This is a genomic window from Bacillus sp. OTU530 (assembly GCF_038440375.1).
In genome coordinates this window covers 1-57671 of sequence record NZ_JASATP010000031.1, presented here as the reverse complement: position 1 = coordinate 57671, position 57671 = coordinate 1, and the positions used below count along the sequence as shown (strand labels likewise).

The window sequence follows — 57671 nt, the reverse complement described above, 5'->3', positions numbered from 1 at the left end:
ATTTGTTTATCAATATTGCTATTTGCCTGATCCAAAACCTTCGGAATATACTCTCCTACTCGTTCCTCGATTGATTTCATATATTGATGATAAGAAATGTACAGCAATATCGTCATGGGTACTAACGTTAATAAAATATAGGTAATGATTAATCTCGTTCTCAACCGATAGTTTTTTAATCTCCACCATTGATTTATTATTATCTTAGAAGTCATATTGATCTATATTTTCCTTTGTAAACATGATTGTCTCCCCCATAATCACTACATTATCTTTTACCCGTATATTTCCTACATCAGGGATGTCCTGCTGATCAACGGGGAATTGCCCATCTAGTAAATTTTTAGCTAATGTAACCGTTAGGTAGCCCAGCTTTTGGGGACTCCAAAGTATAATGTTTTGTGCAACCCCATCATTAATATAATTCCTCATTAAATTGGGCAATGCTAATCCTGAAAGGTCCACATCACTTTTCCTCGCTTCTGTAATAGCCTGTGCCACGGCAGGAAGTGCCTCCGGACTAACACCAACAATTGCCGATAAATCCGGGTAATTTTCCAGAAGATATTTGGCATCTTGATAAGCATTTTCATAGCTGTCATTACTAGGCATAATCCTCACCAATTTCATGTCGGGATAGTATTCTGTCTGCTGTATCTTCATCCACTTAATCCATTCGTTTGTATTTGCTGTGGATAAATTGTTTGTAATAATTGCAAATTCCCCTTTTTCGTTCAAACGCGCCGCAAGATCATCCATTAAATGAATTCCCAAGGTTTGCGGATCCACCGTATTAACAAATAAATCCCTTCCTGTCGGATCCGTATCTGAATCCCATGTAATGACCTTGATGCCTTGTTCACGAGCTTCATTTAATACGGGCAGCAGCTTAAACGGATCGTTCGCCGCAACCGCAATCGCGTCCACTTTTTTTGTAATCAAATTTTTGATGACTTTTATTTGCTCATTATAATCAGCAACTGGCGAACCTCTAAATATGAGATTAACGCCCAATTTTTCAGCAGCTTCTTTGGCTCCTTCTTCGGCGGCATCATAGTAAGAATCACCTGTTAACCTCGGAACAAGTGCGATTGTGTAAGGTTTAGTTTGAACATCGTGTCTTATTTGTTTAATCCGAGATTCTTTATGTTCATTGACATATACAATTTCATGCAAGGAATTATCCTTATCGCAACCGCTTACAATTAGTATTAAAACGAATAGATAAATAACTAATCTCACAGATTCCCCTCCTTTAATGCCGCCTTTATATAAATCCAACTAAAGATTTCACCTTGTTTACACACCTGCGTTCCTATCTATACTGAGAGTAGACGGAAAAGAAGAAGCGGAATAATTATGAAACGATTTTGTATTACGAATTCTCATGGTTGAACAGTAGAGACATTGAAAGCACATGAGCATACGATACAGGATGCCTCCTCGCTAAATCGAGTGATGACTGTCCGATTAGTCATGGAAAGATACCAAGGGAAGAAAGCCTCTTCCTTGCTTCATATTCATCACTAATCTGTCTCGACCTATTCCTGTTCTTTATAACGAAGGTGGTTATGAATCTCTTGCTAGGACGCGGGAAATTTTCAGCAAACACATTTTTAAAACAGTTTAAACTGTAACCTGCTGATAATCCTTTTATAACCTTTTCTTGCGCAACTAAATAGACTAAAATCAAAAGAAAAATACAGGTCGAAAAAATTGTTTTTATATTTATAATAATGAAGCGTTTACAATCTGTCTATTATGTAAACGGTATTGGTGCAGAAATAATGCAATAGAAATATAAAATGATAATATTCTGTAAAATTTAGGATTAAGAGCTGCTCCAAACAACTTATGCATGAATTCAACCTCATTTTAGGGTAAATTTTATCCATTGATGCGGTTGAAGAATATAGAATAGCAAGTAGCCAAGGCTTTCTTCAAAGGCGCTTGGCTGCTTGTTTATCTCTTAATTCATGTAGATAAAAAATCAATCGTATTCTCTTCTGACACATGTAGAAATACAAAACGATTAAATTGTTCCCTTACAGGGTCTAATAGAATACCCCCAGCTTTAGAAACTCCGTCACCGATGACAACTTTCTTTGGATTTAAAACGTTCGCAATATTTGCAAGAGAAACTCCTAAATAAACGGCTAATTTATTTGAATGTTGCATTGTTATGCAATCTTTATTCCTCATCTCTACTTCTTACTTAAAGCAATTGCTATAACTTCAATAAAAGGAATTCGTTGTAAAACATCTAACAATATAGGCTGGCAGGGAACCTGTTCCAATAACCCCACCTAAAAAGCCCTTTTTAAAAATTTCCAATTTCCACTAATTTTGCTTTCAAATAATCAATCGAAGTTTTTGCATACCAATCTGGATCTGCTTTTCTTGTATGAAATCCTACTTCCATTGAGAGATAGCCTTTATAATCGATTTCTTTTAAGGCTTTTAACACGGATTCAAAATTCACGCTTCCTTGACCAGGCGGTAATCGATCGTCATCTGAAATATGAACATGGTGCAGCTTATCAGCCATTCGGTATACATAATCACTTGGGACTTCACTTCTATATAAAGCATGGAAAGTATCAAACATCACTTTCACATTGGACTCACCCACCTCTTCTGCAAACAGTAAAGCATCATCTGCAGATTCGATTAAATTACTATCAGCCGCTTGAGGCTCAACAACAAATGTGATTCCAAGCTCTTTTGCATACCTTGCACAATCCTGCAAGCCTTCAAGGCTATAATTCCAAGCATCTTTTTGAGCGGCTCCAAAACCAAACCAACCCGCAAGCCAAATAACGGTTGGACACTCCCAATCATGGGCTAGTCGAAGGACATCTTTATAATGTTTAACCGTAAATTCCCGTTCCTCTTTTAAGGGAGAGCATGGATTTATACCAGGTCCTCCACCAGGTGCAGGAAGCATAGCAGAAACAGCCAGATTGTTTCTTTGTAAATGCCCAAGAATTTCTTTACGTTTCTCATTGGATAAATACTCTGGCCATGCATGAGGACTCGCACATCCAATTTCGATTGCATCATATCCCATCGCTGATAAGCGAGTAATTACTTCCTCTAATGGATAATAAGGCAACCAAGACGGAAAGCTGCCGTAAACCCAGCTATTAAATGAAATTCCTTTCATTGTTGCACACCCTCTCAAATGATATGGTTACTTATTCCCAAACAAATACCGCTTTTTCTGTTTTTCTCTCATCAAACATGCGGAATGCTGTTTCTGCTTCCTCCAACTTAAATGTATGCGTAACTAGTTTTTCAACAGGCAATTCCTTCTTCACAATAAAGTCAGCAATTTCTTCGAATTCTTGAATTGGGAAATACCATGAACCCATAACAGTGATTTGTTTACGAATGAGCTGCTCACTTGGTCTAATAGTTACCTCTTTACATTCTCCAATAAATGCGACTCGCCCGTGAGCTCTCACGCAATCTAATGCATTATTTTCCGCATAAGGACTTCCGGAACAATCAATGGCAGCATCAGCTCCGCGACCATTTGTAATGCGTAAAATCTCTTCTACTACATTGACATCCTTTCCATTGATGACGTAATCAGCCCCAAGCTCTTTCGCCATATTTAAGCGTTCATCAAGCATGTCCACCACAATAACAGTAGCACCTAATCCTTTTGCAATCATCACACCTGCTCCGCCCATTGGACCTAAACCAAAAATAACAAGCGTGTCTCTTCCGGAAATACCCAGTCTTTTTTGTGCATGATACAAGGTTCCAACAGCATCAGTAGAAACGGCTGCAGTAATGTAGCTCATGTTATCTGGAAGTCTCATACAGTTTTCAACTGGAACAACCATGTAGTCTGCATCTCCACCATGAGAATCGAAACCAATGCATTTAAATTCTTTACAAAACATTTTGTATCCGCTCTTGCAGTGTGCACATTCCCCACAGCCTATTGCCAAATACACAGCAACTCGATCACCGGGTTGAAACCTAGAGACTCCGTTTCCTACTTCAGTAATTACACCTGCAGGCTCATGACCTGGAATATTACAACCACATTTTACTCCTCCATTAAAAACGGAAGTGCCATAATATAAACTCATATCACTGCGGCAAATAGCTGAAGCTTTCAATTGAACTAAAACTTCACCTTGACCTGGTGTTGGGATATCAAATTCTTGAATGTCTACTTTTTTATCTCCTGGAAATACAACGCCTTTCATTTTCATCGTAAGTCCTCCCCTTGATAATAGATTCATATAAAGAAAGCAGATATAGCAACGGGAGCTAAGTAGCTCCCGTGTTTAAAAGAGAAAATGTAACTTTTTTAGTCTCGGAAAGCTCCCCAAAATATGCTTCGCTAAAGCTATGCAGGTTATTCACTTGTCGGGACAGGAAAGAGCGCTTCCGCCCTTCCTATGCCCACCACATTTCGCCTACTTGCTCTTTAAAGAGAATTCCTTGCAGTAATGAAATTGCCTTGCCCAATCCTTCATCAACAGAAGCAAGCATATCTTCATGTTCAATGGAAATCACATGGTCATAGCCGACAGCTCGAAGCATACTGACAATATCCTTCCATAGCTTTTCGTCATGACCGTAGCCAACAGAACGGAATGTCCAGGAACGATTTAGGATATCACTGTAATGCTTCGTATCTAATACACCGTTTTGCGCGATATTTGCTTTATCCAAATACACATCCTTTGCGTGGCAATGGTAAATGGCATTTTGTTTTCCAAGCGTTTTAATGGCTTCCATTGGATTGATGCCTTGCCAAATGAGATGGCTTGGGTCAAAGTTCGCACCAATGCTTTCTCCCACATGCTCCCGCAACTTTAAAAGCGTGTCCGGGTTGTATACAACAAAGCCCGGGTGCATTTCAAAAGCAATTTGATAAATACCATGCTTCTTAGCAAATTGCGCCTCTTCCTTCCAATATGGAATGACAACATCGTTCCATTGCCAATCGAGTACTTCCTGGTATTCCGGCGGCCATGAACAAGTGACCCAGTTTGGATATTTCGCGCCCGAATGGTCACCTGGGCAGCCTGCGAATCCATTAATAACTGGAACTTCTAAGAGTTCTGCCAATTGTACGGTTTTTCTCCATACTTCATGAGATTGCTGCGCAAATGCTTTGTCTGGATGAAGCGGATTGCCGTGGCAGCTTAAACCGCTGATTGTCATGTTGCGGCTAGCTAAAGCAGCCTGAAATGCCTTTCGCTTTTCAACACTCTCTAGCAGCTCATCCGGGTTGCAATGATTGCTTCCCGGATAATTGCCTGTACCTAACTCAACTGCCTTCACTCCCATTGCTGAAAGCTTATCTAGCATTTCTTCAAACGGAAGGTTTTGATAAAGTACTGTAAATACACCTAGTTTCATAAGTAAATCTCCTGTCCTACTGCGACCTTCACCCATTTTTGCTGTTCATGGCTTTCTAGAATCGCATCAGTAATGCACATCGAAATGTGTCCGTCTTCAAATGTCGCAAATGTTGCTTTGTCGGTTTGCAGGTTCTTTCCTTCTCGAATGAATGTATAGAAGTTTTTCATCATATTCTTTAATGCATCCGGCCAGCCTTCATTGTGGCCGCCAGGATGATGAATGGCTCCTCTTGCTTCCGGTGCGAATAAGGATGGATCAGCCATAAGTACTTCATTTGCTTTGTTACGGTGCCCAATCCATAGCTTTTCGGGCTCTTCTTGATTCCAGAACACAGAGCTTTTGCTGCCGTTTAATTCAAAGCTTAAGCGGTTTTTTCGTCCTGCGCTCACTTGGGAGACAGTAAATACGCCTTTTGATCCATCTTCAAAGCGGACAAGCACTGATGCGTAGTCCTCTGTGTGAATCGCAACATCCTCGTACATGCCGTCCTCTGCCTTAGCTCCGCCAAATGTCGCCGCAGCTGCAGTTGGTTTCTTTCTGACTGGAACGACTGTCGCCAAGTCCGCAAATACTTCAACGATGCGCTTTCCTGTTACATATTGGACTGTATCGCACCAATGTGATCCGATATCTGCAACAGCGCGAGACTTTCCGCCAACTTCAGGTGCTAAGCGCCAGTTGTAGTCTGTATCAAACAATAACCAATCCTGCAAATAGCCGCCATGGACGAGGTTGATCTTTCCTAGCTCTCCATTTTGCACCATTGTTTCAAGCTGCTTTAATACCGGAAATTGACGATAGTTAAAGTTTACGCCGTGCACAACACCATGCTGCTGTGCAAGCTCTAACAGTTCAGCCGACTCCTTGCTTGACATGGCAAGCGGCTTTTCAGATAACACATGCTTACCTGCTAAAATAATCTCTTTATTAATCGCAAAGTGAAGATGGTTAGGCGTACAGTTATGCACAACTTGAACCTCATCATCCTTCAGCATATCGCGGTAGTCTCCGTACGCTTTCGGAATTCCGAGCTCCGCAGCCTTTTTCTCGGCAGCTTCTTGATTGCTTTCTGCTAATGCGATTACGTCTACAAATCCAAGTCGTCTTATTGCTTCAATATGAGTAGGTCCGATAAAGCCTGTCCCGATAATGCCAACTTTCACCTTTTCCATTGTGCTTCTCCTTTTCTGCAAATCTATTTATTGATTGCTTTCTTTCCAAACGCTACAGCTAAAAGAATAATTAAACCCTTCACCATCATTTGCTGACTTACGTCAAGACCCATAATGATAAGACCGTTATTAATTGTTCCGATCATCAAGGAGCCAATCAATGTTCCAATAACTGTTCCAATTCCGCCAAATAAGCTTGTTCCGCCTAAGATAACTGCGGCAATAACAGAAAGCTCATCGCCTTCACCAAATGTAAAGCGCCCTGCTTGCATACGTCCTGCGTATAAAACTCCCGCAAAGCCTGCCGCTAAACCAGTAGCTAGGAACACCCATAGTTTGATGCGGTTTGTTTTAACACCCGAAAACTTGGCTGCGCTTTCATTTCCGCCTGTTGCAAGTGTTTGTCGACCGAATGAAGTTTTTCGTAGCACAACATGAGCAAGAACTGTTGCAAGTAATGTCCAAACTAACAAGATTGGGATTGGACCAAGATCGCCTGAACCAAATACAAAGTTAAATGTTGGATCCAGAATCGGTACTGGAGCTGTATCCGTAATCCACATTGCCAAGCCTTTTACAATTCCCATCATACCAAGTGTTACAAGGAATGATGGAATCACAACCTTCGTAATGAGTAAACCGTTAATTAAACCAACCACAATTCCAGTTGCTAAGCCGGCAGCAAGTCCGCCGATTACACCAAACCCTGCCTGCAATGCGAGCGCTGCCATTAAAGAAGCCAATGCAGTGGTGGAGCCGACAGACAGGTCAATTTCCCCTGTACTAATGACAAATGTCATTGCTACTCCCATTATCGAAATCATTGCGGTTTGTCGAACGATATTTAGAATATTTTCAGTTGAGGTAAAGCCCTCATCATGCAAGCTTATTGAAAAGTAAATAATGACGCCGATAAAAGCCAGATATACAATGTAATCGCGCCAGTCTAATTTCTTCCACATCTTTACCCCTTGTTCTTTCATCACGGGCTGACCAGTTGGATTAATACCCTTGGATAGCATATTGCAAATCCTCCTCTGAATGAATTTCCTGTCTCTTCATTTCCTTTACCACTCCCCCATCATGCATAGCAATGACTCGGTCACTTAATGCAAGAAGCTCCGGAAGCTCTGAGGAAATGACGATAATTGCTTTTCCGCTATCCGCGAGTTCACGGATAACATCAATGATTTCTGTTTTTGCACCGATATCTACACCAATCGTCGGCTCATCTAAAATCAAAACATCAGGATTATTAGCTAACCATTTCGCCAAGACGATTTTTTGCTGGTTTCCACCTGAAAGCAGTCTAGATGTTTTAAAAATATCATCCGTCTTAATTCTTAGCTTTTGAACAAGATCCTCTGCAATCTTATTTGCTTCCTTCTCATCAAGGAGTAAGCCTTTTTTGAGCTTAAATAGAATTGGTAGAATAATATTTTCCTTTACGCTATGCTGCAAGACCAAACCCTGCACGCGTCGATCCTCTGGAATAAGCGCTAGACCTGCTTCAATTGCATCAGGCGCACTTTTGATTTGCTTCACTTCCCCGTTGACGATAATGTCACCGCTATCCTTGGAATCGATCCCGAAAATAGTCCGTGCCAGCTCAGAACGGCCGCTTCCCATCAAACCGGCAATACCGAGAATCTCTCCAGGGAACACCTTAAAGCTTACATCCCGAACCTTCGTGCCGGATGTTACGTTTTTCACTTCTAACACAGGAGTTGTATCAGTAGAATAAGGACGTTCCTTCCATTCAAATGCCTTATCGAAGCCAGAACCAACGATGTGCTGGATTACTGTATCTAAATTTGTATCCTTCGCATTCTCAGTTGCGACAAACTTTCCATCCCGCAGCACGGTAATGCGGTCACAAACCTCGAAGATTTCATCCATTCGATGCGAAATATAAATAATGGCATAACCTTTGCTTTTTAATTTATTCATAAATGAGAACAGTACTTCAGTTTCTTTTTTCGTCAAAGAGGATGTCGGTTCGTCCATAATGAGAATCTTTGTTTCCTGTGACAATGCCTTTGCAATCTCTGTCATCTGCCAATAGCCGACGCCGAGATTTGCAACGAGTTCATTCGGATCAATATCAACCTCTAATTCCTGCAATAACTTTTTTGTTTGTGCTACGCATTCCTTATCATTTAAGAAGCCAACCGATGTTTTCGATTCTCTTGTCAGGAAAATATTTTGTGCAACTGTTAGTGTTGGAATTAAGCTGAATTCTTGGAAAATCATCGAGATATAATTGGCACGTGCATCCTTCGTGTTTCGAATCGTGACGGGCTTTCCATCAATGAAAATCTCACCTGCATCGGCTGTATATACACCCGTTAAAATTTTCATCAAAGTCGATTTACCAGCACCATTTCCTCCCATTAAGGCATGCACCTCACCTGCTTTAACAGAAAATTCAACAGAGTTTAAAACATTGATTCCGTTAAAGGATTTAGAAATATCTTTCATAACCAACATTGGCTGTTCCATACTGTGTCACCTTCTTTTTTAGGGCAGGCTGCCTGCTCGGCAGCCCGCCTCAAATTTCTAAACTAGATTATTTTACTAATGCAGGCTGCGGCTGCTGTAAGCTTACCCATTGACCTTTTTCAGCTGATTCAAGAATCGCATCTGCAATCAATTCAATGCGGTAGCCATCATTGAAGTTTGGTGAAAACTCTGTATCTTCAGCAATTGCCTTAAACAAATCATACGTTTCAATGATTTTTGTTTCGCCGTAACCAATACCTAGAGCCGGAATTGGCCATAATCCTTCACCGTATGGAGTCGCTGGGCCTGTATAAACCGTTCTGAAGCCTTTTGCATCACTTGGATCATCCGCGAAGCAAACTTGAAGCTCATCACGGCGCTCATAGTTAAAGTATAGGGAACCTTTTTCACCATGAATTTCAAACGTTAGGAAGTTATTGCGTCCCCATGCATTACGCGTTGCTTCAATCGTTCCCATAGCACCATTCTCAAACTTAACCATCGTAATCACTTCATCGTCTACATCGACTGCCGCTTTTGGCACATCATTGCTGCCGCCTTTTACTGTACCTAATTTGTCAATACCGCCTGTTTGAATTGGTCTTTCTGGAATCCATGTTTTTGTCATCGCATTTACATCTGTAATTTCTCCAACAAGGTAGCGGGCAAAATCAACTACATGTGTTCCGATATCTCCTAGAGCACCTGAACCGGCGATTTTCTTTTGGAAGCGCCATGATAATGGTGAATTCGGATCCGCTGACCAGTCTTGTAAATACGTGCCGCGGAAGCTTAAAACCTTTCCGATTCGTCCTTCTTCAATATATTTTTTCGCAAGAGCAACGGCTGGTGTTCTTCTGTAGTTGAAGGCAACCGCATGCTTTACACCTGCTGCTTGTACCGCTTCTAGCATTTCTTTTGCTTGTTCCGCACCTAATGCCAATGGTTTTTCGCAGATAATATGCTTACCGGCTTTTGCCGCTGCAATGGCAATTTCAGCATGCGTATTATTTGGAGTAACGATGTCAATCACATCAATTTCCGGATTGTTCACGACCTCTCTCCAATCTGTAGAATAGTTGTCAAATCCTAATCTTGCCGCTGCATCTTTAGCTAATTGTTCATTCACATCGACTACTGTATGGCGATGAGGAATCGCTGGCGCCGGCCAGAAAAACATTGGCATTCCTGCATATGCAAGTGAATGCGCCTTCCCCATAAACCCTCCGCCAATCATACCTACATTCAAGCGTTTCATCTTAAAAAACCTCCCAATAATTTAAATGGATATTATTTTGCTGCTTTCTTAATCACATCAGGAGCATCCTGACCGTAAACAAGCTTCCAAGAATCTAATACGTTTTCTTTTGTTACCTCTACAGCTGGAGATGCGATATAAGTTGGAACTGGTTTACCAAGCAGTGCATATCCTGCTGCCATTGCTTCTGTTACACCTTGGTCATAAGGAAGCTGTGCGCCAACACCTTTGACAATTCCTCCTGATGCAATTTCCATCCCTACTTTTGTTCCTAAGTCCGTTGATGTAATAACAAGCTTGTTTTTACCCGCTGTACGCGCTGCCGCTAAAGCGCCTTCAGCCGGTACATCCCAGATCGCGAAGATTCCATCTAGATCATGGTGTTTTGTTAACATTGCAGACGCTACCTTTTCACCATCATTTGGACCAGTGATACCACCGCGTGCGACGATTTCAATATTCGGAAACTTCGTTTTGATGGTTTCTTCAAATGCTACCGTACGTTGTGCTGTTACGAAAAAGTCAGCATCATGGAATATCACACCAATTTTCCCTTTACCACCAAGCTCTTTACCCATAATTTCTGCAGCTGCTGCACCGTTTCCAGCGTTATCACCCGTCACCATGCTTACATAATCCTTACCAGGTTCTAGGCCTTTTGCTACACCATCCATGAAGACAATCTTCACGCCTGCATCTGCTGCTTTCTTAAATGCTGCTGCAGTAGAAACTGGATCAACTGGAACGCTTACGATAATATTTGGTTTTTTAGCTAGTACTGTTTCAATGTCAGAAACCTGCTTTTCTGCTTTAAACTGTGCATCTGTTACTGCGATAACCTCTACTCCCATTCTTGCAAACGTCGCTTTTAATGCATTAATTTGTGCTGTGGAGTAGTCGTTACCTGTATAGTGCATTACGATGGCAGCTTTATAGTGGCCCTGTTTGATTTTTGCAATGTCATCTTCTGTTAGCTGTAATGTTTTTGCAGAAACTGGCGCCTCACCATTTGGGCCTTTTCCTAAAATTTGCTTATCTTGAATAGCTGGGTTAATTGTAATCGGACCTGTCTGCGCAACCTCTGTTTTCGGAGCTGTGCTGCTATTTGCATCCCCTGAAGCAGCCTGCTTGCCGCAACCAGCTAACAAAAGACTTCCACTTATCACTGCCGCTGTTAATAGAGAAAACTTCTTTTTCATATTGTTTCTTCCCCCACTCATCCAATTTAGAATTAAGCTTTTGCTTCTAGGTTCGCCAAGAAACTGCGGCTGATTTTTGCCCCCTGTTTTGGATCCTCCCAGCTGTCTAGCTCCACTGTAATCCAGCCGTCATACTGCACTTCTTCTAGCAAACGCAGCATTTCATCAAACTTCTGATGCCCTTTTCCTAATGGAAGAAACTCTCCGTTTGCATAGTCCTTAAAGTGAATATATGGAATGCGGTCACGATATTTTTTAATCACTTCTACAGGGTCGCCGCCGCCTGCTTCAATATGCGCTGTATCTGGGCAAAGATTTATTTTTGTGAGCGGCATGAGCTTGTCCAACTGCTCTGGCGCTTGAACATTCGTTCCGAGATGAGGGTGATAGCTAGCTACTAGACCATACTTGTTCGCAATGTCTACGACACGATCTAGCGCTGCGCCTAATGCTGCGTAATCGCTTTCTAAAATCCCGTTCGCTCGCACTGCACCACCGCCAACAACAAGATGCTCTGCACCAACTTCAGCCGCAAACGCTGCAACTTCATCAATTTTTTGCAGCTCTTCCTCCAAAATATCCGGAAAGATAAAGTTTCCACCGGAGTATACACCGATTAACTGTAAGGAGTGATGCTGTAGTAAACTCTTAAATTCTTCTTTTCTATCCTTAAACTGCATGAGATTTCCGTCGAAGATTTCAAATCCGTCAAACCCGGCTTCTGCAATATCGCGTAAAGCTTCCTCTGTGGAACCATTCGCAAGATAATATAAGTCCTTTACAGAAGTAACACCAGCTGGATGCCCCACAACTCCGCCCCATGTATTTGTTTGATATCCTAATTTCATTACTTTTCTCTCCCTTATCCATATTTTTTGCGAGTGAGCGCTATAACGACTGAATCTCCTCACCTCCTTCAAGTTCCACTAAACTCATGGTAAACGTTTACAGCAAACCCATAAGGTTTTCGGTTGAAAACGTTGGAGGCTATACGTTTCACAACCGATTTAATCACTTTACCCGTAAACGTTTACAGATAGTTCAAAAAAATTTAGACTTGGTATGCCCTGCATGAATTTCGTAAAATCAAACGACTTTTTAAAATATGCTGCTTCTTTTCCACGCTCTCCTTCTTCATCAGATTAACGAGCAATTCTATCGCTCTCACTCCAATTTCAAAAGCAGGCTGTGCAATCGTTGTAAGTCCCGGCTTAAAAATAGAAGAAAACTTAATATTATCAAAGCCGATCACTGAAATATCATTTGGAACGCACAATCCTTTTGCTTCAATTGCATTAATACTCCCAAATGCCATCTCATCATTCCCGACAAATACCGCAGTGGGTATGTCATTGTATGCTAAAAGCTTTGTCATCATCTGAAATCCACTCTCGTATGAGAAGTCACCTTCCTGTACAAAAATTGGATCCACCTGCAAATTATACTGCGCCATCGCTTGGTAAAAACCCTGCAGCCTATCCCGTCCTAATACGCTATTCATCGGACCAGATATACAGCCGATTTTTGTATGTCCGAGAGAAATTAAATGTTCGGTTGCGGTTCGGGCACTGCTCACATTATCAATGGAAACGCTCGGAACATGCAGTCCATTTATATACTCGCATGCGAGCACAACCGGGAATTCCGAGGCAATTTCTTCAACAAGCTTTACATCAATGCCAGCTGTTAATAAAATCATACCAGCTGCTTTTTTTTGACGAAGTATGTGCAAATAGCTGTTCTCGCTTTGAATATGGTTTCCGGCATCTCCGAGCAGCACCTCGTAGCCATTCTCCCTTGCTTCACATTCAATTCCTCTTAATACTTTAGAAAAAAAGGTATTCGCAATGTCTGGGACAACCACTAAGATCGTATTGGTTTCTGCCATTCGAAGTTGCCTGGCTGCAGCGTTAGGCTGATAGTTCAGCTCCTCCACGACTGACAGCACTTTCTTCATTGTTTCTTCCGCCACTGTATCTGGCTTACTTAACACGCGGGATACAGTAGCGATTGAAACATTGGCTTTTTTAGCTACATCCTTAATCCCTGTCATGCTTGCTCTCTCTTTTCTATTGTGTTGTCTATGATTGTATTGTAAGCGGAATCATGGCCATTGTCTAATTGCCTTCAGACATGAAAAGACTTCATTCAAAAGCGGCTTTTTAAGTTTCAATCATTGATTTTATCCGTAGGGACAAAAAAAGAAGGATTTTTAAAAATTAAAGAAAACTCGCCAGCTGGCAAGCCGTTAGGCAAAGACATAAGCGTAATTGCCCTTACACTGTATTCCTAAAATTTCCGACTACGTCGAATGACTTCTAGCTGGAAATTTATACTTTCCTAACAGTGTAAAAAAGGTAAACAACAAGCGGAATAATATCGCTCATTGCTTACCTTCTACAGCACTTTATAGGCCTGCACTTCCTCCAATTTATTTTTAGAAATTCTCGCCGGCTTATCATAATCTCTGAAGTATGCTTTATACATTTGACCAGCTGCCTCAATTCTCGTTAGCAGCTTTATGTTAATAATATAAGACCGATGTGATGCTATAAACCTGTCATCAAGATACTCCTCTAAGCTACTTAAGGCTTCATACGTTTCAAATATTTGTTGCGTTGTATGAATCAGTGATTTTCGCTCCAGCCTTTCAATAAACACAATGTCATTGAGCGGAATAAAAATCATATTTTTTTGTTGCTTAATCATAAGTTCTTTTTTAGGTGCACTTTGTTTCTCGCTGCGGGACTGAAGCATTTGCGCTGCCCTTTCTAAAGCAGCGTATAATCTGCCTCGTTCAATTGGCTTTAATAAATAATCAATTGCTTTTACATCAAATGCCTCAAGAGCATACTCATCATGACCTGTAATGAAAATAACCTGCAGCCACGGAAACAGCTCCTTACAAGCCTTCACCGCCTCCATACCATTTACAAGCGGCATGTTAATATCAACTAACACTGCATCGGGCCTCTCGGTTGCCGCCATGTGAATTAGTTCTTCCCCGTCTGTTGCTTCCCCGACAATTTTATAATCTGGTAAGCCTCCAATAAAATACCTTAACAATTTTCTTGAAGCAGCGTCATCCTCTGCAATCAATACTCTCACCCAATCCCTCCTTTTTCTTCTTAACATTGCCTATTTTATAGCACTTTGAATAATATCCGGAGCTTCCTGGTTATAAACTAGTTTCCACGCGTCCAAGATATTTTCTTTCGTTACCTTTAGAGCTGGCACAGCCACATAAGCTGGTGTTTGTTTTTCAAGCAATGCATACCCTGCCAGGATTGCTTCAGCGACCCCCTGTTGGTACGGAAGCTGGGCACCTAATCCCTTGATGAGTCCATCCCTGGCAATTTCCAAGGCCACATTAGTGCCCAAATCTATCGTTGTGATGACCAAATCATTTCTTCCTGCGGTAAGGGCTGCTGCCATAGCCCCTTCAGCCGGTACATCCCATACAACAAAGATTCCATTCAAATCCTGATGCTTGTTAAGCATAGCAGATGTCACTTTTTCCCCAGCTTTCGGACTGGCAATCCCTTCGCGGGCGACAATTTGTATGTCAGGGTAGTTTTCCCTTATAGTATTTTCAAATGCTTCTGTTCTTTGTTTCGTTGCAAAGAAATCTGCATTATGATAGATAACACCAACTTTCCCTTTACCTCCTAATTTCTCGGCCATGATATGGGCTGACTCGATACCATTTCCATAGTTGTCAGCGGAAACTACGCTTACATAATCCTTCCCATACTGCAAGCCCTTCGGTATATTATCTATAAACACTAGCTTGACCCCTGCTCCAGCTGCCCTTTGGTATGCGCTTGCTGTCGATATTGGATCTACAGGAATACTCACAATAATATCCGGCTTTTTGCTTAAAATGGTTTCAATATCAGTCACTTGTTGTTCCCAGCTAAATTGTGCATCAGTTACCGCCACTACCTCAATACCCATTTTCTCAAAAGCGGCCTTCACTCCTTCTACTTGAGACCTTGACCAATCATTTTCAGTATAGTGCATAGCGATGGCTGCCTTATATTTCTTTTCTTTAATCTTTTTCAGATCTTTCAAAGATAACTGAAGCGTTTTTGCTGAAACAGCCTCTTCTCCATATGGTCCAGTGCTTAAAATCTTATGATCAGGAATATTTTGATTAATCGTACTGTTTAATGTCTCGCTTATGATTGATAAAAACTCTTTTACATTCAGAGGTTTTGTCAAATAATTATCAAACCCCTTGTCTAATGTATGCTGAATATCCTGCGGCATCGCATTTGCACTTACACCAATAATAACAATATCTTTCGTTTGTTCATTAGCTTTTAACCGGTCAAACACTTCATAACCATCGATATCTGGAAGATTAAGATCAAGTAAAATCAAATCTATTTTTTCATTCCTTGCTATTTCTAGCCCTTCTTTTCCCGTACGAGCTGATAGGAGCGTATAGGAAGGTTTCGATTGAATAATGTTGCTTACTAGGTGCAAATTGGACTCGTTGTCCTCAATATACAGCAGACGGTAATTATCGATCTTTCGGTCATTTTCCGCAGACGGCTCAATCGGTTCAGCCCCGCGCAGGACAGGCCTAAAATCATTTGGAATGGGCAGACAAAAGCAAAAATCACTGCCTTTTCCTTTATGGCTTGTCACACTAATTTCCCCCCCCATTAGATGCATAAGCTGTTTCACTAAAGACAAGCCAATACCTGTACCTTCTTCTTTTGTGCCTTCGATTCGATAAAATGGAACAAACACCTTACTATATTCCTCAGCTGAAAATCCCACACCTGTATCCACGATATGTACAACCTGTGCATCTCCTTCCAAATGACAGCAAATGTTTACTTGGCCGCCTTCCCGGTTATATTTAATAGCATTATCCAGAAGATTAAGAAGAATTTGTTTCAGACGCATCGGGTCAGCAAGAACTAATACATCTTGTCCTTGGTGTAATTGTTTCTGAATGCTAATATTTTTCTTCTTTGCCAATGGTTGAACAATACTTATACATTCATCAATAACATTTTTTAAGTGAACCTCTTCGATGGAGACCTTTAATTTGCCTATTTCGATTCTCGATATATCTAAAATTTCATTAATTAACTTTAATAAATGGCTTCCTCCATTTAAAATTTCTTGCACAAAATCATGTTGTTGTTCATTTAAAGATTCATCCAACTCTAACAACTGCGCAAAACCAAGAATTCCATTTAACGGCGTGCGCAGTTCATGGCTCATTTTAGACAGAAAATCTGATTTGGCCATGTTTGCTTTTTCAGCCTCTTCTTTTGCCTGAATCATCTCGTTTTCCATTTTTTTTCGTTCGGAAATATTTATGCTGGAACCTACTACCTCTACGACATTTCCTCCATCAAATACAGGCGATAGAAAAGCTGCATAATAGATATCATTAAATGTAACCTCATACTGGATAAACTGACCTTCCCATGCTTGTTGACAGTACTTGCTCTTCATATCCGCAATAGCAGCAGGGAAGATATCCAGCAGACTTCTTCCGATTACATCCTCTTGTTTTGTAAACCCTAGTCTGCTAAGTAATTCTCCATTACAATATGTACAGATAAACGTATTCTCTTTTTTGGTGAACCTGTAAAACATCCCCATATTCGTAATGCTTACTTGTGAAATAGACATGGAATCGAACATTCTTTTCCTCCTGGCCATCTGAAAGAATTGTCATGCGGCTCTGATACGCGAAACTCCTCACTAGCAATTCAATATAGAACATTAGAATCTTTATCTTGCTAAACACCGCTTTATTTTAGGTTTTTTTCATTTTACCGTTAGGATAAGGAACTTAAGTTTATAGCCATTAAATGATTATGTGTTCAAATTATCAGTGCCCTAAAAGCCCTATATATTAAAATTTTTCTAAAGAAATTAAAAGAAAACTAATACATTAAGAGAGATAATGCTTGTTACTTTTTATAAGTATGCACACTTTTTTTAAAGAAATAAACTATAAAGACCTCTCAAAACAGGTTGGTTGTACAGAACTAGAACTTTTTCATTCATATAAGCATCTAAAGCCTTGTGGTTTGTATCCCACAAGGCCCTTAATTAACAAGACTTCTTATTATAATGTCTTTGTGTAATATCTATAATCTTCTCTCCCAAATACTCGACTGAAACTCTTATACGCCGATCTTTTATCGCTTTAAAAACTCTAAATGTAGATTCTTATGGCATAGTTTCTCTGAAATCTTTTACAATTTATAAGAAGGGCACTGACCTATACCAAGATAATTCAGACTCGATAGCCGACAGCAGCCAGACCCATCCAAGAATAAATGCTTCTTCTCAACCAGAATCCGACATTGGACTATTGACTATCTCTGGCTTCAAACTGCTCGTTGCTCAGAAAGCTGACCGCTTTCATCCTGTTTCTCTTCAGACGGAAGCTTCATAAACTTCATTAAATAAGCACCAAGGAAATACATGCCTGCGAAAATCCATATAACGCCATGAACACCAATAAGTCCGATGAATGCTCCAACAATTGCCGGTGCGATAAAGTAGGACATCCCTGCACCAAAACTTACTATCGCCATCGCAGACCCTTTATTCTCAGGAGCCAGCGATGCTACAAGAGCTGAAAGTGGGACGAAACCACAAAGAGTAATCCCCATTAGAATACCGACAATATTCAAGGCTAAGAAACTGCTGCCAAAAACCTGTGGCGTGTAAAGCATAACTAATAACATGACACCCATGCCGAAGCTGCCAAGCCATTGAATCGTTTTGCGCCAGCCTAACCATTTATCACTAATGTAAGGGATGATTAGGTTAAATACAATATTTGCAAACCACATGGTTCCCCACATTTGCAGAAACTGTTCAGTAGTGAATCCATATTTAGAAGACAAGTACATCGGGAAAAAGATAGGCAGTGCACCGATACCTGTCGAATTGATAATCCGGACGATTCCGCCTATTGCAACTTTCGGTTGTTCGATACAAATCGTAAATCCACTCAATAAGCTTTTTAGCTTTTCCTTCGCATTTCCTGCTTGTTTTTTTATTCCATCATCTTTAACAACTAATACACCCATGATGCCGCCAATCAGTACCCAAGCCACTGCACTCCACAATAACCCGATATATCCGATTTTTGGTAGCATGTAGGCTGGAAAATAACTGCCCACTACATAAAGCCCGCCGCTCCAAGCTGCCCAAAACAGACCTACAGCTGTAGCCAAAATGCGATCTGGACTGCGATAAGTAATCCATACTAAGAAGGAGTAGCAAAATAAAGGATAACCTAAACCACGAATCCCATAAGTTGGTAACATAATAGCGTAACTGTTTAGCTTTAAACCATATTCAATGAATAAAACTTGACCGATCAACCAAGTGACAAGTCCGATAATCATTACTTTCCTTGGTCCCCACATTTGGGTAAGTACACCAGAAAAGTAAGATGCGATTGCCAGCACGGCTCCATATACTGCAAAAATAGTAGCGGATTGCTGAACAGTCAATCCCTTTTCAATAAGATACGGAGACAACCATGCGTGCTCGAGGCCGTCACCAGCCATAAAAATTAACACTGCAACATATCCCCAAACCACTCCCATAGGAAGGCCACCAAGAGTACGTTCCTGACCTATAACCGCTTTCATTTTTTTACACCCCTGTTTTTATTATGATTGGGCGATTAGGAGGATTGTCCTCCTAATCATTTTTACAAAACTTAAGCCCACCATATTTCCGTTAATTGCTCTTTAAACAAGTTCCCTTCAACAGCGGATTGCTTTCATTAAGTATTCATTGACGGATGCAAGCATATCTTCATGTTCAATGGAAAGAATATAATCATAGCCTACAGAACGGTAAACATACCTTGTTTTATGAAAGGACCTCCTGCCCAACTTGAACTTTCACCCATTTTTGTTGTTGATGGCTTTCTAAAATGGCATCTGTAATACACATCGATATATGACCATCTTCAAATGTTGCGAAATTAGCCTGATCATGTAATGGGTTCTTGCCTTCTCGAATGAATGTATAGAAATTTAACATTCCATGTTTCAACGCATCCGGCCAGCCTTCATTGTGCCCGCCAGGATGATGGATAGCTGATCTCGCTTCCGGCGAAAACAAAGCAGGGTCTGCCAACAGCACTTCATTCGCTTTGTCTCGATGCCCGATCCACAATTTCTCTGGCTCTTCTTGATTCCAGTAGGCGGAATGTTGACTGCCATTGATTTCAAAGCTCAATCTGTTTTTCCGTCCCGCACTGACTTGCGAAACTGTAAATACGCCTCTCGTTCCATCCTCAAAGCGCACAAGAACAGATGCATAATCCTCTGTACTGATTGGAACATCTTCATATGTTTCTTCCTGTGCTTTTTTTGCTCCAAAAGTGGCTACATTTGAAGTGGATTTTTTTCTTACCGGTATAACCGTGGCTAAATCAGCGAATACTTCCACAATTCTTTTGCCGGTTACGTATTGAACGGTATCACACCAATGAGATCCGATATCCGCTACTGCACGTGATTTTCCACCCACTCCAGGAGCTAAACGCCAATTAAAATCTGTCTCAAACAATAACCAATCCTGCAAATAGCTTCCATGTACTAAATTCACTTTTCCCAATTCGCCATGTTTAATCATCGTAGCCAATTGTTTCACGATAGGAAATTGTCTATAGTTAAAATTCACACCATGTACGACCTTATATTCCTTGGCTAACGCTAATAATTCCGCAGATTCTTCGCTGGACATCGCCAACGGCTTTTCCGATAACACATGCTTGCCCGCTAAAATAATCTCTTTATTAATGGCAAAGTGAAGATGATTCGGCGTACAATTATGAACTACCTGTATTTCACTGTCTCGCAGCATGTCACGGTAATCGCCGTATGCTTTAGGAATCCCTAGTTCAGCAGCTTTTTTTTCAGCAGCCTCTTGACTACTCTCTGCCAATCCAACCACTTCTACAAACCCGAGTCTTCGGATGGCTTCAATATGAGTAGGTCCGATAAAACCAGTTCCAATAATTCCAACCTTTACCTTTTCCATTTTTTCTCCTCCTCAACAACCTATATTTTTTAAGTTTTTGATGTATAGAGGCTACCATCCTATCAGCAGCCTCTATAGAGATTTCTACTTATGCTTTTACTAAATTTTGTGCAAGGCTAACCCATTGACCTTTTTCAGCTGATTCAAGAATCGCATCTGCAATCAATTCAATACGGTAGCCATCATTGAAGTTTGGTGAAAACTCTGTATCTTCAGCAATTGCCTTAAACAAATCATACGTTTCAATGATTTTTGTTTCGCCGTAACCAATACCCAAAGCAGGAATTGGCCATAATCCTTCACCGTATGGAGTCGCTGGGCCTGTATAAACCGTTCTGAAGCCTTTTGCATCACTTGGATCATCCGCGAAGCAAACTTGAAGCTCGTCACGGCGCTCATAGTTAAAGTATAGGGAACCTTTTTCACCATGAATTTCAAACGTTAGGAAGTTATTGCGTCCCCATGCATTACGCGTTGCTTCAATCGTTCCCATAGCACCATTCTCAAACTTAACCATCGTAATCACTTCATCGTCTACATCGACTGCCGCTTTTGGCACATCATTGCTGCCGCCTTTTACTGTACCTAATTTGTCCATACCGCCTGTTTGAATTGGTCTTTCTGGAATCCATGTTTTTGTCATCGCATTTACATCTGTAATTTCTCCAACAAGGTAGCGGGCAAAATCAACTACATGTGTTCCGATATCTCCTAGAGCACCTGAACCGGCGATTTTCTTTTGGAAGCGCCATGATAATGGTGAATTCGGATCCGCTGACCAGTCTTGCAAATACGTGCCGCGGAAGCTTAAAACCTTTCCGATTCGTCCTTCTTCAATATATTTTTTCGCAAGAGCAACGGCTGGTGTTCTTCTGTAGTTGAAGGCAACCGCATGCTTTACACCTGCTGCTTGTACCGCTTCTAGCATTTCCTTCGCTTGTTCCGCACCTAATGCCAATGGTTTTTCGCAAATAATATGCTTACCAGCCTTTGCTGCTGCAATGGCAATTTCAGCATGCGTATTATTTGGAGTCACGATGTCAATCACATCAATTTCCGGATTGTTCACGACCTCTCTCCAATCCGTAGAATAATGGTCAAATCCTAATCGTGCTGCAGCATCTTTAGCTAATTGTTCATTTACATCTACCACTGTATGACGATGAGGAATTGCTGGCGCCGGCCAGAAAAACATTGGCATTCCTGCATATGCAAGTGAATGCGCTTTACCCATAAATCCTCCGCCAATCATACCTACGTTTAATTTTTTCATTTTTATAAACCTCCAATATAATTAGTAAGCTCGGCTGCCCTTTGAATGAGCCCCAGAACATTCTCTTATGGTAAATAAGTGCCTAACAAATCGTAAACGTTTACAGTAAACTTATAATGTTTTCGGTTGAAAATATTGATATCTCTATGTTCTACAACCGATTTAGTCAACTTGTCTGTAAACGTTTACGATAAACTCATAATGTTTTCGGTTAAAATCGTTGGAATTTGTACCTTTCACAACCGATTTAATCGATTTGTCTGTAAACGTTTACAGACTATTCAAAAAAATTCAGACTTGGTATTCCCTGCATGAATTTCTTAAAATCAGATGCCTTTTTAAAATAGGCTGCTTCATGCTTGCTCTCTTTTCTTTCGCGTTGCCTATGATTGCATTGTAAGCGGAACTAAATTTGTTGTCTAATTGCCTTCAAACATGAAAATGCTTCATTTAAAGGTGATTTTTTAGGTTTCAACCATTAATTTTATCCGTAGGGACAAAAAAAGAAGAATTTTAAAATAAGATCCTGAATTCTTTGTATTCCTGTTCTTTCTAATGTACATTTACTAGAAAAACATTAAAAAGGTAAACAACAAGCGCAATCATATCGCTCATTGCTTACCTTCCTACAGCACTTTATAGGCCTGCACTTTATCTAATTTATTTTTAAAAATCCTTCCCGGCTTTTAGTATTTAGAAATATATGTAAGAAACTCCGCTCAACTAAAGTACTAAGTGGAAGTACAGGACTCCCTGTTTTGATAATAATGCAATGTTGCTGTCGTCACGATCAGTGAATAACAGGAATAAAATGACTGACTCATTCATGAGTAGCATTAGACAAAAGTATGTATCCTATCATTATGGTTTTACAAACTGACAATAGTGTGCATTTGTATTTGATTATATATAACCGTATCTCTACAAAAGGAATAAGTCACAAGTATACTATCATGAATTACGAAACATGGTTAACTGGAAGGTCCAACGATACATAGGAGGTATTGCTTACATGAAAATGTTGGTGCTCTTTTTCTTTATCTTTTTCTTAAGTATAGCTCTTACTATTATGGTTGATCTTATGATGGGAATGAAAATTTCTATGGCTATCAAAAATATAAAAGGTCCTTTCTCGGTCATGACAATACCGGAATATTTTATCATGTTCGTCTTCCTAGCCATCGTGTCTGTGCCACCCATTGCTTCGTTCCTTAAATCAAGGAAACAAGTACAACCGCGTGAAAAATCGTAACTTATCCTTCATCATCAGCCCTGATATTGGAAGGATAAAGACCAAATCTTTTACGAATCAAATCGACCAATAAAAGGAACACAGGAAGTGCTACAGACAAAATGGGAAAGACATAATGTATTACAAATTTCCCTTCTTGAAAATGTTCTGTCAAATTGGTTGCTATTACTAGCGATAAGAAAAGGATTATGATTCCGATAGGCAACACGAGCTTTTTCGGTTTCTGCAGCTTGAATAAATTTGATGCTACACTCACTGCGGCATAACAATAGATGGATACCTTGAAAAAATCACCAATAATTAAAGTAAGAATAACAATAGGATCCAAACGTTGCAGGAAATCTGCTATGTTCACTTTACTGATCGTTACAAACAAAGGAAAGGTTGCTCTGCTGTACATATCAGCCCCAAGAACAGAGATTTCAATAGCATGCGTGATACTTAATATAATGCCACTGAAAATTAAAGCGATTACTCCTGTCTTTCTTCCCTTTTGGGGTTTATTTAAATAAGGAAGAATCGTGGTAAAACAAATCATTTCACCAAAAGGAAATATCAATACATCAGAGTATGATGTTACTAAAATGTCCTTCCATCCTTTTGATACTACAGGAAGTAAATTCTTAAGATCGATTAGACCGGAAATAAATACAAGGATATTTCCTAAAACACCTAAAATAATTAGAATTATCAAATAGATTTCTGCCATTCTTGCTAGCACTTCTATCCCTTTACGAAGTATATAAATAATTGTAATGATCATTAAAGCATTAATGGCAAGTAATGGAGTCTGGTCATAGGCAGAGGTTATCAATAAGTCACCAGCTTCTCTTAAGTCCCTTGCAGCGATATAAATAAAAAATGGAATATATAATAAACTAAGTGGCCATCCGATATATTTGCCCAGAATTTTCTGGGTATACCCACTAAATGGCAACTCCGGATATTGGCGAAAAAAATAATCATAAACGAGAAATAACAGGATGCCTCCAATTAAAGCGAGCAGTATCGACAGCCAGACACTCTGCTCGACCGCAAATCCAATAGGAATAACGAGTGCGGTACCAAACTCAAACAACAAGATCAAGGCAAACAATTGTCTTGCGCTAATTCTTTCTTTTTCCATTTTTAATATATCCCCCCTTCTTCTCTGGTACCTCATTTCTTTAGATCTGACAAATATGGTTTCGTCCGCATACCTGGACGCCGGATGAATGCGTCCACCTTGACGTCTATCTTGCTTACGGCAAATGTCTTGCTCCATTCTTTCCTCATCTTCTCCCACGTTTTCGGATCTGCTCGTTTCACTGCTTCCCCGAATCCAAAGATATCGCTTTTCTCACTCTGAGCGATTTCTACAGCCTTTATAACTTCTCTCTTTGTTTCTCTTATCCATTCTTTTTCCAGCTTCGTGATTTCTTCTTGTTTGGTTAAATCGATTGGACATCTCACCTCACCCACATTTCCTTCTTGCCGTATATCGATATGGATAACTGGTCTCCCGGCTTGTACTTCCACGGTAACATCCGTTTTTGATCGAATAACTTCAATACCAATGGCATCTTTTTCATCTTTACAATCAATATTCATAATTGTGCCCTTCATTTTATTTTGAACCCGCAAGATCCCACGTATCTCATTTCCGTCCACCCAGCGCTTTAACTTTCCTTCCTTGAAAAGGGCAACCCCTTTAATTTCTACCAAGGCCTGGGGGTCAGTCTGTTCCATATTAGATTTCTTTTTTCCTTCTTTCGGGTTTCCGACAATCTTAGCCCCGCTGATAATCGGCTCTCTTCCCTCGACTACTAAAGCCTTAATTACGTCATCAATTTTACTATTAACATTCTCTGACCATAATTTTCCTGCTAGCTCTACTTCCCTAGTGTAAGCATTTGCCGGGATGCTTTCTAATGGAGTAAGGATTTTCAACATAGCCCCAGCCTCAACATCTCTTGTTACAAGTACCTTAGTGGTAAGACGGGCTTCACTGTCCCTATCAAAAAAATCGAATACTTCTTGGATTCCTTCTTTTGCTACTGCCTCTTCAATGACAAGTAGCTGCATATGTGAAAAAAAAAGTTGCCGCGGCACTTTTTGCGATGCTTTTCGAATCGCTTCGAATAGGTTTTTTCCTACTCCCGTAAAAACAGCTGTCGGTGCAGCATTTGCTCCTGCCCCTCCACCTGTTGCTCCTGGCGCAACGGCCCCTGGATTGACTACTTGAAAAGATACCTTATATTCATTTGTCTGTTCCACTTTATCTATCCCTATTGCCATAACAATGGCCAGCTTATTCAATTCTCTGCTGTTCCAGCAGCCTGCCATCAGCAATACAATCCCAAAAAGCAAAACGGTTAGGATCACCCATTTAGTTTTCATTTCTGTCCCCCTTTTTTTCAGGAGGAGAAGGCTTTAGATCCTGCTCCATGCGTGTTATTTTATTTTGGCTAATCAGTCGAGGGCGTGTAAGAAATGACCATAAGGGCAGACGTAAAATGGCATCCTTCTGATCTGCAGAAATAAACGGAGCAAGAGGAGCCATATAAGGAATTCCAAAAGAACGCAAGCTGCAAAGATGGCCAATAATCATCAGATTACTGATCGCAATCCCATAAAAACCAAATATCGCTGCAAAAATCATGATTAAAAATCGGAACAACCGCACAGAAATCGCCATATTAAAAGCTGGGGTAGCAAAACTAGCAATCCCCGTAATAGCGACCACAATCACCATTGCTGGGGATACAATTCCAGCCTGCACTGCTGCTTGTCCCAATACAAGTCCACCTACAATCGATACGGATTGGCCGACCGCCCGTGGCAAGCGAATACCCGCCTCACGCAAAATCTCAAAACTGACTTCCATCAAGAAAGCCTCGACAAACGCAGGGAAAGGAATATTTTCCCGTTGTGCCGCCAGATTGATCAAAAGGGGGGTCGGAATCATTTCTTGATGAAACGTAATAGCTGCGATATAGACAGAAGGTCCTAAGAAAGAAATAAAAAAAGCTACAAACCTTAACAAGCGAATCGCTGTTATAATATCGTAACGATGATAGTAGTCTTCAGTAGACTGAAAATACATAAAAAACGTAGTGGGTGCCAAGAGAACAAATGGTGTTCCATCTACAAAAATCGCTATTCGGCCTTCCAATAAATTTGCAGCGACACCATCCGGTCGCTCCGTATTGTAAATCGTAGGAAATAGGCTAAATGTTTCGTCCTGAATCAATTCCTCTATATAACCGGATTCAAAAATACCATCAATTTCAATGTCATTTATTCTTTGCCTAACTTCTTGCACAAGTTTATCATTGACGATACCTTTTACATACATAATCGCTACGTCTGTTTGTGTCACCTTGCCTATTTTCATCGTCTCAAACCATAGATTGGGACTTTTAATCCGACGACGAACGAGGGATATATTTGTCCCAATGGACTCACTAAAACCGTCCTTTGGACCACGAATAACCACTTGTGAGGATGGTTCCTCAATCCCTCTCGATTCTCCTCCTCTCGTGCTACTACCGATTACTTCCACCCAACCGTTAACCAAAATGACCGTATCTCCGGAAAAAATGGACAAAATTAATCCTTTCCAATCTTTGATGACTTTTACTTCTCCGACGGTTAAAGCATTATCTTTAATAAAATCAAAGATACTTTTATCCGATACCATGTTTCTGAATGTCTCCTCAGCAGTATCAAGCATCAAGGAACGCAGTACAAAATCACTGACCATATTTTTGTCCGCTAAACCATCGATATAGACTACGGCAACTTGATCCTGCGAGCTTCCGATTTCAAATTCACGGATAATGACATCAGGACTGTTTCCAACAGCTTGTCTAATTTGATGAAGGTTTTCTTGTAAATCACAGTGAAGGAAAAGTTCATCTGTATCCCATGATGTTTCTTCGTGTTTATCTCGTTTTTCCCTTTCCATTTGTTTACGAAAGTTATTCCAAAATGGCATATTTATCCCAGCCTCCATGTATTACATTTTTTCACAGTTGAACTTGTTTTTATACACTGATAAAGGTTTTATCAATCAACCATGAATACCTCCACTTCAACATCCACACGAAAAAACGCTCGAGAGTATCTTAAACAAGGCTGAAAAGGAGATTGTATTATGATGACATAAAAAGGGGCTGATACGAATTATCGTAATCAACCCCTTTGAATATTATTGACTTGCTACAGAGCCGCCATCCACACGAAGGTTCACTCCGTTAATAAAACTAGCCTGGCTTGATGCTAGGTATAAAACAGCTGAAGCTACCTCCTCGACTGTACCTGGCCGTTTTACCTCTACATGAGGTCGATTTTCTTTGAGAAACTTCTGAATAGCTTCGTCGTAGCTGATATTTTGCTTTTGGGCGTCATCTTTCAATAAGTTCTCCAGCATTGGTGTCATAATAAATGCGGGGGATACGGTATTAACTAAAATCCCCTGCTCAGCATACGCTTTTGATAAGCTTTTGGTAAAGTTAATGAGCGCTGCTTTTGAAGCGTTATAATGCGGCATGAATGGATCCGGTTGCACACCACATTCTGAGGAAATATTAATTATACGTCCATATCTTGCTTTTTTCATATAAGGGATAACCGCTTTTGTGACACGCACTGTACCAAAAAGATTTATATCAAAAAGATGCTGCCAGTCCTCTATTTCTAGGGATTCAAAGTCAGCAAATCCACTTGCTATTCCTGCATTATTAACAAGAATATCAATAGTTTTGTAACGATCAATAGCTACTGAAACAAGATGATCTACATCTTCCTGTTTGGATAAATCAGCTTGAACAGCAAGAACGCTTCCACCGTTTTGCTCTATCTCCTTTTTGGCTTCATCTAATGCTTCTACGCCCCGTCCACAAATGACAACGTTAGCTCCTTCTGCTGCTAAAGCCTTTGCTATTGCTTTCCCTATTCCCTTACTGCCTCCTGTTACGATGGCCGTTTTATTTTTTAATTGTAAATTCATTTCTGATCATTCCCTTATTTAGTAAATTCTCCAAAAGATTCTATCGTTCGTAATGTACTAACTTAACCTAACGTAATGTTAAATTATTAATACTATAAGAAAAGGATTAACTCTTGCTCACACATAAGTAGAGAGTTAACCCTTGTCCTTTATTACCAAACTTTCAAATTAAGAAGTGACTCTTAAGTCTTAACTCTGTTGGGGGGCAGATGCCCACTGAGGTTACGTTTCACCGTACTAGGGGTCAGACCCTTACTCAATTAACGCTTTACTTTGAGTTAGGCACCTTTTATTTCGGTCGCTTCAAATAATTGTACTTGGATTGGTTCGCTTATTAGTCCTGGGACAGCATGGATAAAGTTTTGGAAATAAGCGGTTGCTTCATGAACGTCAATTGCCGCTTGATCCTTCCACACTTCTACAAACACAAAGGTATTGGCCTGTTCTGGGTGTTCGTAATATTGATAGCTAATATTGCCTTCTTCCGCTTGAGATGGTTCCGTTACTAGTTTAGCTTCGTCCAGGAATGATTGGCGATGCCCTGGATCCACTTTAAAATACGCATGAATGATAATCATCTATAATTTCCACCTTTATACTTAATCTCTTTTATGATATTGCTCCAACAATTTCTTTCATATGTTCGATAGATTGCTTCGTGAAGTCATCAAAAATAGTAGATTCACCTTGAAGGCCTGATGCTACGTAAGGATTTGACACGGCAGGAAGGAACTCCATCGTAATATAGCCCTTATAACCTAGTTCTTTAAGTAGCGAAATGACTGGTCTAAAATCCGTTTGCCCTAGCCCCGCTGCTTCCCTTGTGTTATCAGCGATGTGTACATGGGCAAAATAACGTGAAATTTTGTTTATCGATTCAGTCATACTACGTTCCTCTATGCTCATGTGGAACAGATCAGCCATAATCCCCAGACCTTCTACATTGATTTCCTCAACAAAACGTACGGCTAAAGTCAAATTATTAACTAAATAGGTCTCATAACGATTCAATGCTTCAATGGCAAGAGTAATTCCTTGTTCCTTCGCATATAGCGCTGCCTCTTTCACACTCAAAATCGCCTTATTCCATTCCTCCTCAAGAGTCGTTTCTGGACTTAGTTTACCAACACATGTAGGGACGACAATAAGGGTTGAAGCATTTAAAGCTTTAGCTAAATCAACCGATTTTTTTACATATTCCACGGCATTTTTTCTAATTTCATCATTTGATGACGAAAGATCTCTTTCAGGAGTAAAAATCCCACAAATGGAGCTGCATTCCAATTCATTTTTTTTTAAAAGTTCTTTGGTTTCCTCAACATCAATGGTATACGGCTCACCAGCTAGTTCGACACCCTGATAACCATATTTTTTCAGCCTTTTTAAGCTATCTTCTAAACTTTCATTTCCGAATATCCATTGTGTAGCACTATATTTGAACATTATGATAATCGCTCCCTACAACTTAAAATTTTGACAATGCGGAATAAATGAAAGGGATATTCTCAGTCCATTTATTATTCAATTTCAACCAAGATTTTAATCGTGTCTTTGTTTTTATCTGCCTCTACAATACCTTCTTCTAATTGATCTAATTTAATTGTCTTACTGAAGATCGCTTTTGGATTAAATCTCTTTGATGAAAGTAATTGAATCGCTTTAGTCCAAGTTCCATAAGTACCTGCATATGAACCTACAATGGTAAGTTCCTTACTAAAGATTTCAAATGGCTTCACATCTAGTGTTGCATCAGCAGGGGCTGCACCGTATGCTACGATTGTCCCGCCTTTTCTAATCATTTGGAAAGCTTGTCTATAAGTTGGCATTGCTCCAACTACTTCGAATACAACATCAGCACCTCTTCCTTCCGTCGCATGAAAGACTTCTTGAATAGAGTCCTTTTCTGATGCATCAATAACAACGTCTACTCCCAGTTCTCTTGCTTTCTGAAGACGCGCTTTGTTCATTTCCGAAATAATTACCTTGCTTGCTCCATTTAACTTTGCCATAACAGCATGTGCCAGACCCATTGGACCTGCACCAATAATCGCGACGATATCTCCCATGACTACATTTGCCCGCTCCTGCCCGCGAATAACACAAGCTAGCGGTTCAATGTAAGCACCTTCCTCCCAAGACATTCCTTCTGGTAACTTATAAGTATTATTTTCCGGCGCTTTTACAAATTCAGCAAATGCTCCGTTTGTATGAACACCAAGTTGCTTAATGTTCTCACAGAAAAGCTTTTGGCCTGTACGGCAATAATAACAATTTCCGCAGCTAATATTAATATCAGCAGTTACTCGATCACCAACTGCTACACTGGTAACGGTAGCTCCTATCTTGACAACTTCGCCAGCAAATTCATGACCTTGGATTAATGGCATAGGAGCAGGGAAATGACCGTTGTAAATATGTGGGTCTGTTCCACAAATTCCACAAGCTTTAACCTTGATGAGAACCTCGTTATCGTTAATTTCTGGAACAGGTACCGTTTCAATTTTCAAGTCATGTGCTGCATAAGTTACTGCGGCTTTCATTTCTTTTTGATCAAACCCTGAATCTATACCTTGATTGTTAACTAATGTGTTCTGAGCCATTTTATTCTTCCTCCTTAAATAATTTTTTTAGGAAAACGATTGACTCTTCTGTATATTGATCATAAAACTCTTCACATCTTGTTCCATTAAATGGATCTGCAAACGGAGGCAATAGCTCCATCGTTAAATATCCGCTATAGTTAATATCGCGCAAAGCCTGAGCGATTGGCTTAAAATCGATATGCCCCCTGCCTGGTGCCGCTCTATTACTGTCAGCGATGTGAAGGTGATATAATTTATCTCCAACCATTCTGATGGTATCCGCAATATCGACTTCTTCAATATTCATATGATACGTATCACCCATAACTCCTACACTTGGCAGATTAACACGATTAACCAGCTCAAGTGATTGCTCTAATCGATTGATTAAATAGTTTTCGTAGCGATTCCATGCTTCTACAGTCAACCTGACACCATGTTCGCCTGCATAAATACCAGCTTCGCGTATTCCTTCCTCAGCCCACTTTAGCTCAGTTTCTCGATCGGCCTCTTCATAAATTTTCATACAGGCAGTTGGAGTCAACGAGATTCCTTTTGCTCCGATTTTGCTGGCAAAATCGACGCAGCTTTTTAAATAATTGACTGCATTTTTTCTAATATTTTCATTGCTGGAGACTAAATCTCTTTCAGCGTTATAAATGGCACAAATTGTGGAAGCTTCAATATTATATTTAGCCAGTAATTCTTTAATGCGGTCAGCATCCATTTGTTCTGGCTCGCCAACAAATTCCACACCGTTATAACCAAATTTGACAAGTCTGGCAATACTAGTTTCAATATCTTCTCCTGCATATACTAGCGTGTTGTAAGAGTACTTAATCATACAAACATCTCCTAATCACCAATTTTAGATTTTCTACGATAATTGCATTAATTTATGAAAATCCCTTCCCCTAGATCGACAATGCCGTACTACATTCACCACATCTCGGTAAAATGTTCCTTGAACATAGCCCCTTTTAAGAGAGAGATCGCTTTTTCAAAACCATATTACATTCTTTAATAGAGGCCGCATATAAAAGCGTCCTCTATTAAGTTTTAGTTCTCATCCAGAGGGTTTAGTAATCTACTTTTCTAGTTTTCTAATTGATCATTATTTTGCTGCTTTTTGAATAACTTCTGGTGCATCTTGACGATAAGCCATTTTCCAAACCTTTAAAACATTTTCTTTTGTTACTTTCATCGGTGGAACAACATAATATGGTTCTAATTGCTTGCCAAGTAATGAATATCCGGCTACAAGCGCTTGGGCAGCTCCATTTTCATAAGGTAACTGTGCTCCAAGACCTTTTACATTTCCTCCAGAAGCAATTTGAAGCGCTACATTCGTTCCCAAATCAACTGTCGTAATGACTAAATCATTTTTCCCTGCTGTACGAGCTGCAGCAAGTGTTCCTTCCGCTGGTACATCCCAAATCGCGAAAATGCCATCTAAATCAGGGTTTTTTGTTAACATACCAGAGGCTACTTTTTCAGCATCGTTAGGAGTGATAATTCCACCGTGTGCAACAATTTTAATATTTGGATATTTTTCTTTAATCGTTTTTTCGAATGCATCTTTACGCTGGTTATTGACAAAGAAATTAACATCGTGGAAAATAACACCGATCTTGCCTTTTCCTTTTAGTTCTTCACCCATGATTTCGCCGGCAAAGATACCGTTTCCATAGTTATCTGAAGAAACAACGCTTACATAATCTTTTCCAGCTTGGAAACCTTTTGGCACATTATCCATAAATACTAATTTTACACCTGCTTCTGCAGCCTTTTTAAAAGCGGGAGCAGTAGCAACTGGATCAACCGGCAAAGCTACGATAACATCTGGTTTTTTAGCCATGATGGTTTCGATATCTGAAATTTGTTTTTCAGGCTTAAATTGTGCATCAGTAACAGCAACAACTTCTATGCCCATTTTTTCAAAAGTATCTTTCACACCATTGATGATGGCAGTTGAGAAATCGTTTCCTACATAGTGCATGGAAATAGCGGCTTTGAATTTACCTTCTTTAATTTTCTTTACATCCTCTTCAGACAATTGCAAAGTTGCTGCAGGAGTAGCTGTTTCTCCATTTGGACCAGTACTTAAAATTTTCTGATCGCTTGGTATTTCCGGGTTAATGGTAAGAGGATAAGTAATTTTTTCTGATGCTACTTTTTCATTTTTTTGCTGCCCCGAAGTATTGGCACTTTGTTTTCCACAGCCCATAAGAGCCAAACTGCTAATTAATAGTATCGTAACGATTAGTGAAGTAAGTTTTTTCATAGTAGCCTCCATTAAGTGATTAATATAATAATGTTGAGTTTTAGTAATGTCTAGAAATCAAATAATAGTATTTTAAATGCCATTACAAAGTGAAAATTTCTAGTTTAAGCAGGCCAACCTTGTAGAATTTTAGCTATCTAGGTCAGCCCCGTTATCAATTCATCTTAAAAATTTGAGGTTAATGCTTACTTACAGCCAATTTTTTCGTGTCCCAAGTCGATTAAATATTCCGTTGCCTTTCTGGCACCGCTGATGTTATCAATCGAAACAGTTGGGATGCTGGAGCCTTCAATATACTCACATGCCAGCACCACCGGAAAACTTCGGCCTACCTCTTCAACGGCTGCTGCATCCATCCTGTTAGTTGATAAAACCATTCCATCTGCTTTTTTTTTGCTTCAGGATGTTTAAATACCCCCTTTTCTCGTTCCGCATCATTGCCTGTATCGCCGAGTAAAACCTGATATCCTTTTGCAACAGCGACAGCTTCAATACCCCTTAACACTTTTGAAAAAAGGGATTTGTAATGTCAGGCACAACGACTAGGACCGTTTTCGTTTCGAGCCTTCTTAGCTGGCGTGCTAAGATATTAGGCTGATAATTCAATGCTTCAATCGCCTTTAACACCTTTTCCGTCGTTTTTTCCCTTACTGTTTCAGGCTTTGTTAATACTCGAGATACTGTTGCAGTAGAAACATTAGCCTTTTTCGCTACATCCACAATCCCAACCATCTTTGTTCTCGTTTCCTTTCCTGTATCTATACTCAGATTGTAAACGATTACAAAATTGTCGTCTAATTGCCTTCAGACAATCTTTTTTTCCATTTGGCTGATAGTTTCTTTCATCCAGAAGGCCCTTTCATTCATTCGGACAAAAAAAGTATTTTTTTTAAAAAATAAGACCCAGTAATTTTTCTTTACTGAGCCTTACTTTTTACAACGATTTACATTTTTGTAATTCAACTAGCTTATGCTTGGAGACTCTTGCTGTTTCTTCGTAATTTTTAAAACGAGCAATATACGTTTGTCCAGCCACTTCAATTCTCGTTAAATACTGCAAATTAATAATAAAAGAACGATGAGAAACAACAAATCTCGAATCAAGCAGCTCCTCGAGATTCATTAATGCCTCATTTATTTCAATTTTTTTATCAATCGTATGAATGACGGACTTTCGGTCTGCCTTTTCAATAAAAATAATATCGTCTAACTGAATAAAGGAATATTGATGGTTCTGGTGCAAAGATAATTTATAAAAAACGTAGGATATGAATTTTCTGCTAACTTACGGATTATGATACGATACCGAACAGCTTATCAATGAATTCTTTTCGGTTTTGGGCAGATTTCACCCCTTGATGAACCTGCTTCTTTTTAATCATATGCATCGCTTCTATGCCACTCAGTATGTAAGTGGCTGTACGAAATGATTTCAATCCTAACATAGAACGAACTCGCTTCTTTATAAAACGATGATCCTGTTCCACGATATTGTTTAAATATTTCTTTTGTCTGAGTTGCATGCCTGATGGCATGTTTTTTTCTTTCCTCAATTCTTCAACTGCTATAGGATAAGCCGGATTTTTATCCACTGTTATGACACGTGGCTTAGAAACATGAAAAGACCGCAAACCCTTCTTAAAGAAGTGCTTTGCAGCCTTATGATCTCTTGTTTTGCTTAGGTAAAAATCAATCATACTTCCTTCGGAATCAACTGCGCGATATAAATACATCCATTGACCTTTTACCTTGATATACGTCTCATCTACTCGCCAAGAATCGTTTGTTTTCTTAAGGTGACAGCGAACTCTCTTGTCTAGTTCAGGACCATATTGATGTACCCAACGCATGATGGTTGTGTGAGCGATGGATAAACCTCGTTCCTCCATCATTTCTACCAAATCACGAAAACTGAGATTGTACCGTAGGTAACATCTTACAGTTAGCAAAATAATGTCAGGCTGATACTGTTTCCATTCGAATAAATTTTGGTTTTCCATACTGATCATGCCCCTTTTTTAGAGTAGTAGTATCAGTATGTCCAAGATTTAGAGATTAATTGCATTATCTTGAAGTTTTTGCACCAGAACCAACCGATTTTTTGTATTGAATGTAAACTAATGCCTATAAGTATGCATTAATTTTGTTGATTTTATTGGATTACGGAGAGATGGTTATAGGATAATACTACGCTAAAAAAACAGAAAGCAGTCTCGTTTGAGACTGTCAGTTGACATAAAATCCGAAGTCGGAAGTCAATAAAAATAGCTATTTATAAAATTTGGTCAAATTATGGTTTAAGATTACAGTTATTTTACTAATCTGCTCAATACTTCAATAAAAAAAGGAACAGCGACGGCACACTGCTCCTCAACATTAGATCCTCGTTACTTCAACGACAACAAAAAAAAGCTGTTGGGCCAAATGGGATCTCAAATGGGACAACCGTTCCTCCTGAATTTCTACATCTTTCGAATTCCTCTTGAGATGGAAGAATCTGATTACAAGATCCCAAAAGTCCTGGAATCATCGGAGGAAACGAAGCAGGAAACGCACAAGGATTGGGGGATTGTCTGCTGTACGCATCTCTTTGGGCTCTTAATTTATCATAGTATGATCCCATATTATACCTCCTTTCTTTACTTTTGTAACATTATATTAAAATTTAATAGTTTTCGTCCCATGTTTGTCCTCATTTTCTAAGGAACCTAAACATGTATGTATATACATGTCAGGTTAACATAACTCCTCATTATCGGAAGTGGATTCCCTCGGGCATCCGCGCCAACACTGGATTTCTCGCAATCTCTGAAATTATTACGTATGCAGGATTTTATGCAATACCCAAACGGCGCGGCTTTGGGTCTCCCTGTCCTTTGACAAATCTCCCTAATTTCCGCATAAAATCTTGTATATTTCTGGGACACATTTTATTCATGACAAAAATATAATAGTAGCGAAATGGAAAGAGAAACCCTGACTTCTTGTTAGTTCATTTTTCCGTAGTTTTCTTTGGACGCACCCCTCTACTTTCAACGGCCCCGAGGGATTTTAAAACACGGATACTGTCCACTGGCACATTTTTGAAAGTTAAAACTCTGACTTTCTTACGCTAAATCAGAAACAAAAGGCATGTTAGGAGTTTTTTAGTTTTTAAATCTTCATAAGAATGTAAGGCTAGTTTAACGGTTGTATCAATCTACGCATGAACATTAAATCATTTCTGGATGGCAAACGTGCTGGATAAATTCGGCCGCTTTACTCCATTGTTTTATCTACGGGAATGATATGGCGATGAGATACAGGAGATGCTAATATGACCGACGTATGAACATTCCCCATTGGAATTAAACGATCAACAAGTTTCTGAAGGCCTTCAATTCCTGAGACAGCTGCCTTGATAATAAAACCAACATATCCGGTTGTCTGATGACATTCAATAATATCTGTCTCGTTCCTAACCCATTCTCCAAATTGTTGGGGAGTCACTTTAAGGTCGCTGAGTTGAATAATCAATAGGGTATCTCTTCCGACAGCTGACGGAGACACTCTTGCACTAAATCCTTCAATAATCCCTTTTTCTACTAAGCGATGCAATCTTTCAGTAACGCTTGGCCGGCTAAGAGATAACTGTTTTGATAATTCGCTAACTGTCATTCGTGCATCTAACTGAAGGAGTTGAAGAAGTTTAACATCTAATTGATCCATATAATCACCACTTTCAAAATGAAGGAATATAATCATATTTTTATTCAAAACAAATCACAAAATGTCAAAATGCATTCCTTTTTTCATATAAGTTTGATTATTAATAGTCTATCATTAAGTTGTCGAATTTTTCAATCAAATTTCATTTCGTAAAAATAGTTAATTTTCTTACGTTTACAGATGCTACATTCCCATGCTACGAAATGAATGTATTGATTGAAAGCGCTGACAAATACACGTTTATCCTCTAAAAGAGGTAACATTCGCTACGCTAAAGCGTGTTTGCTTTTATACATGTTCTTGCGTGATGTTTGAAAGCGAATGTAAAATCGCCCCAAATAGTATCTCTAAAATGTTAGTGTAAAGGAGGTGTCAAAATAGAGTCTATTACTAAGTTTTGTCCTTGTAATTCTGAGGAAGACTTAGAGGAAATATCTAATGAAACTTGTAAGTTTCCATTCTGTAGACAAACAGTAAGGGCTTGTTGGCTTGCCGAAAGCAGGGAGTAGAACTATAAAGCCCTCACGTGTACAGGAAAACACTGCACATCTTGAATGCGTTCTGCATGAAGTCCTGCACTTGAGTCATAAATCGGGTGTGAGAAGTCTTATAATTGGGCAATTCGTGAACATTCAACTCCAAAGATGAATCGTAATATGACAGAAAAATCCGCACGAAAAAACACAGCCGATTGGATGATTAGCGAGTCCATTGTATATCCATGCATCCGCTGATACGTTTATTTTAGAATGAAAAGGGCAATTGATGAAATAATAATTTCGTTTCGAGGGGAGAACATATATGGATTTATTTCGTAAAAAATCGATTTCTCATATACTTACGCATTTACAGAGGACAGATCATTCATTGAATAAAGTCCTTGGTGCTAAGGATTTAACAATGCTTGGTATTGGTTGCATTATCGGTACAGGAATTTTCGTATTGACAGGAGTAGCCGCTGCAGAACATGCAGGACCGGCCCTCGTTCTCTCCTTTATTCTTTCCGGGCTTGCTTGCGTATTTGCAGCACTTTGTTATTCTGAATTTGCTTCTTCTATCCCTATTTCCGGAAGCGCTTACACATACAGCTATGTTGTATTTGGCGAATTTATGGCTTGGATTCTGGGCTGGGCACTTTTACTCGAGTATGGTTTAGCGGCTTCAGCTGTGGCTAGCGGCTGGTCTGGTTATTTCCAAGGATTACTCGGTGGATTCGGTTTAACACTTCCACCAGCGCTTACAAGTGCTTATGATCCAACAAAAGGAACCTTTATTGATATTCCGGCCGTTGTTATCGTTTTGCTCATTACCTTCTTGCTCACACGCGGCTTACGTGAGTCCACACGTGTAAACAACATCATGGTTATCATTAAAATTGTCGTTGTCCTTTTATTTATTGCGGTTGGGGTATGGTATGTGAAACCAGGTAATTGGACACCATTCATGCCTTTTGGCTTCTCCGGTGTTACAGCTGGTGCTGCTTCTGTATTTTTCGCTTATCTTGGCTTCGATTCGGTTGCTGGGGCAGCAGAAGAAGTTAAAAATCCACAGCGCAACATGCCGATCGGGATTATTGCTTCGCTTGCTATTTGCACGTCCTTATATATCATTGTCTCCCTGATTCTTACCGGTATCGTACCGTTTACTGAATTGGATGTAAAAAATCCAGTTGCCTTCGCATTAAGCTACATTCACCAAGATTGGATTGCCGGCTTTATCTCGATCGGCGCCATTACAGGCATGACGACTGTACTGCTCGTACTTTTATATGCACAAACCCGTTTATTTTTTGCCATGAGCCGTGACGGATTGTTGCCTAAAACTATGTCCAAAGTCGATCCAACAAAGAAAACACCTATTATAAACACGTGGATCACGGGTATTTTAGTTGCTGTATTTAGTGGGCTCATTCCACTACACAAACTAGCTGAATTGGTGAATATCGGAACTCTTTTTGCGTATATAGTCGTTTCGATTGGTGTACTTGTTCTGCGTAAAACACACCCAGATTTGCCACGAGCATTTAAAGTGCCGTTTGTACCCGTGATTCCCATCCTGGCTATGCTGTTTTGTGGATACCTTATTTTCAGTTTACCGGTAGCAACATGGATTGGATTTGGAATGTGGTTGATTATGGGACTCGTTGTCTACTTTATGTTTGGTTATAAACATAGTGAACTAGGTAAGAAAGACAAAGGACTTCATCCCCCTGAAGCATTAGAAGAAAAGGTTCAATAGAAATATAGAACAACCAACCATATCCTATTACCTTTAAAGATTAGGTCGCTAATTCAAACAATTTATGAATGAATTCCAGCATATTTTGGGTAGATTTCACCTTTTGGTGAAATTGCCCTTTTTTTATCATATGTACAGCTTCGATGCCTAGCAAAATCAAGGTAGCTGTACGAAGAGATTTCCATCCTAACATGGAATGAAATCTCTTCAGTTCTGATACAAGAAACTTAAAAACAAATGCAATTAATTTCCAAAACTCTGACATGCTGGTATTGGTTTGTGAAATACACTTTTTCAAATTGAAGGTTAATTATCAACTATTGATTCAAAATGAAATGAAAAATACAAAAAAATGTTCTTTTTTTCATGTGAATCCAACAAATAATATACTATTATTAAGTTACTGAGTAATCAAAAAATTCACTCTACTTCTTATCGTAACAGTCTGATTACCTTCCTTATATTTGCTGATGCTACATTGCCACGCTATGAAACAGTTTTTGAAAACGTATACAAAAATGAATTTTCCTATAAAGGAAATAAAATAACGTTTACTGCTTTAAAGTGTGTTTACGTTTATATACGTTTCCGTGTAATGTTCAAAAGCGAATGTAAAATCGTCCCAAATAACATTTCTAGAATATGAGTGTAAAGGAGGTGCAAAAATGGAACTTACTGTTAAGTTTTGCCCTTGCAATTCTGAAGAAGATTTGCACGAATTAAAAAACCACTTGAAACAACTCTCAAATGTAGATGTAGTGGAGAATCGATGCCTAAATTATTGCGGTCAATGTTTAGTACAACCCTTTGCCTTAATTAATGGGAAAAATGTTGTCGGTAATAACGTTGATGATCTTCTTGAAAATATTGGAGAGACTATAAGAGAACTATCAGAAGAATAAAGTAAAACTTCTATCAGTAAGGGTTTTCCAACACATAAGATGTTTCAAATAATCATTCTTTTATATGTGAATGACTCTATTTATTAATTAAAAAAACGGAGGTTATCTCAATGTCTGAAAAACTAGTAGAATTTAAAAAACAACAGAAAGAAGAAGTTTTCCCAGTACAGAATATTCACCATGTGGAGTTGTATGTAGGAAATGCCAAACAGGCTGCTTATTATTACTCCAGGGCGTTTGGTTTTAACATTAAAGCCTATCGAGGATTGGAAACAGGCTGCCGCGATCGTGTTTCATATGTTCTTGAGCAGGGAGCGATGCGTTTCGTTGTTACTGGAACCCTTGAAGATAATACAGATGTAGCCTCGTTTGTAAAGCTGCATGGCGAAGGAACGAAAGACATTGCCTTAAAAGTTTCGAATATTGAAGAAGCATATAAAGGGGCGATAGAACGCGGCGGAATCTCTATTCGTGAACCTTGGACTGAAAGTGATGAAAACGGCCTTGTCAAAAAAGCGATTATCGGTACTTATGGCGATACCATTCATACACTGATCGAAAACGTAAATTACAAAGGAAGCTTCCTACCAGGCTATCAATCATATGAATTTGAGATTGGTTCCTCATCCACGGGTCTTATTGGAATCGATCATATCGTAGGAAATGTAGAAAATATGGAGGAATGGACTACCTACTACGAAAAAGTATTTGGCTTTAATGTACTTAAACATTTTGATGATGAGGATATCTCCACAGAATATTCAGCCCTTATGTCTAAAGTCATGATGAATGGAACAGGACGTATCAAGTTCCCAATTAATGAACCGGCAGAAGGAAAGCGAAAATCACAAATTCAAGAATACTTGGATTTCTATAAGGGACCTGGCGTTCAACATTTAGCTCTTCTGACAAATGACATTATTGCTACGGTTAAGGCGTTAAAAGAGAATGGCGTAGAATTCCTCTATACACCTTCTACGTATTATGAGGATCTGCAAGCACGAGTAGGAGAAATCGATGAAGATTTACGAAAGCTTCAGGAGCTTAACATTTTAGTCGATCGTGATGATGAAGGCTACCTGTTACAAATCTTTACTAAACCAATCGTGGATCGCCCAACACTATTTATTGAAATCATTCAAAGAAAAGGTGCATTAGGATTTGGGGATGGAAACTTTAAAGCCTTGTTTGAATCGATTGAACGTGAACAAGAGCGTCGAGGGAATATCTAAAAAATAAATAAACGTAGTTTATAACAAGTTCTATATTGTTACCTGATTATTCAGTCTGTTTAACAGGCAGAGGGGAGAAAAGCCATGACAGTAAGGAGACAGCTGGAAATCATCAGCAGAACCAAGGGGAATACGATACCAAAAACTAGTATACAAGCTTTTTTATCAAGGCTAATCGATTACGCCGGGCTGTTCCCGCCCGCAAGCCTGCCGCTAGAGACATCGATTCGCAACTATATTACCTATCAGACATGCAAAGATTCATGGATGTTGGGACGCTTCATCATACCTGCCGTGCAGCTAGATGGCCTTGCTTTATATGTATCTCTTTTTTCAAATGACCAGCCCCTGCGTATTTCGGCTATAGGGCGGAAGAGTGATAACGCAGTGACTTGTCTGAAAGGGCTTTATGATGACTTGGAGAACATCATATCCTTTCGCCATAATCACCGAGATGCCATAAAGATAGATGTGTTTGAAATGCCCCTCCCCCCTGTTTCATCTGTCCGGGATCTGTTAGAGACCATCGCAGTGGAGACGGCTAAATGTGATTTGCAAACATTTTGTGAGGCGACGGTTCCTGTAGATGCGGACTGGGAGGATCATATGATTGAAACTCTTGACGCTATTGCCGCGCACAATAGGGACAGTAAAACAATACTTGGTTTTAAGCTACGTACCGGCGGAATCACGGCTAATGCGTTCCCGACACCAGAGCAAGTGGCCGCCGTACTCATCGGTTGCCGTGACCGAAACATTGCGTTAAAGTTCACCGCCGGGCTGCACCATCCTATTCGCATGTACCGTGACGAAGTGAATGCACAGATGCATGGCTTTCTCAATGTCTTTACTGCTGGGCTGCTAGCCAATGTCCACAATCTAGATGTGTGGAAGACAGCGGAGATTCTCGCCGATGAGTCACCAGCCAGTTTCTCCTTTACTGATCAAGGATTGGCCTGGCGGAACTTAACAGTACCTGTTTCTGAAATAATGCGCCTGCGTGAGTCAGCACTTTGCTCCTACGGCAGCTGCAGCTTTGATGAGCCGCGCGATGATTTGCGGATGTTAGAGATTTATAATACGGAGGAGAATTTGAAATGATGAAATCATTTATAAAAGTAGATCCTAAATGCCACTTTCCTATTCAAAATCTTCCTTATGGTGTATTTCGTCCTCGGAGTGGCGGTGACCCTCGTATCGGTGTCGCAATCGGTGATTATGTACTGGATCTGGCTGCATTAGCTGCAGCCGGGTACTTTACCGCAATTAGCCTAGCGGACCAGAAGGTTTTTAACCAGCCTTCACTGAATGCGTTCATGGCTCTTGGACGCAAGGTATGGCGAGAGGTGCGCGGGAGGATTCAACACCTGTTGAGTGAAAATGAGTCAACGCTGCGTGATAACACTGAGCTTCGAAAGCTTGCCTTAATACACCAAAGAGATGTTGAGATGCTGCTACCCGCGCAAATCGGTGATTACACTGACTTTTATGCTTCAAAAGAACATGCAACGAACGTAGGAATGATGTTTCGGGGCAAAGAGAACGCCCTTATGCCAAACTGGACTCATTTACCAGTTGGATATCATGGTCGGGCTAGTTCAGTGGTTCTCAGCGGTACTGATGTGCGTCGTCCAAACGGACAAATGAAACCAGCTGACGCCGCATCGCCTTTATTTGGGCCATGCTTGCAGCTCGATTTCGAGTTGGAAATGGGATGGTTGATTGGGCCGGGTAATGAAATGGGAAAACCAGTCTCAATTGAGAATGCAGAGGAGCAAATTTTTGGTTTAGTTTTAGTCAATGATTGGAGTGCACGTGATATCCAAGCTTGGGAATATCAACCGCTCGGACCATTCCTTGCGAAGAACTTTGCTACCTCAATCTCTCCTTGGGTGGTACCGCTTGATGCACTGGAACCTTTCCGCGTAGCTGGTCCCAAGCAAGATCCAGCACCACTTCCTTATTTGCAAGCAACAGGTTCTGGTGCATTTGATGTTCACTTGGAAGTCTTTCTTCAAGGTGAGAGAATGACTGAACGACATCGCATCACAGCCAGTAACTTCCGCTACCTCTATTGGAGTATGGCTCAGCAGATTGCACACCACACAGTAGGTGGATGTAATTTACGCCCGGGCGACCTGCTTGCCTCAGGAACGATTAGCGGACCAGAAAAAGAGACAAGGGGCAGCTTATTAGAACTCACTTGGCGCGGAACTGAGCCGATTCTCATGGGAAATGAAGAAAAAAGAGTATGGTTGGAAGATGGAGATCAATTAACGATTACGGGTTGGTGCCAGGGCGAAGGCTACCGGATCGGGTTCGGTGAAGTGACGGGTCGTGTCCTTCCCGCAGAGCGGCGCACTCCAACCGAGTATGCCTTGCAGCAGTCTACAAAATAACAGAATAAGGAGGGAGTAAGAATTATGCCGCATTATGTAAAAATGGGAAATATTCCTCATAAACGCCATACGCAATTTCGTCAGGAAGACGGTACACTCTATTATGAACAATTGATGGGGACAAAGGGCTTTTCCGGCATTCAATCATTAATTTATCATATCAATCCCCCAACAAGAGTGAAAGAGGCAAGAAAAATTAAAGAAATCCAGTATGAGTTTGAAGAGAAAGATGCTTTAAAACATCGCCATTTTCTGACATGGAATACGGAAGTTGGCGGAGACTTTCTTGAAGCAAGAAAAATCTTACTTGCTAACGATGATTTAGCGATTGGAGTAGCGCGTCCTTCAGCGCCAATGTCTTATTTTTACCGTAATGGAGAATGTGACGAGATGCTGTATGTACATGAAGGAACAGGAAAGATTGAAAGTATCTTTGGGGAACTCTCTTTTTACCCAGGCGACTATGTAATCATTCCAATGGGCACTACATACCGTGTTGTCCTAGATACAAATGAGGCGCGTTTTTTAGTTGTTGAATCGAATTCAGCAATTGTCCCGCCAAAGCGCTACCGCAATGAGTACGGACAGCTTCTTGAGCACTCACCATATTGTGAACGCGATTTTCGAACACCTGAAAGACTAGAAGCAAAAGATGAAAAAGGAGAGTTCGAAGTTCGTGTACGTGCCCAAGGAATGCTAACTTCCTATATGTTTGATTTTCATCCACTAGACGCGGTAGGCTGGGATGGATATTTATTCCCTTACGCGTTCAGTATTCATGATTTTGAACCAATTACTGGTCGCGTTCACCAGCCACCGCCAGTTCATCAAACATTTGAAGCACATAATTATGTGATTTGCTCCTTTGTACCACGTCTGTATGATTATCATCCAGAGGCGGTACCAGCTCCATATGTACATAGTAATGTTGAGAGCGATGAAGTGCTCTACTATGCGGATGGCGATTTTATGAGTCGACGTGGAATAGAAGAAGGATCCATCACCCTTCATCCTAGTGGTTTGCCGCATGGACCGCACCCGGGTAAGATGGAGGAAAGTATAGGAAAAAAAGAAACAAGAGAGTTAGCTGTTATGATAGATACATTCCGCCCGCTTCGTGTGGTTAAGCAGGCCCATCAATATGAGGATACTTCCTATATGAACAGTTGGTTTGGAGAATAAAGGAATTCAAAGAAGTATTTCAAGATATTAAGGGAGAAATGTAGACACACTTCTTGGTCTCAAAGTTAAAAAAACCTTCCCCCTCAAGAACAAGTGGATTAGCATTTCGAATTCGAGGTTAACCCCTTTGAAAGAAAAAGAAGAAATCAAAACAGATGAAGATACGATTGAAGTAACAAGAGATGCAATAACAAAAGGGAAGAGTACCAACTTACTAATTTACTAGGAGGAATTTAAAATGAGTCTGACATTTCCAATAGAAACTACAAATATACAATCAACAAGTTCATTCGACATATTTACAAAAATTCAAGACCATGAACAAGTATTATTCTGTAATGACCCTGCTACAGGATTGAAAGCCATCATTGCGATTCATGATACTACCCTTGGACCAGCATTAGGCGGTACGAGAATGAAACCTTATGATACATTCGAGGAAGCCTTAGAGGATGCTTTACGGCTATCAAAAGGAATGACCTATAAAAATGCTGCAGCTGATAATGACTTTGGTGGTGGTAAAGGTGTAATTATCGGAGATCCAACTAAGGATAAAACGCCAGAATTATTCCGAGCTTATGGACAATTTATTGATTCCTTAAATGGTCGGTTCTATACAGGAACAGACATGGGAACCGTCCTAGACGATTTCGTTCATGCACATAAGGAAACAAACTGTATTGCTGGTTTACCAGAAGAGTACGGGGGTGGCGGTGAAACATCAATTCCTACTGCTCTGGGAGTTTTATATGGTATTCAGGCAGTTGCCAATACATTATGGGGACACGAAAATTTAACTGGGAAAAGATTTGCTGTTCAAGGATTAGGCAAAGTTGGTTTTAAAGTAGCGGAACATTTGCTAGAACATGGGGCTGATTTATATATTACAGATGTTTCTAACGAAGCCATACAAACATTAGTAGAAAAAGCAAGGCAAATGGGTGGAAACGCAATTGCTGTCAAGGGCACTGATATTTATGGAACAGATGCGGATATGTTTGTCCCTTGTGCCATTGGAGGCATTATTAATGATCAAACCATTGATCAACTAAAAGTAAAAGGAATCGTAGGTGCAGCAAATAACCAACTTCTTCATGAAAATCATGCTAAAAGGTTAAAAGAAAAAGGAATCCTATACGCACCTGATTATATCGTAAATAGCGGTGGCGTTATCCAGGTAGCCGACGAATTATATGGACCAAACAAGAGCCGAGTATTGAGTAAAACGAAAGCCATCTATAGTTCTATTCTTGAGGTTCTAAAACAATCGGAAGACAAAAATATTACAACTCTAGAAGCAGCAAACCTCATGTGTGAAAAAAGACTGAATATAAGAATGAAAAGGGATAGCTTCTTCTCTCCAAATAAACGTCAGAAGTGGCAGATCCGTCATTAATCAAGCTTCAGCTTCTACCTATGTACCAAATATTTTATGCCCCTTAAATTTTGGGGCGTAAAATATTTGGTGTAAAACTCAGGAAGAACATCCCCCCTGCTTATGAGCAAAATAAGCATAATCTCTCTTGTAAACCTTCTAAGACTTCTTCCGGCACTTCCCTGACCTTGCTATCCCCAGTAGCCAATTTGTTCAAACCGGGATTGATGATCACTTTGTCACCGGTTAAGACATTGTTGACTTCATCTCCAACTGCAACAACTTCCCCTGCGCCGTCGGAGCCGGGAATAGCAGGCAGCTTGATGCCTGGATATCTGCCGTGTATACCGTGTATGACTAACAAATCCCGTCGATTAAGAGCTGCCGCTTGTAATCGCACGACGACCTCTTTCGAACCAGGTTTAGGAGTTTCTGCCTCTTCCAGCTTCAGACGGTTTGGTCCTCCTGCTTCTCTTAACATCATTGCCTTCGTATGATTATACCCATTCCTTTCACGGCTCAAGTCATAGAATGAAATACATTACCTTGAGCCTTCTTTGTTTTATTCTATTCGTTTCTTTAGTATGAATTAGATATTAAATATCAAATCTCCAATTTGTGAATTGTTTTACGACTTCAGGATTGTTTTTGGAAGGGAACAAGCTCTTCTTAGTATCTAAAGTAGCAATCGTATCCATATCCTCTTGACTTAATTCAAAGTCAAAAATATTGAAGTTTTCAATGATTCTTTCTTTATGAACAGATTTTGGAATTACAACCACCCCTCTTTGTGTCAACCAACGTAAAACCACTTGGGCAACAGACTTATTATGCTTTTCAGCTAGTTTTACTAGAACCTCATTATGGAAAATGTTATTTTTCCCTTGAGCAAGAGGACCCCAGGACTCCATCTGGACATTATAGTCTTTCATAACTTGTTCACTTTCCAACTGGTGGTAGAAAGGATGTGTTTCAATCTGGTTTACAGCTGGAACTATTTCATTATGACAAATCAAATCTACCAGACGATCCATCTGGAAGTTACTTACTCCTATTGCCCTGATTTTTCCTTGCGCGTACAATTCCTCCATTGCACGCCAAGATCCATATATCTCCCCAAATGGCTGATGAATTAAATACAAATCCAAATAATCCAGTTGCAATCTTTCCAGTGATTTTGTGAATGCTTTCTTTTCCCTCTCATAACCAGCATCCTGAATCCAAAGTTTTGTTGTAACAAAGATTTCCTCTCTTGGCACCCCACTACGCTTGATTGCTTTGCCAACAGCTTCTTCATTTTCATATGCCGCAGCGGTATCAATCAGACGATAATCTGCCATAAGAGCATCTCCCCACTTTTTTCATAAAATCCTGCATATGATTTTCCGCCTTGATGTTGCCTTGAAATAAAGTTTGATCATTTTCTAACTATGTTTGCTCTACAATCGCGCCCTTTTCTGGAATAGGTATATGATTGCTCACTAATTAAAAAACATATGGAGTTGCATCACGTTGTTAAATAAACTCCCCCGTTCGTCTAATAAGAACTGGGCTGCCTTTTATTGCAGCCCAGTTCTTTTTGATAAGCATCTCTTAGTAAATAAGTATTTATGATTCGTGATATAGACCAGAAAGCATTTAGAAATCTGTTCAAATTAGGTTATGATGTTTTTTGTCTCATGCCCTTTCACCGAAAAAATCAAACATAATACTCCCCATTGCAATTCGTGATTAGTTTAGGGCATCAATAACATTTGAATTAGCAGCCCTTGTTTAATTTTAAAGGTTTATGAGAAGAGGATTTCAGGCAGTTCAACTATACCTGACATCCTCTTTTGCTTTATATCGTTAAAACCTCATTTTAAATAAGGTGCCAATCCTCAAATTATTTTCGAAGTTGAAATGAGCCCAGGATCATTTTATTCTTAATAGTCAATAACAACTCTTTAGTCAACCCAATATGTATCAAATAATTCTCAAAATTTTCGAAAGTGGACAGGATATAATCAATTACAGGCTCAATGTATGCTGGCTTTGATTGCATTAATTCTGCAGGGATTTGTTCAGCATTCTGTTGCATGATGGTGTTTTCTTTAATATATACCTCTGTAAGTATGTAGTTAGCAATGATATCAGGTCTACTAACCTCAGCCAATCCGAGTAAAAGCATCGCAATAATTCCTGTTCTGTCTTTACCTGCTGCACAGTGAAATAGAACACAACCTTCTTGTTTCGCAATAAATTCGAAAACATTTCTAATCGCCTCGGTTGAGTCTTTAATCATTCCTAAATAGATATCGGTCAAAAATCGTTCTAGATTTTCTGTCATCACTTTTGTTATATCAGGCTCGACAACATCATCCGCTAATAGTGGTATATTAATATAATTTACTTGATTGATTTTCGAAAATGGATCTGGATAGCTAGAAAGCTCAAAAGCGCTACGTAAATCCACGACTGCGGTTACGCCGTAGCTTAATAAAAGGTCAATATCATTTTCATCTAAGTTAAATAAGTCGTCTGCCCTAAGAAGATAGTGATGTTTAGTTACTTTTCCATTACTATTTGGATAACCGCCCAATTCTCTTACATTGAAAGCATTCTTTAAAGGCAAACGCACAATACTTTGTGTATACATAATAAGCTCCTTTAGATTGATTTTTTTAATTTATTTATAAGAATTTCTACTATCAGCATCGTTATAAAAATTACAACAATTATCGTAGAGATTGATGCATAATCGTACTTACCAAGGGATTTCATTAATAGACTTCCAATACCTCCAACGCCTACCATACCTAAATTAATCGATTCTGCAATACCAATTTCTAGTTTGATAGCACTCCATGAAGTAAACGAGCTAACACTGCTAGGAATAAGTCCTTTTACGACAATTGTAAACCAGCTCGCTCCTGTTGTTCTTAATGCCTCGATGATATCCGATCCCAATTCCTCTATACTAGCCGTAAAAGCTTTTGTAAGATACCCAACCGCCGAAATAACCAAACCAATCATTCCAGCTGTACTTCCAAAACCAATACTGGCAACTACCATGAGAATCCAAACCAAAGCCGGAACAGCCCGAATAACGGCAACACTTCCTTTTATAAAAGCCGCTAAAACTCCGTTTGGTGCAATATTAGTAGCTGCTAAAAATGACAAGATAATTGAAATGATAAATCCAATAAACAGACCACAAACTGCCATGGCAGCCGATGACAGCATGGCTGATAAAATGGTCAAAATATCGCTGAAGTCAACAGTCATTAATTTGCTAATGACTTTTCCCGCATCACTTGTCCGAGAAATAAATTTGCTAATATCCAGATTCAAAGAAGTGAAGCTAACATAAAAGAATGCTATCAATCCTATTGTTATACTTAAGGATTTTAGCTTATCTGTCGTTCTTGAAATTTTAACAGTTGTATTCAAAACCTTCCTCCTTTCTTAAGGTGCTTTAGTCGCTATCTAGACCTGTCGAAACACCTTGACTCCGATTCCTACATTTAATGAATCAACTTTCGTAACTTATTCGTGCAAAACTCTGTGATAAGTACCATAGCTGCAAGGATGACAATAAGAGAGAGAGCTTCATGATATTTAAATAATCTCATATTTGTTTGGATCATAATCCCTATGCCACCGGCACCTACCATACCCAAAATAGCTGATGCTCTCATGTTTATTTCAAAAGAAAACAGAGTCCAATTAATCCAAGATGGGATAAATTCTGGAATTAGCCCATGAAATAAAATTTGGAAATATGACGCACCACATGCTCTTAATGCTTCAAGTTTCGATCCTGCAATTTCATTAATAGATTCGGAGTAAGATCTAGACAAAAATCCTAATGTTGCAAAAATTAAGGCAATCAACCCTACCATATTTCCTATTCCAAAAATGTAAACGAGTAAAGCAGCCCATGCCAGTATAGGCACATTTCTAAGGAAAGACAGGAAAAATCGAACAATGAACCTTAACCATCCAATTCTATTTGTTTGTTCCGATAACAATATCCCAAATAACAACGCTAATATCGCAGATATATACGTTCCTACAACAGCAAAGAAAATTGTATCAATAATTAACGGGATGTAATGTGCTAGATTCCCAAAATCAGGAGACCAAAAATTATTGAAAAAAAACGATACAAACTCTGGGAAAGAAGCGATTGCTACAATTGGGTCAATTTCTAGGTAGATAAATGCCCCTAAGACCACAACGGCAACAAGGAAAACAATCGAACTGATTTTCCACCCTCGTACTGTCGATAATACTAAGGAATTCCCTTCTTTTGTCTTATGCATACGAAGATACTCCCTTATCATTGTAAGTTGAACGCTCTTCTTTTGGAGTCAGAGTCATTTGATCTTCTTTTCCCTTATAAATATCTGCAATAATCTCATCCGTTAATTCGGAGGGCATTCCATCAAAAATAACCAAACCATCTTTGATGCCCACAACTCGGCTTGCATATTTTTTCGCATAATCTACTTGATGTAAATTAACGATACAAGTAAGGTTTCTTTCTGTGGTAATCCCTTTAATTTGATCCATCACGATATCTGCTGATTTTGGATCAAGTGACGCTATTGGCTCATCAGCTAAAAGCAATTTGGGCTGTTGAACAATTGCTCTGCAAATACCTACCCTCTGCATTTGTCCTCCTGAGAGGGCATCCGCTCTTTTATAAATTTGTTCTTCAAGTCCAACTTTTTTTAGAAGGGTGAATGCTTCATGTTTGTCTTTCTCGCTATATAATCCTAAAAAGCTTTTGACAGAGGACATCTTGCCTAATCGTCCATACAATACATTTTTAATAACATTAACTCTTCCAATTAAATTATAATGTTGGAAAATCATACCAATACCTGACCTCTGTTTTCTCAATGCTCTCCCTTTAATCTTTTCCATATGAACACCATCAAAGACGATCTCTCCTTCTGAAAAGTCAATCATTCGATTAATGCACCGGATGAATGTTGATTTTCCAGCACCAGATGGACCGATAATAACCACAAATTCACCCGTTTTAAACTCAATATTTATACCTTTTAAGGCATACGTTTTATTATCATAACTTTTCTTCAAATTCTTAATCGATAACAATGGGCTATTCAAGGTCTCACTCCTCTAACTTTAAGATTTTAACCATTTCTTCTATTTCAGCATAATCAGAATCTTTTGCTTCTATATATCGAATAGATGGATCTTGATAAAAAGCTTTAAAATATGATTCATCCTTGTATTGAAGATAGAATTCTTTAATTTTATCTTTTAAATCTTGCGGCAGGTCTTTTCTAATTACATACAAGGCATTCGGGATCTCTGATGTTTCATCGATAATTTTAATGTCGTCTTTTTTAATTAATCCAGCTTTATCCATTGAATCTATGACTGAAAGTGCTACGGAAGCTGCGTCATAATCACCTTTAACGACTCCCATTACGCTTGCATCATGCTTTCCTGAAAATGCAGCGGTTTTAAAGAAATAACCAGGCTGTTCTAATTGTGCCGTATCAAGCTTTAATGAAGTGAGTAATTTAGCTTTCGGATACATATAACCAGACGATGATGCAGGGTCAACAAAAGCAAACGTCTTGTCTTTTAGGTCTGCCAAGGTATTAATATCCTTTCTAGTGCTTTTTGTTATAAAGGCGGTTTTATATGGCTCAGCTCCCATAGCTTTTGTCGTAACTAATGGTTCAACATCTGCCATTTTTTTAGCTTGATAATAACTCATAGGTGATACTAGCAAAGCATCCAGTTTTCCGTTCTTCAAAGCCTCAAGTCCAACTGAATAGTCAGCTCCTTCAAGCTCTTCTACCTTAACTCCAACGTATTTTTCCATTTCCTCACGGAATTTATCATTCTTTGAACCCGCGTCTGGATTATTTTCATCAGGCATTTGAACAATGGTAATTTTATCTGGCCATTGCGATTTCCCACTTTTTGAGGATGCAGTATCAGAATTCCCACAGGCCCCTAAAACAGCAACAACCGATCCTATTAGAAATGTTGATTTTATTGCTTTCATAAACTTCATGAATAATTTCCTCCTAATAATAATTCTATTTTTTACATTCAACTTTACTTAAGGAAAATCTTTTTCATATTTTCACCCTAATCCCATAATGTTTTTTTATGAATTCTTTTTTCACTACTTTCAAAAAATCTGCTCATAGATATCTTGTAAAATAAGAAATCCCCCTTTAAAATAAAGTTGTATACAACTTGAATACAAATAAAGAATAACATTAGGTTGTAAATTTTATATTAAGAGACATATAAGTTCGTGTAAAAAAGGGCTTTAGAGGATCTATTCCTGACTTATCTTTTTTATTGTGTAGGAATAAAATATAAGTTAAGATTAGTCTGCAAATCCTGTTTGAAAGGAAATGAAGAAATGGCACCACAATCCCTGGTTGACATCGCATACACAAAAATTCGAGAAAATATTATGAACGCAAATTATATGCCAGGAACCTTATTATCAGAAAATGAACTGGCTGAAATTCTCAACATGAGCAGGACACCTATTAGGGGGGCCATCTCCCGCTTAGAATCGGAGGGTTTTGTTTCTTCACTTAAAAATAGAGGAATTATTGTAAGAGAAATATCTTTAAAAGAAATTTTGGATATAACTGAAGTTATTTTATTCTTGCAGGAATTTTCTGTTGAAGCGGTTATAGAGAAGGGCTTTTCATTTAATAAAGAGGAATTAGGAATGTATTTGAGCCATCAGCTGAAAGCAGAGGAAAATAATGATTACCCTACGTATATTCAATATCACTTGCAGTTCACCCGGGGTATGATTTTAGCCTCAAATAATCAAATGATGATACAAATGATGGATTCTATTAAAGATAAACTAATGCAGTTCGCAATTGTAAATTGGAAATTAACACCTTACCAAAAACATTATTCTGCAAATCTTGTGAATAAATCCATTTATGAAGCCATCTGTTCTGAAAATTACCCTAAAATCAAGCAAATCTGTAAAGAAACTTTTTTACAAAACCGGGAAGCATTAATCACCTCTAGAGGAATATAACAATTTATAAAAGCAGCCTCTGGTGACTGTAGGTAATCATCTGGCTGCTTTTATAATTTTTCACCATTACTTTTGATACGGTTTATGATGCTGTATGTAAATGAGGTTTTTGTTTGCATTATTTCCAACTATTAGACACAAGTCCTTCATTGAAAAATCATCAATAGTACATGCCATGCAAAGTATTCTTCGATTCCAGCTATCAAAGTTGGTGGATCCTTTAATTTATTAATTTCCTTAATTATCGTGCCCTATTTATTTAAGTACAAACCTTCACAATCTCTTTTAAACTTTAACATAGATATCCAATTTTCTTTAAAGGTGTTGTTCAAGAAATGGACCGTTTGCGGAATCAGAATTGCGGCAGGCCTCCTAGAGTGGACCGGGTTGTCCATCGCTGTTGAAGTTAATGCATATGCCTATCAATTGTGGATTCTGATCATTGCTTGTTTAGGAGTTTCCTTTCTATTCCGGAAGAAATAAACGAATAAAAACTTGTCTTTATTTATGATACGGTTCACCGCTACATATGCTAAATTACTCTCCTTACAAAATTATTAACCCTCTTCTTCAACAATCTGGCCCTTGCAGCCACACGCCCAGCTGCAGAACGTTCTTGAATGAGATTTCGCTCAAATTCTGCAATACTTACAATCATTCGAAAAAAGAAACGCCCAATTGGACTTGATGTGTCAATGTTGTCTTGGATGGATATAAAATCTATTTCCTTTTTCTCAAAAAACTCAGCAAGTTCAATAAGATGTTTTGTAGCACGACTAATACGATCTAACTTATATACAACAACCTTATCCCCCTTTCGAAAAACTTTCAGCAATTGCTCCAGTTCTGGACGATCCGTTTTAGTGCCTGTCATTTTTTCTTGATAAATTTCTTCTACTCCATATTTTTTTAGTGCATCAATTTGTAATTCTAAATTTTGATCTTTTTTACTTACACGAGCATAACCGAAAATCAAAATCGTAACACCTCTTAACAGTAAGTTCTAAAATTTTATAATTACATTTTACATTAAACGGGTATTTAATCTGAATAGATTGATGTATAAGTTAATGTAAAAAAACATTTTAAAATTCACGTGCTGTGATTTTCTTTTTTATTTGGCGTAATTTTTTCAGGGTTATATGTCGCTATATATAAAATTAAGCCACCCTAATAACGTTAGGGTAGCTTATCATTATGTTGTGATAGTGCCAGCATGAGAGGCAAAGAAGCATCTCCTATAAGCTAGATGCTTTTTCATATTCCCTCATTATTTTATAAAACGTGTTTTTCTTTAGTTCTAACATCTCCATAAACATAACGCCTGTTATTTCTCCACTCTTCCATTTTGAATGGTTTTCTTCTAGTAGGGGTAGCACGCACATTTTAACGTTTTTATACGCTAAGAGATTCTCAAAAACCAATGTTACTGATTTTAATTGAGATTTTGATTTAGAGATGAATTTTGATACAGGTTTAAAGCTATTTTTACTATATTTTAGGGTAGATTTTGTTAGTCTCAAATACCACCATTTTTGAGATTGGATCAATGCTTAGAGTAGTAAAATCAACATTTTTCCGTGTCGAAATTTGCTTAGTTAGCGTATGTTTTCGTTAAAATGTGGGCGGGATCCCTACTATTTGAATCAACCTTTACGCTATCTTAACAAGGGGTTAACAATTATAATTTATCCTCAAATAGTAACTAAAATTAAAATCAGATGAGAAAATCATTAGATTTTGATTAAATTTGGGGAGGAAGTATTTTGTTTAAAAACAAACTTAAGAAGAAAATATTACCAGTAGCTGTTTTATCTACAGTAGCATTTGGGACCTTACTTGGTACGTTTAATGATGTCAAAGCTGAGGAAGTAGTACAAAACAATGCAGAAATTAAGAATGTTATTTTCTTAATTGGAGACGGAATGGGAGTTTCCTATACTTCTGCCTATCGTTATTTAAAGGACAACCCTTCAACAAAAGAGGTTGAGCAAACGGAATTTGATAAGTACTTAGTTGGGCAACAAAAGACATACCCAGAAGATCCTCATCAAAATGTTACGGATTCAGCTGCCGCAGCAACCGCTATGTCAGCAGGTGTTAAAACATATAATGCAGCAATTGGTGTAGATAATGATGGTTCATCTGTAAAAACAGTCCTTGAAGCAGCTAAGGAAAAAGGAAAGTCTACTGGATTAGTTGCCACTTCAGAAATTACACATGCTACTCCTGCTTCTTATGGTGCACATGATGTTAGTCGTAAAAACATGAATGCTATTGCTGATGATTATTATGATGAAATGATCAATGGAGGACATAAAATCGATGTAATGCTTGGCGGTGGTGTAAGCAATTTTGTTCGTCAAGACCGTGATTTAACAAAAGAGTTCCAAAAAGACGGTTACTCTTATGTAACAAATAAAGATGAAATGTTAAAAAGTGACAATACTCGTATGTTAGGTTTATTTGCTCAAGGTGGAATGCCTAAAATGCTTGACCGTGAAGCGTCAATGCCTTCTTTAAAAGACATGACCGACACAGCTTTAAATAAATTAAGCCAGAATAAAAATGGTTTCTTCTTGATGGTAGAAGGAAGCCAAATCGACTGGGCTGGACATGATAACGATATTGTTGCAGCTATGAGTGAAATGGAAGACTTTGAAAAAGCATTTAAAGCTGCAGTCGAATTTGCTAAAAAAGATAAGCATACTCTAGTAATTGCAACTGCAGACCATTCAACTGGCGGGTACTCTATCGGTGCTAGAGGAGATTATAACTGGTTTGGAGCTCCAATTGCAGCAGCAAAACGTACACCTGACTTTATGGCAGAACAAATCGCCAAAGGTGCCGATGTAGAGAAAACTCTAAGAGACTACATTGATTTACAATTAACACCTCAAGAAATCGATTCTGTTAAACAGGCTGCTGTATCTAAGAATGTAACAACCATTGATAATGCAATAGAAACTATTTTTGACCTTCGTTCCGTAACTGGCTGGACAACAGGCGGACATACTGGTGAAGATGTTAACGTATATGCTTATGGACCTGGAAGTAACCTATTTGCTGGAAATATTGATAATACTGACCAAGCAAAACATATCTTTGACATTCTAAAAAATGGTAAGTAATCTATTTAAATAAAAATATCCCCGTTGGGCTCTGATGTTCAACGGGAACTTTTTTTAGAACTCATGTTTAATATGCGGAAGAAAAATATATTTTTATCGACTATCCAACAAGGAAAGGGGATTTTTGTGAAATTATTAACGCCAATCATCTTAGTATTATCATTATCCCTTGCATTATTTGGCTGTAATGCCGTTCAAAAGGATGAATCCGCTGCGAAAGAAACTAAAAACCAGGAACAAATGTCTGAAAAAAAGAATGATAGTTCAAATAAAGAAAAAAACAGAGCTAAATCTTTATCGGACATTTATGTCCCTAATCCACAAGTGTCTGATGATACGAAACTTCTTAATGTAGGACAAACCATAAAAGATAGTAAAGGTACAGTTACATTAAAAGGGATTGCTTCTCTTAATAAGATCTATACAATAGGACCAGTTGAGATGAAAATCAAGAATGTCAAGCTCATTCACAATATGCCGACATATTCCTTAATGGATTATTTTCATTATTATACGGAAAACTATGAAGAATTTGATTTTATTAAAGTGGAAGTGGAACTAATTAATAAATCAGACCAAACAGTTCATTTTGGACCCGTTGCTCATCTTAATACAAGTAATGGTGAGACAAGAAACTTCGAAGATGACTTTTATATAGAGTATTTGGGTGGAGAAATTGAGCCAAATGGTTCAAAGCAAGGAGCACTTGGTTTTATCATTGAAAAATCAAGTCCAGATTTAAAATGGGTAGAAATCCAAACCAGCGATGTTCTTGATAAAAACCGTAAGGAAATTGGTAAGTCACAAAACATACGAATTGATTTAAATTTATAATTTAATTTTAAAAAGGAGTTTTGTAAAATGACTTATTCATATGCTGAGTAGGTCATTTTACATTTATAGTATTTTTTATACAACAATTCTCCCCCCAATTTTGTCTATCTAAATGGTGTTTAAAGATGTATCCTTTTTTGTGTACTCCATTCATATCAAGTGATTCAATGTATCTAGAAGCTTATAAAATGAACGTGTTTTATTCATTTTTCTGGCGTTATATTTAGCGATTTCATTTCTCAGTATTTTAATTCATTGGCATGTAATGATAGAGGGCCTAAAAAAGGTAATTTGGTTGAAATGGTTCAAATGGAGAGAGCGTAATCTTACACCTTATCTGTTTGTTATTTTGTTATGGTTGATTAGTCTGCCAGTGTCCTCCTATCTAACAGAATATCAAGTCACCTTGTATACAAGTTATTTTTTTCACACTTTGCCGACCTTCCTTATAGCTATTGTTCTCATGTTATGGTTTATAAACAGGAGGGCCAAAGCATGACTTTTTTGTCCTTCCACAATTTTTGCGGCTTGTTGTGGCTCTTTCGCCAAGCCAACAGACTAACGGCAAGAGAAACAAAAAAACATGCTCTCGACGGGGAAGAGAACATAGAAGGAAAAAATTTAAGAATAATGTACTTATTGTTGGATACACA

General features: G+C 39.0%; 47 protein-coding genes and 5 pseudogenes (1 of these 52 running past the window's edge). 11 read left to right on the top strand and 41 right to left on the bottom strand.

Translation table 11 applies throughout. The annotated features are described in order from the left end of the window. The 18 genes from AAHB12_RS20385 to AAHB12_RS20300 form a co-directional block, all read right to left on the bottom strand. Positions 1–215, bottom strand: the 5' end (the start) of a protein-coding gene (locus AAHB12_RS20385; protein ID WP_342046790.1) for a cache domain-containing sensor histidine kinase. Its footprint begins 1597 nt before the window's first position; only the first 215 of its 1812 coding nucleotides appear in the window; it begins with the start codon at positions 213–215; its stop codon lies off the left edge, out of view. Then, entirely contained in the window at positions 205–1242 is a 1038-nt protein-coding gene (locus tag AAHB12_RS20380) for an autoinducer 2 ABC transporter substrate-binding protein (protein ID WP_342046789.1), read from the bottom strand. Before AAHB12_RS20380 ends, AAHB12_RS20385 begins: the two co-directional genes overlap by 11 nt. Positions 1243–1974: 732 nt before the next feature. Continuing rightward, on the bottom strand, positions 1975–2202 hold the full coding sequence (locus tag AAHB12_RS20375) for an ROK family protein (protein WP_342046787.1): 228 nt from the start codon (positions 2200–2202) through the stop codon (positions 1975–1977). A 118-nt stretch (positions 2203–2320) separates the two neighbouring features. Continuing rightward, positions 2321–3166, bottom strand: a complete 846-nt coding sequence (locus tag AAHB12_RS20370) for a sugar phosphate isomerase/epimerase family protein (RefSeq protein ID WP_342046786.1) — start codon at positions 3164–3166, stop codon at positions 2321–2323. Positions 3167–3197: 31 nt separating this feature from the next. Beyond that, positions 3198–4232 carry a zinc-dependent alcohol dehydrogenase family protein gene (locus tag AAHB12_RS20365; protein WP_342046785.1) on the bottom strand — a complete coding sequence of 345 codons (1035 nt, stop codon included), beginning with the start codon at positions 4230–4232 and terminating at the stop codon, positions 3198–3200. Positions 4233–4419: 187 nt separating this feature from the next. Continuing rightward, positions 4420–5391: a sugar phosphate isomerase/epimerase family protein gene (locus AAHB12_RS20360; RefSeq protein WP_342046784.1), complete on the bottom strand. Its 972-nt coding sequence runs from the start codon at positions 5389–5391 to the stop codon at positions 4420–4422. Continuing rightward, positions 5388–6566 carry a Gfo/Idh/MocA family protein gene (locus AAHB12_RS20355; protein WP_342046783.1) on the bottom strand — a complete coding sequence of 393 codons (1179 nt, stop codon included), beginning with the start codon at positions 6564–6566 and terminating at the stop codon, positions 5388–5390. The genes AAHB12_RS20360 and AAHB12_RS20355 overlap by 4 nt, the downstream gene beginning before the upstream one ends. Before the next feature lie 23 nt (positions 6567–6589). Continuing rightward, the gene (locus tag AAHB12_RS20350; protein ID WP_342046782.1) at positions 6590–7588 is read right to left on the bottom strand and encodes an ABC transporter permease; all 999 of its coding nucleotides are present in this window, start codon (positions 7586–7588) and stop codon (positions 6590–6592) included. Continuing rightward, positions 7569–9068 (bottom strand): sugar ABC transporter ATP-binding protein, encoded by a 1500-nt coding sequence (locus AAHB12_RS20345; protein ID WP_342046781.1) that lies wholly within the window; start codon positions 9066–9068, stop codon positions 7569–7571. The genes AAHB12_RS20350 and AAHB12_RS20345 overlap by 20 nt, the downstream gene beginning before the upstream one ends. A 67-nt stretch (positions 9069–9135) precedes the next feature. After that, positions 9136–10326 carry a Gfo/Idh/MocA family protein gene (locus tag AAHB12_RS20340; RefSeq protein ID WP_342046780.1) on the bottom strand — a complete coding sequence of 397 codons (1191 nt, stop codon included), beginning with the start codon at positions 10324–10326 and terminating at the stop codon, positions 9136–9138. 32 nt (positions 10327–10358) lie between these two features. Next, positions 10359–11525, bottom strand: coding sequence for a substrate-binding domain-containing protein (locus tag AAHB12_RS20335; RefSeq protein ID WP_342046779.1), 1167 nt, complete (start codon positions 11523–11525; stop codon positions 10359–10361). 32 nt (positions 11526–11557) lie between these two features. Continuing rightward, positions 11558–12373, bottom strand: coding sequence for a sugar phosphate isomerase/epimerase family protein (locus AAHB12_RS20330; protein WP_342046778.1), 816 nt, complete (start codon positions 12371–12373; stop codon positions 11558–11560). Positions 12374–12576: 203 nt separating this feature from the next. Beyond that, positions 12577–13578, bottom strand: a complete 1002-nt coding sequence (locus AAHB12_RS20325) for a LacI family DNA-binding transcriptional regulator (protein WP_342046777.1) — start codon at positions 13576–13578, stop codon at positions 12577–12579. Positions 13579–13922: 344 nt separating this feature from the next. Then, on the bottom strand, positions 13923–14633 hold the full coding sequence (locus AAHB12_RS20320; protein WP_342046776.1) for a LytR/AlgR family response regulator transcription factor: 711 nt from the start codon (positions 14631–14633) through the stop codon (positions 13923–13925). Positions 14634–14663: 30 nt separating this feature from the next. Next, positions 14664–17198, bottom strand: a complete 2535-nt coding sequence (locus AAHB12_RS20315; protein ID WP_342046775.1) for a substrate-binding domain-containing protein — start codon at positions 17196–17198, stop codon at positions 14664–14666. A gap of 695 nt (positions 17199–17893) precedes the next feature. Next, positions 17894–19174: an MFS transporter gene (locus AAHB12_RS20310; RefSeq protein ID WP_342046773.1), complete on the bottom strand. Its 1281-nt coding sequence runs from the start codon at positions 19172–19174 to the stop codon at positions 17894–17896. A gap of 226 nt (positions 19175–19400) precedes the next feature. Further along, complete coding sequence (locus tag AAHB12_RS20305; RefSeq protein ID WP_342046771.1) at positions 19401–20579, bottom strand: Gfo/Idh/MocA family protein; 1179 nt, start codon at positions 20577–20579, stop codon at positions 19401–19403. Between the two features lie 88 nt (positions 20580–20667). After that, positions 20668–21852, bottom strand: coding sequence for a Gfo/Idh/MocA family protein (locus tag AAHB12_RS20300; protein WP_342046769.1), 1185 nt, complete (start codon positions 21850–21852; stop codon positions 20668–20670). A gap of 1012 nt (positions 21853–22864) precedes the next feature. Here AAHB12_RS20300 and AAHB12_RS20295 point away from each other — a divergent pair. Next, on the top strand, positions 22865–23104 hold the full coding sequence (locus tag AAHB12_RS20295; protein WP_342046767.1) for a hypothetical protein: 240 nt from the start codon (positions 22865–22867) through the stop codon (positions 23102–23104). Position 23105: 1 nt separating this feature from the next. On the opposite strand, the gene AAHB12_RS20290 is transcribed toward AAHB12_RS20295, so the two are convergent. The 13 genes and pseudogenes from AAHB12_RS20290 to AAHB12_RS20230 form a co-directional block, all read right to left on the bottom strand. After that, positions 23106–24230 (bottom strand): GerAB/ArcD/ProY family transporter, encoded by a 1125-nt coding sequence (locus tag AAHB12_RS20290; RefSeq protein ID WP_342046766.1) that lies wholly within the window; start codon positions 24228–24230, stop codon positions 23106–23108. Between the two features lie 32 nt (positions 24231–24262). Beyond that, on the bottom strand, positions 24263–25483 hold the full coding sequence (locus AAHB12_RS20285; protein ID WP_342046764.1) for a Ger(x)C family spore germination protein: 1221 nt from the start codon (positions 25481–25483) through the stop codon (positions 24263–24265). Beyond that, entirely contained in the window at positions 25473–27083 is a 1611-nt protein-coding gene (locus AAHB12_RS20280) for a spore germination protein (RefSeq protein WP_342046762.1), read from the bottom strand. The genes AAHB12_RS20285 and AAHB12_RS20280 overlap by 11 nt, the downstream gene beginning before the upstream one ends. A 213-nt stretch (positions 27084–27296) precedes the next feature. Further along, a complete protein-coding gene (locus tag AAHB12_RS20275; RefSeq protein ID WP_342046761.1) occupies positions 27297–28097 on the bottom strand; it encodes an SDR family NAD(P)-dependent oxidoreductase in 801 nt (266 codons plus the stop codon). Between the two features lie 278 nt (positions 28098–28375). Beyond that, on the bottom strand, positions 28376–28675 hold the full coding sequence (locus AAHB12_RS20270; protein WP_307198122.1) for a putative quinol monooxygenase: 300 nt from the start codon (positions 28673–28675) through the stop codon (positions 28376–28378). Between the two features lie 31 nt (positions 28676–28706). Then, complete coding sequence (locus AAHB12_RS20265; protein WP_342046759.1) at positions 28707–29540, bottom strand: sugar phosphate isomerase/epimerase family protein; 834 nt, start codon at positions 29538–29540, stop codon at positions 28707–28709. A 74-nt stretch (positions 29541–29614) separates the two neighbouring features. After that, positions 29615–30697 (bottom strand): zinc-dependent alcohol dehydrogenase, encoded by a 1083-nt coding sequence (locus AAHB12_RS20260; RefSeq protein ID WP_342046757.1) that lies wholly within the window; start codon positions 30695–30697, stop codon positions 29615–29617. 1 nt (position 30698) lies between these two features. Next, positions 30699–31523, bottom strand: a complete 825-nt coding sequence (locus AAHB12_RS20255; RefSeq protein WP_342046756.1) for a sugar phosphate isomerase/epimerase family protein — start codon at positions 31521–31523, stop codon at positions 30699–30701. Between the two features lie 270 nt (positions 31524–31793). Further along, a complete protein-coding gene (locus AAHB12_RS20250; protein ID WP_342046755.1) occupies positions 31794–32963 on the bottom strand; it encodes a substrate-binding domain-containing protein in 1170 nt (389 codons plus the stop codon). A gap of 197 nt (positions 32964–33160) precedes the next feature. Beyond that, positions 33161–33695 (bottom strand): annotated as a pseudogene (locus AAHB12_RS20245) (LacI family DNA-binding transcriptional regulator); the annotation flags it as partial. A 202-nt stretch (positions 33696–33897) separates the two neighbouring features. Further along, positions 33898–34206: a LytTR family DNA-binding domain-containing protein gene (locus AAHB12_RS20240; protein WP_342046754.1), complete on the bottom strand. Its 309-nt coding sequence runs from the start codon at positions 34204–34206 to the stop codon at positions 33898–33900. Between the two features lie 49 nt (positions 34207–34255). Next, positions 34256–34963 (bottom strand): IS6 family transposase, encoded by a 708-nt coding sequence (locus tag AAHB12_RS20235; RefSeq protein ID WP_342046752.1) that lies wholly within the window; start codon positions 34961–34963, stop codon positions 34256–34258. A gap of 1258 nt (positions 34964–36221) precedes the next feature. Then, positions 36222–36671, bottom strand: a complete 450-nt coding sequence (locus AAHB12_RS20230; RefSeq protein ID WP_342046751.1) for an Lrp/AsnC family transcriptional regulator — start codon at positions 36669–36671, stop codon at positions 36222–36224. Positions 36672–37472: 801 nt separating this feature from the next. Here AAHB12_RS20230 and AAHB12_RS20225 point away from each other — a divergent pair. Further along, positions 37473–38909 carry an amino acid permease gene (locus AAHB12_RS20225; RefSeq protein ID WP_342046749.1) on the top strand — a complete coding sequence of 479 codons (1437 nt, stop codon included), beginning with the start codon at positions 37473–37475 and terminating at the stop codon, positions 38907–38909. A 40-nt stretch (positions 38910–38949) separates the two neighbouring features. On the opposite strand, the pseudogene AAHB12_RS20220 reads toward AAHB12_RS20225, so the two are convergent. After that, positions 38950–39117 (bottom strand): annotated as a pseudogene (locus AAHB12_RS20220) (IS6 family transposase); the annotation flags it as partial. A 457-nt stretch (positions 39118–39574) separates the two neighbouring features. On the opposite strand from AAHB12_RS20220, the gene AAHB12_RS20215 reads away from it, so the two are divergent. From AAHB12_RS20215 to AAHB12_RS20190, 6 genes are all read left to right on the top strand, one after another. Continuing rightward, positions 39575–39811, top strand: coding sequence for a DUF1450 domain-containing protein (locus AAHB12_RS20215; protein WP_342046748.1), 237 nt, complete (start codon positions 39575–39577; stop codon positions 39809–39811). Positions 39812–39921: 110 nt separating this feature from the next. After that, positions 39922–41043, top strand: a complete 1122-nt coding sequence (hppD, locus tag AAHB12_RS20210) for a 4-hydroxyphenylpyruvate dioxygenase (RefSeq protein ID WP_342046747.1) — start codon at positions 39922–39924, stop codon at positions 41041–41043. A gap of 84 nt (positions 41044–41127) precedes the next feature. Next, positions 41128–42144 carry a hypothetical protein gene (locus AAHB12_RS20205; RefSeq protein WP_342046746.1) on the top strand — a complete coding sequence of 339 codons (1017 nt, stop codon included), beginning with the start codon at positions 41128–41130 and terminating at the stop codon, positions 42142–42144. Next, positions 42141–43442, top strand: a complete 1302-nt coding sequence (gene fahA, locus AAHB12_RS20200) for a fumarylacetoacetase (protein WP_342046744.1) — start codon at positions 42141–42143, stop codon at positions 43440–43442. The genes AAHB12_RS20205 and fahA overlap by 4 nt, the downstream gene beginning before the upstream one ends. Before the next feature lie 24 nt (positions 43443–43466). Continuing rightward, a complete protein-coding gene (locus AAHB12_RS20195) occupies positions 43467–44624 on the top strand; it encodes a homogentisate 1,2-dioxygenase (RefSeq protein WP_342046743.1) in 1158 nt (385 codons plus the stop codon). 238 nt (positions 44625–44862) lie between these two features. Next, complete coding sequence (locus tag AAHB12_RS20190) at positions 44863–46020, top strand: Glu/Leu/Phe/Val dehydrogenase dimerization domain-containing protein (RefSeq protein ID WP_342046742.1); 1158 nt, start codon at positions 44863–44865, stop codon at positions 46018–46020. Positions 46021–46120: 100 nt separating this feature from the next. Here the strand turns inward: AAHB12_RS20190 and AAHB12_RS20185 are convergent, their stop codons facing one another. The 7 genes and pseudogenes from AAHB12_RS20185 to phnD form a co-directional block, all read right to left on the bottom strand. Continuing rightward, entirely contained in the window at positions 46121–46522 is a 402-nt protein-coding gene (locus AAHB12_RS20185; RefSeq protein WP_342046740.1) for an alcohol dehydrogenase catalytic domain-containing protein, read from the bottom strand. Positions 46523–46595: 73 nt separating this feature from the next. Further along, positions 46596–47348: pseudogene (locus tag AAHB12_RS20180) on the bottom strand (aldo/keto reductase); the annotation flags it as partial. A 536-nt stretch (positions 47349–47884) separates the two neighbouring features. Then, a complete protein-coding gene (locus tag AAHB12_RS20175; protein WP_342046737.1) occupies positions 47885–48637 on the bottom strand; it encodes a tyrosine-protein phosphatase in 753 nt (250 codons plus the stop codon). An 11-nt stretch (positions 48638–48648) separates the two neighbouring features. Beyond that, positions 48649–49431, bottom strand: coding sequence for a PhnE/PtxC family ABC transporter permease (locus AAHB12_RS20170; RefSeq protein WP_342046735.1), 783 nt, complete (start codon positions 49429–49431; stop codon positions 48649–48651). Between the two features lie 74 nt (positions 49432–49505). Continuing rightward, positions 49506–50306 (bottom strand): phosphonate ABC transporter, permease protein PhnE, encoded by an 801-nt coding sequence (gene phnE / locus AAHB12_RS20165; protein WP_342046734.1) that lies wholly within the window; start codon positions 50304–50306, stop codon positions 49506–49508. Beyond that, positions 50299–51120 (bottom strand): phosphonate ABC transporter ATP-binding protein, encoded by an 822-nt coding sequence (gene phnC / locus AAHB12_RS20160; protein ID WP_342046733.1) that lies wholly within the window; start codon positions 51118–51120, stop codon positions 50299–50301. The genes phnE and phnC overlap by 8 nt, the downstream gene beginning before the upstream one ends. A 4-nt stretch (positions 51121–51124) precedes the next feature. After that, positions 51125–52045 carry a phosphate/phosphite/phosphonate ABC transporter substrate-binding protein gene (gene phnD, locus AAHB12_RS20155; protein ID WP_342046732.1) on the bottom strand — a complete coding sequence of 307 codons (921 nt, stop codon included), beginning with the start codon at positions 52043–52045 and terminating at the stop codon, positions 51125–51127. 360 nt (positions 52046–52405) lie between these two features. Between phnD and AAHB12_RS20150 the strand changes: the two genes are divergently transcribed. Beyond that, a complete protein-coding gene (locus AAHB12_RS20150; RefSeq protein WP_342046731.1) occupies positions 52406–53053 on the top strand; it encodes a GntR family transcriptional regulator in 648 nt (215 codons plus the stop codon). 577 nt (positions 53054–53630) lie between these two features. On the opposite strand, the pseudogene AAHB12_RS20145 reads toward AAHB12_RS20150, so the two are convergent. Next, positions 53631–54029: pseudogene (locus AAHB12_RS20145) on the bottom strand (recombinase family protein); the annotation flags it as partial. A 262-nt stretch (positions 54030–54291) separates the two neighbouring features. Continuing rightward, a pseudogene (locus tag AAHB12_RS31895) lies at positions 54292–54423 on the bottom strand (recombinase family protein); the annotation flags it as partial. A gap of 396 nt (positions 54424–54819) precedes the next feature. On the opposite strand from AAHB12_RS31895, the gene AAHB12_RS20140 reads away from it, so the two are divergent. After that, positions 54820–56184 carry an alkaline phosphatase gene (locus tag AAHB12_RS20140; protein ID WP_342046730.1) on the top strand — a complete coding sequence of 455 codons (1365 nt, stop codon included), beginning with the start codon at positions 54820–54822 and terminating at the stop codon, positions 56182–56184. A gap of 126 nt (positions 56185–56310) precedes the next feature. Next, entirely contained in the window at positions 56311–57018 is a 708-nt protein-coding gene (locus AAHB12_RS20135; protein ID WP_342046729.1) for a DUF4352 domain-containing protein, read from the top strand. Positions 57019–57671: the final 653 nt, after the last annotated feature.

Coding starts and splice junctions, on each gene's coding strand:
- AAHB12_RS20375 (WP_342046787.1), bottom strand. CDS start 2,202: ATGAGGAATAAAGATTGCATAACAATGCAACATTCAAATAAATTAGCC.
- AAHB12_RS20370 (WP_342046786.1), bottom strand. CDS start 3,166: ATGAAAGGAATTTCATTTAATAGCTGGGTTTACGGCAGCTTTCCGTCT.
- AAHB12_RS20365 (WP_342046785.1), bottom strand. CDS start 4,232: ATGAAAATGAAAGGCGTTGTATTTCCAGGAGATAAAAAAGTAGACATT.
- AAHB12_RS20360 (WP_342046784.1), bottom strand. CDS start 5,391: ATGAAACTAGGTGTATTTACAGTACTTTATCAAAACCTTCCGTTTGAA.
- AAHB12_RS20355 (WP_342046783.1), bottom strand. CDS start 6,566: ATGGAAAAGGTGAAAGTTGGCATTATCGGGACAGGCTTTATCGGACCT.
- AAHB12_RS20350 (WP_342046782.1), bottom strand. CDS start 7,588: ATGCTATCCAAGGGTATTAATCCAACTGGTCAGCCCGTGATGAAAGAA.
- AAHB12_RS20345 (WP_342046781.1), bottom strand. CDS start 9,068: ATGGAACAGCCAATGTTGGTTATGAAAGATATTTCTAAATCCTTTAAC.
- AAHB12_RS20340 (WP_342046780.1), bottom strand. CDS start 10,326: ATGAAACGCTTGAATGTAGGTATGATTGGCGGAGGGTTTATGGGGAAG.
- AAHB12_RS20335 (WP_342046779.1), bottom strand. CDS start 11,525: ATGAAAAAGAAGTTTTCTCTATTAACAGCGGCAGTGATAAGTGGAAGT.
- AAHB12_RS20330 (WP_342046778.1), bottom strand. CDS start 12,373: ATGAAATTAGGATATCAAACAAATACATGGGGCGGAGTTGTGGGGCAT.
- AAHB12_RS20325 (WP_342046777.1), bottom strand. CDS start 13,578: ATGACAGGGATTAAGGATGTAGCTAAAAAAGCCAATGTTTCAATCGCT.
- AAHB12_RS20315 (WP_342046775.1), bottom strand. CDS start 17,198: ATGTTCGATTCCATGTCTATTTCACAAGTAAGCATTACGAATATGGGG.
- AAHB12_RS20310 (WP_342046773.1), bottom strand. CDS start 19,174: ATGAAAGCGGTTATAGGTCAGGAACGTACTCTTGGTGGCCTTCCTATG.
- AAHB12_RS20305 (WP_342046771.1), bottom strand. CDS start 20,579: ATGGAAAAGGTAAAGGTTGGAATTATTGGAACTGGTTTTATCGGACCT.
- AAHB12_RS20300 (WP_342046769.1), bottom strand. CDS start 21,852: ATGAAAAAATTAAACGTAGGTATGATTGGCGGAGGATTTATGGGTAAA.
- AAHB12_RS20295 (WP_342046767.1), top strand. CDS start 22,865: ATGAAAATGTTGGTGCTCTTTTTCTTTATCTTTTTCTTAAGTATAGCT.
- AAHB12_RS20290 (WP_342046766.1), bottom strand. CDS start 24,230: ATGGAAAAAGAAAGAATTAGCGCAAGACAATTGTTTGCCTTGATCTTG.
- AAHB12_RS20285 (WP_342046764.1), bottom strand. CDS start 25,483: ATGAAAACTAAATGGGTGATCCTAACCGTTTTGCTTTTTGGGATTGTA.
- AAHB12_RS20280 (WP_342046762.1), bottom strand. CDS start 27,083: ATGCCATTTTGGAATAACTTTCGTAAACAAATGGAAAGGGAAAAACGA.
- AAHB12_RS20275 (WP_342046761.1), bottom strand. CDS start 28,097: ATGAATTTACAATTAAAAAATAAAACGGCCATCGTAACAGGAGGCAGT.
- AAHB12_RS20270 (WP_307198122.1), bottom strand. CDS start 28,675: ATGATTATCATTCATGCGTATTTTAAAGTGGATCCAGGGCATCGCCAA.
- AAHB12_RS20265 (WP_342046759.1), bottom strand. CDS start 29,540: ATGTTCAAATATAGTGCTACACAATGGATATTCGGAAATGAAAGTTTA.
- AAHB12_RS20260 (WP_342046757.1), bottom strand. CDS start 30,697: ATGGCTCAGAACACATTAGTTAACAATCAAGGTATAGATTCAGGGTTT.
- AAHB12_RS20255 (WP_342046756.1), bottom strand. CDS start 31,523: ATGATTAAGTACTCTTACAACACGCTAGTATATGCAGGAGAAGATATT.
- AAHB12_RS20250 (WP_342046755.1), bottom strand. CDS start 32,963: ATGAAAAAACTTACTTCACTAATCGTTACGATACTATTAATTAGCAGT.
- AAHB12_RS20235 (WP_342046752.1), bottom strand. CDS start 34,963: ATGGAAAACCAAAATTTATTCGAATGGAAACAGTATCAGCCTGACATT.
- AAHB12_RS20230 (WP_342046751.1), bottom strand. CDS start 36,671: ATGGATCAATTAGATGTTAAACTTCTTCAACTCCTTCAGTTAGATGCA.
- AAHB12_RS20225 (WP_342046749.1), top strand. CDS start 37,473: ATGGATTTATTTCGTAAAAAATCGATTTCTCATATACTTACGCATTTA.
- AAHB12_RS20215 (WP_342046748.1), top strand. CDS start 39,575: ATGGAACTTACTGTTAAGTTTTGCCCTTGCAATTCTGAAGAAGATTTG.
- hppD (WP_342046747.1), top strand. CDS start 39,922: ATGTCTGAAAAACTAGTAGAATTTAAAAAACAACAGAAAGAAGAAGTT.
- AAHB12_RS20205 (WP_342046746.1), top strand. CDS start 41,128: ATGACAGTAAGGAGACAGCTGGAAATCATCAGCAGAACCAAGGGGAAT.
- fahA (WP_342046744.1), top strand. CDS start 42,141: ATGATGAAATCATTTATAAAAGTAGATCCTAAATGCCACTTTCCTATT.
- AAHB12_RS20195 (WP_342046743.1), top strand. CDS start 43,467: ATGCCGCATTATGTAAAAATGGGAAATATTCCTCATAAACGCCATACG.
- AAHB12_RS20190 (WP_342046742.1), top strand. CDS start 44,863: ATGAGTCTGACATTTCCAATAGAAACTACAAATATACAATCAACAAGT.
- AAHB12_RS20175 (WP_342046737.1), bottom strand. CDS start 48,637: ATGTATACACAAAGTATTGTGCGTTTGCCTTTAAAGAATGCTTTCAAT.
- phnE (WP_342046734.1), bottom strand. CDS start 50,306: ATGCATAAGACAAAAGAAGGGAATTCCTTAGTATTATCGACAGTACGA.
- phnD (WP_342046732.1), bottom strand. CDS start 52,045: ATGAAGTTTATGAAAGCAATAAAATCAACATTTCTAATAGGATCGGTT.
- AAHB12_RS20150 (WP_342046731.1), top strand. CDS start 52,406: ATGGCACCACAATCCCTGGTTGACATCGCATACACAAAAATTCGAGAA.